The sequence below is a fragment of the Haladaptatus sp. SPP-AMP-3 genome, assembly GCF_049568665.1.
GTDB classification, from domain to species: domain Archaea; phylum Halobacteriota; class Halobacteria; order Halobacteriales; family Haladaptataceae; genus Haladaptatus; species Haladaptatus paucihalophilus.
Genome location: NZ_CP145897.1, coordinates 551,117 through 605,405 on the forward strand (window position 1 = coordinate 551,117; position 54,289 = coordinate 605,405).

Sequence of the window (54,289 nt, forward strand, 5' to 3'; positions counted from 1 at the left end):
GGAGGAAATCCGCTGACGGCTCAGAGTTTCGAGTCGAGTTGACGGCCAACGGCGTCGTCGCCGACCGGTCCACAGTCACGTGCGAGGTGAACGAGCGGCGCGTTTTCCATCCGTAGCCACGCGCCTTCGCGGTCGCTGGTGACGGTGACGGACCGCTGTGTTTGCGGGAGTCCGTTGGCGCGAACGCCGTCGGTTCGCTCGCGGACGCCGACCATCTGGAGGTGTTCGGTCGAGAGTTCGGTGACGACGAAGCGGTACGTCGGCAGGTCCGGGTCGTGGTCGCGGAGGGCGGTTCGATACTCGCGTGCGAGGTCCGCGGCACGCGCGGCGTCGTCGTGCGTTTCGAAGCGCGTACCGGTAATCGGGGTCGGACACTCGCCGGTTTCGGCGGCGGCGACGGAGAACGGACCGGATTCGACGGATAGCTCCTCGATTTCGCGTCGGGTTCGCCGGAGGATGTCGTCCATATTTAGGCTAGCCTAATTTAGGTTTAGGACAGCCTAAAAGCGTTGCGACTCAGACCGTGAGGTCTGCGAGGAGGTGTTCGGCGAGTCGTTTGTCCAGCGGGTCGTTCGCGTTCCCGCACTGGGGCGACTGCACGCAGGACGGACAACCCGACCCGCAGTCGCACGCGCGAAGCATCTCCCGCGTGTTCGTCATGAGCGACTCGACGGTTTCGTATCCTTCTCGGGTGAGTCCGACGCCGCCGGGGTAGCCGTCGTAGATGAAAATCGTGCTCGTGCCGGTGTGCGGGTGAAGCGGCGTGGAGAGGCCGCCGATGTCCCCGCGGTCACAGAGGAGTTCGAGCGGAAAGAGCGAAATCATCCCGTGCTCGGCGGCGTGAATTGCACCGTTGAAGTCGCCGTCCATCGCCCGCAGTTCGCGCTCCACATCGTCGGGAATCGTTAAGTAGAGCGCCTTGGTTCGGAGCGCGAGTTCCGGCAGGGAGAGCGACTCGCGTCCCAGCGTCTCGCCGCGCTTTGCATCCCGGCGCTCGAACCCGGTAATTCGCTTTCGCATCGTCACGTCGGCGAACCGGACGGTGCAGTCCTCGCGGGTCGAGAGCGTCTTTTCCGACAAATCCTCTTCGACTGTTATCTCCTTGTCCGTCAACGTCTTGGTGTGGTAGTCCGCCCACGTCGGCGAGAGTTCGGCGACGTCCCGCGACAGGTCGAGATCGACCACCTCGTAGGACTGGCCCTGCTGGTGGTATATCGCCCCGGGATGGGCGTCGTTAAGCGCGTCGCTGAACGGGAGGGAGGCGATGACGTCGCCCCGCGAACGGTCGAGCAGGTCGATTTCGCGGTCGTCGATGGTGCGAAGGCTCATCTCGTGCTGGGGACTTCCGTCGCCGTCGTACACCCAGCGGATCCCGCCGCTCGTTTGCCGCCGTTCGAGTTCGCCGCGCGCTTCGAGGTCGGCGACGAGTTCGGGAAAGTCCGGGCCGAAATAGGTCTCGTCCTCCCGCGAGAGCCACGTCTCGCGGGCCGCGGAGGTGACGTGCGACGGGAGCAGTTCCGCGTTTTGGGGGTTGACGACCGCCCGCTCGGGGTCGCCGGAGAAGAACTCGTCAGGGTTCGCCATCAGGTACTGGTCCAGTTGGTCCTCGCCCGCGACGAGCGTAACGAGGCTGGGGTCGGTACCGCGCCCCGCGCGTCCGGCCTGCTGGAACGTCGCCATGCGCGTGCCGGGATAGCCGTCGAGCAGCACCGCGTCCAGTCCTCCGATATCGACGCCGAGTTCCAGCGCGTTCGTGCTCCACGCACCCCGGACTCTCCCGGAATGGAGGCCGTCCTCCAGTTCTCGACGGCGGTCGTTCCGCAGGGCCGCCTGATACGCCGCGATGTCGTTGGCGAGGTCGCCGTCCCCTCGCCGTCGGAGTTCGTCGGCGCTCTCCATCGCGTAGCGTTCCGCGGCCTGTCGAGCGCGAGTGAAGACCAGCGTTTGATAGTCCCGCCCCACGAGGTCGGCGAAGATGCGCTTCGTCTCTCCGTGGTTCGATTTCCGCCGCTTCGCGCCGCCGTACCGGTCGTCCTCGTACTCTGGCGGGTTCCAGAGGAGCCAGTGCGTCGGTCCGGTTCGACTCGCGTTCTCGTCCACGAGGTCGAACGAGGGTTCGGGCTGGCCGGTCACGGCGCTCGCGTGTTCAACCGGATTACCGATGGTCGCGGAGCAGCAGACGAACTGCGGGTCGGCGTCGAATCGGTCACAGACGCGGGCGAGTCGGCGGAGGACGAGCGCGACGTGACTGCCGAAGACCCCGCGATACTCGTGAACTTCGTCGATGACGACCGTCTCCAACCCCTTGAAAAACCAGTCCCACAGACGATGCGCGTACGGAAGTAGGGCGTAGTGGAGCATGTCGAGTGTCGTGAGCACGACGGTCGGCATTCGGTCGCGCACGGCCCGCTTTTCGTTCTTGTCGAGCCGGCCGGTGTACTGGGCCACCGAGACGCGACTCCCGAAGCCCAAGTCGCGGGCGAGTTCGGAGAGCGTTTCCTCTTGGTCGTTGATGAGGGCGTTCTGCGGCGCGATGTAGAGGGTTCGACCGCCGTGGTCCATCGCGCGCTCGAACGACGGAATCGTGTAGGCGAGGCTCTTTCCGCTCGCGGTTTGCGTGGCGACGACGGCGTTCTTCCCGTCGCGGACCGACTCCACTGCCTCGGCTTGGTGACGGTAGAGTCGGTCGATGCCGCGCTTTTCGAGCGCCGACTCCAACCGCGATTCGAGCGGGAGGTCCCGAAACTCGCCGTCGTTCCCCGAAACGGTTTCGTGACGGGCGATTTGCCCCTCGTAGTAGGGTCGCCCGCGAAGCCAGTCGATGGTGTCCTGCACTGCGAGGGGGTTGGCAGTGGACGCTCTAACCGGTTTCGTCCATCGTGCATGTCACGACGGGAATCGGCCGAGCGAGCTTGGACGGGCCGAACCACGGGACGCTACTCTCCGTCCGAGTCCAACAGCGACGGAATCGGTTCCACGATGTCCTCCCCGTACGACCACGAGATGATTCCGTAGTCCCCGAGCCGTGGCAGGTGCTCCTGTTCGAGTCGAACGCGAACCCGCTCCTGTTCGGACGGCGTTACGTTCGTCACGGGTGTGTCGTTACACCGACTCGCTACGTCCGCCGCCACTCGGGAAATCGGTGTCGGGGTCTCCTGTTCGCTGAGATAGAGGACGAGGTGTCTTCGTTGTTCGTCTTTGAGCAACTCGAAGACCCAGTCCTCCGTGGAAGTGAGCGACTCGGCACCGACTGCATCCAAAAAGCGTAGTAACTCCATGAGTTCCCCTCCCTCACGGTTCGATGTATCGCCCATACCAGTTCTACTACAGTAATACGCATGAATCACCCGATGGTGGTACCATCCTTCGGCAGTCGCTCTCGTCCCTTATCGGGTCCGCAAGGAATGGAACGTGGGTGACGACTATGGTACGGTCTACGGTCGTATGGGGGGATACGCGTACGGAATTCGATTTCTCATCGGGTTGGAGTTCGATACCGTTAGTTGATATAACGCAAAACCAGCACAAGCGCTTTTAGCCGTTCAGCTACTACCGATACCAGATTATGGGTTCGATGGAGGATGATGCTGCCCTGCCGTTCATGTGCGGCGTCGAGGAACCGGCGAGGTTGCAGTACGATTGGGGGAGCGGGGTACCGCTGGGAACGTATATCGTCCAGCAAATGGCGGACCGTGCTCGGGTTAGTGCGACCGACGTCCCGGAGTCGCTGTACGGACGTATCGACCCGGACGCGCTGGAGGATTTGTTTCGACCCCTCGTCGACGGAACGCCGCGCGCGAACGGCGAAGTGACGTTCACGTTCGCGGGTCACTACGTCACGGTCAGCAGCGACGGGACGATAGAAATCGAGTCGGAACTCGGGCGACTGAAACGGTCCGGGGGGAACGTACTGCTCACGGGCGACGTTCCCGCAGACGTTTTCGACGAGTTGAGCGCGCAGTTCTTGGGTGAGCAGGAGTACGGCAGAACGCATCTGTTCGCGCTCTACGGACGAGATACGGGCACGGCCCGGACGCGTCTCGAACGCGCGACCGCCGACACCGACCACGCGAACATCCTCACCTACGAAGCGGCGGTACGTTCCGCGACGGAAGTACGACCGCAGAACCAACAGAACAGACCGTCCGTGACGCCGGTCGTCGGGTCGCTCGACGAGTTCGAAACCGCGATCGTGGACGACATCTTCGAACACCAATATCGGCAGAAAGGGTTCGAACCGGGTCAGCTTCGATTCTGTTTCGATTCGTTACAGTTCCTCTCGGAGGAAGAATCGGAGTCCTCGGTGGAGGAGTTCGTGCGAAACGTTACGAAGACCGTCGAAGACGTGTCCGGCTTGGGTCAGTATCTCTTCCCGGGCGCATACGACTCCGCACCCGTTCGAGCCGTCGAACCGCTGTTCGACGGAACAATCGAACTGAAGGTCGGTGCACGAGGTCCGATGCAACGGTGGCACCTACACGACACGGACTATACGACCACGTGGTTCCCGCTCTAACGGTTTCCGCCCGCCGGTCCCCGATTAGAGGATGAGACGTTCGCGAAGTACCGCACAGAGAGCCAGCCTACAGAACAGTAATGAAGCCGATATTTCGCCGTCGTTCGGACTTTCCGGGAGTAACGGTCGTCGACCCGATTCACCGGAGACAGTTCCCCGTTCGTACGTCAGCCCCCGTCGACCCGCGACCGACGGATACCGACCAGTTTCACTTCCCGGTGGACAGTGCGGTCGAGGTCACGACGGACGGCCTCATGCTGCCGTACGTCGTCATCACACATGTCCGCGGCGTCGACGGAGCCTTCCTGGCGGAGGCCGAGGACTTTTCGTACGAACAGTTTCCCGACGGGGAGTACCTCATCGAACTGAACGCACCCATCCGAATTTACCTGCGCGTCTCCGGCGAGATGACGCTCGCATCGTCGGCGGAGCACATGACGTTCGACTTCGGCACGGAGACACGGGTTCGAATCGGCGCGCGGTCCTATCACGAACAGCCCGAAGCGACGGTAACGACGACGGCGGACCCCCGGAACGTGATGACCGCTGTTTCGACGTTCGGGTCGGCGTTGAAGACGCTGAGCTGCGAGCGGTCGCTCCCGTCGCTCAGGGGCCATCCCCCTCGAATCGAACTCGGAGACGAACTGCACGTCCCCGACGAACTCTCGCTGCCGGAGACGGGGGTTCGAATCGAGCTTCCGCCAGAACTGTCGATGATATATTCGGCGAGTACCCTCGCGTACTATCTCGGTGCGACCGTTGTTCCGGGCGACGAGCCGAGGCTCGTGACGGACCGCGGCTTCGTTCACCCGCTCGACCATCACGAGCGGGGATACGAGGGGGAAATCGAACGGGTCCTCGCACAGTCGCTCTTTTTCGACTGTGTGACGAGAACCGAGGGATTGTATCGGATACCGCTTCACGAGCGACACGTGATAGAACCGCTTCTCGATCTCTCGTTCGAGAAGTTGTACGAACTGGACCTCGCGGAACAACTCGAAACGTATCTGGATGTTCCGTTCGACGTCGTTCGGGAGCACGTCCCGACGTGGTTGTTGTCGACGACGGTCACGGACGATATCGCCAACGTCCGATCGATTCCGTATCTGGTGAACAACCTTTCGTTCATCTCGTCACCGAGGGAGGACGAACGCCACGAACCGGCGCCGGAGGTTCCCGACCCTATCGACAGCTTTCTGCGCGGTGCGGGGACACGGCGGGGAGACCGTCGCGTCGAATCCGACCGGTACGTCGCGCCGAAAGCGACGAATTCGTTGGAACGCGCGTGGCTCGGCGAGGGAATGCCCATCGGTGCGAACAAGCTGGTCGAACGCGCGTTCGAAAATCGGTTGGAGCGCTCGTCCTCGACCGGCGGCATCGATATCACGGTGGTGTGTAACGAACCGGAGATGAGCCCGGAGTACGACGCGGGGGACGCACTCTACGGGAAACGGGACGAACTCGCGTTCGACATCGACGTTCATCGGAACCTCTCGGTGGACGAACTGGCGTCGGTACTCACTACCCCAACCGACTTCCTTCACTACATCGGTCACATCGAGGACGGCCATTTCATCTGTCGGGACGGAAAACTCGACGTCGAATCGGTCGACGGCGTTGCGGTCGATACCTTCCTGTTGAACGGGTGTCGGTCGTACGAACAGGGGCTCGAACTCATCGATTCCGGGAGCATCGGTGGCGTCGTCACCTATAGTGAAATCACGAACAAGAGCGCGATAGCGGTCGGTCGAACCATCGCACGACTCCTGAATAGGGGTTTCTCCCTTCGGTCCGCGCTCACCATCGTTCGGGACCAGCGAATGGTCGGCAATCAGTACATCGTCGTCGGTGACGGGAGCATCGAAATCGCCCAAAGCGAAAGCGGAACGCCGTTCGTCTGCCACCTCGACGCGGACGGCGGCGGGCGCTACGAGCTGCGGATAACCACCTATCCGACGCTCGAGTCGGGGATGGGTGCCCTCTTCACCCCGTTCATCGACGACATCGACACCTACTTTTTGAGCGGGGGGGAGGTGAGCACGTTCTCGGTGGACGAGGAGACGCTGGTTCAGTTTCTCCGCCTCGAACAGATACCGGTGATCGTCGATGGCGACCTCACGTGGTCCACCGAATTAAATCTGGAACGGCTATAAAACGGTGATTATCGGATCGTTCCGCCCGCCGCCGCCGCCACGTTACCGGTCTGCGTGAGCAGCAGGCAGATGGCGAACAGCACGCCGATCATTCGTGGGTTCTCTGCGAGGTACGTCGTTAACGTGTCATTACTTTCGGACATCGCATCAGTCCGGAGGGACCGACCGAGAATAGCTTTTTCTAAATGATAATTATAGGAAATAAATTGGAATTTCCCGTTTCGCCCCAAGAGAAAGCAGACGGTATGGGGACATTGCTCTCGGAAGTGAGCGGTTATTCACGTCGACCGGACGCCCACCGGGAAGTGTATGGTTCAATGCGAACTATCCTCTTGAGTAATTACCGATTACGGGTGCATTCGTCGCCGTCCGTAATCGAGGTGGAGACCGTTCAGCGCGTACATTTCTTCGTTCCACTTCCCACTACCGGTCGGTAACGTCCCGAGGTGGGAAACTCCGCCGAAACCAATAACATGCAAAATGATTTTTCTTACTTGAAAACTTTGGCCAGTATTCAGGAGAAAATTTTAAGGAAACTGAAATCATGTGCTATGAGGAGGTCAGAAACTATGTCAGACGACAGGAAACACGGTGCCGGAAGCGTATCACCGGGCGACACGAGCGACCGAGTCGGCATGCAGGTCATTCGGGAGCGGGGTGGGGACCCGGAAGCGATTCGTGAGACGCTCGTCGACGCCATCGGGGCGGAGTTCTCCACGTACTACTACTACACCAATCTCCGCACCCACCTCGCGGGTCACGAGGACTACAAGGAAATAACCGAGGACGCGCGTCTCGAAGACCGCGCTCACTTCGAGCTCGTGATGCCGCGGGTGTACGAACTCGGCGGCCACATCCCCGTGGATATCGGCGACTTCATGGACCGCGCGAGCTGTCCGCACGCCGAACTGCCGGACGACCCGACGGCCGAGAATATCCTCGAAGTCCTTCTCGAAGCCGAGCGGTGTGCGATTCGAACGTGGTCAGAAGTCTGTGACATGACCCAGGGCTGTGACCCGCGGACGTACGACATGGCCAGTCGAATTCTGCAGGAAGAAATCGACCACGAGGCGTGGTTCATCGAACTGCTCTCGATGGAACGCGACGACGAAGTTAACCCGGCCGGTCACTTCGTCCGGGACCAACCCGGCGACGCGCCGTACTCCAAGAACCACCGTTTCAACGAGTCGGCGTAGGGATCATCGAAGGCCGACACCCACATTTTTCTTCGCTCGTAAGTGTTCCCGTGAGTTCCTACACCGTCGAAATCGAGGTCCCCGAAGGGTGCGACGTGGAGCAGGCGGGCGAAACGGTCGAAATCGACGTTCCCGAGGACGAATACCTCCTCGCCGCCGCGCGGGAGAGCGGCGTGTGGCTCCCCGCCGACTGCCAGCAGGGTTGGTGTACGACCTGTGCCGCCGAACTGCTCTCCGGCGACGTGGACCAGTCGGACGCCCGGCGCTACTACGAGGAGGACTGTGAGGAAGACATGATTCTGCCGTGCACCGCGAAACCGCGTTCGGACCTCGCGTTCGAAGCCTGCCAGTACGAGGAGATGCTCGACGTTCGGGCCGAACACGACCAACCGCCCGGACGCTCGAAGCGGTGAGGGACGAACGCGCTCGCGGCTCTCCTCGTTCGCTCGGCTTCCCTTCGATTCCATCTTTCCCGGTGCGAGAACGCTTTTCCGCGAAAATCACGTACGCCGAATCGCATGACCGACTATCGCGCTGTGCTCGTCTTCGACGGCGACTGTCCGTTCTGCTCGGCCGCCGCGTCCGCACTCCGACGGGTTCGCGGCGTGGGCGCGGTTCCGTGGGACGACGCCGCCGCCCAGTCGTTCCTCGAAGCTCAGTTCGACGAGACGCCGTTCGCGCTGGTGCTCGCGGAACGCGAGGAGGAACGGGTGTACGTGGGGCGGGACGCGGCCCGCGAACTCTGTGAGCGGGCGGGCGTGCCGACGCTGGTCGGCGATATCGTCGGCGACAACTACGAGTCCATCGCGGACGCCATCCGAACGGTTACCGGGGTGGACGGCGACCCCGACCCCTACCACGGGGTCCATTCGATGGCCGAAGACGCCCGCGACCGGTTCGACTCGCTGTCGGCGAACGCGAGGTCGATGTCGCACGTGATACGAACCGACTGATTCCCTTCCGCGACGCGCTTTGCACCCTTCCCGAACGTTAAGACCCTCGTACTCGTAGCCCCCGCCATGTTCCCGCATATCGACTATCTCGAGTGGATTATCGGTCGTCCCGAGGCCGCGACCCACGACCTCGGGTCGAGCGACCTTCGGCGGGCGGTCCCGGAACCGGACGGCATCGTCCCGCCCGAACTCGAAGCCCTTCCGTCTCCGCCGGACGACCTCGAACTCGAAACCATCATCGCCGACGCCTACGACGTGGGGACGGAGAACGTCCTCGTCACGGCCGGGGCGACCCACGCCAACTTCGTCGCCATGGCGGCGGCGATCGGCGACGCGAACGCGGACGAGGAGACAGACGAGGCGGACGACGAGCGTCGGGACCCCCGAGTGCTGGTGGAAAAACCGGGCTACGAACCGCTGGTGGCGACGCCCGACGGCCTCGGTGCCACGGTGGACCGGTTTCGACGACCGGAAGAGGACGGGTACGAACTCGACCCCGGACGAATCGAGGCGGCGATGGACGAGGCGACGTGCTGTGTCGTCGTCACGAACCGTCACAACCCGAGCGGACGCGGGGCGAGTCGGAGGACGCTCGCCGAGGCGAGCCGCATCGCCGCCGACAACGCCGCGACCCTCCTCGTCGACGAGGTGTACGCACCCTTCTGTGCGGACGGCGAGGCCACCGTGTTCGGCGGCCCGACCGCCGCCGACCTCCCGAACACGGTCGTCACGAACTCGATGACCAAGTTCCTCGGATTCGGGCCGGTTCGGGTGGGATGGCTCGTCGCCGACGCCGAGTTCGTCTCGCGTGCGCGGTCGGTCATGTTTCACGTTCCGGCGATTTCGGCACCCGGGATGGCCCTCACCCGCCGTGCGCTGTACGCCGAATCCAACCTCGCGGACGGTTCGCGGGAGCGAATCGAGGCCAACCGGGAACTCCTCGCGTCGTTCGTCGCCGAGCGCGACGACCTCTCCGGGGACGTTCCATCGGGCTGTACCTACGGTTTCTTCGCCCACGAGTCGGCCGACGGCGACGAGGTTTCGGCGGCCGCGTGGGAGGAGGACATCCTCGTCGTTCCGGGCCGCTTTTTCGACGATAGCGACCGTTTCCGCTTGAGTCTCGGCCTCGATACGGCGACGGTGAAGGAGGGACTGGACGCGTTCGGAGATGTCCTCGATACGGTATCTGCCAAGAGTTAAGGCCCGCGCATACCATCCACGTTCATATGGACGGAACCCCAGAGGAAATCACCACGCTCGTCGGCCGCGAGGTGTACTCCAACAACGGCGTCTTCGTTGGAGAGGTCGACGACGTTCGACTCGACCTGAACGAAATCGCCGTAACCGGCCTCGCACTCGGCGGCATCAACGACGAACTGTTCGGCAAGCGGATTCAGGGCGGACGCGGCGTCATCATCCCGTACCGGTGGGTACGCGCGGTCGGCGACGTCATCCTCGTCAACGACGTCGTGGAACGACTGAAGCAATCCGAAGACGGCGAAGAAGAAGCGGTCGTCTAATTTCCGTTCGTTTCTCCATCCACACCCATCGCGTCGAACAGTTTCTTTTTGACGGCTTCCTCGGTGAGCGAGAGGAGCGTATCGCGGTTGTCCTCGTTCGTCTCGATGCCGGTGAAGATGCCGAGCGGAATCTCCGCGCTGGCCTGCGTGGAGTGACCGGCGGCTTCGCCGATGTTGTCGAAGGCGTCCTGCAGGACGTTACCGATGTTCATCCTGATATCCTTCGACCGAGCGGCGAGGTAGATGGTGTCGTCGGCGATACCGAAGACGGCGGACGTCGTGATGCCTTCGAGGTTGAGGAGGTGCTGTGCAGCCTGCGTCAGCGCGTCGCGGTCGCGGATGAAGCCCGCGTTGCTGACGAGATGGCTGCCCTGTACTTCGCGGTTCGTGATGGCCTCCGCGAGCACGTCGAGCGTCTCGGGCGACATCGACGGCGACTCGACCTGTTCGAGCGTGTCGTGGTTGGCGAAGGGATACAGGTAGGCCGCCGCGGTGAGGTCGGCGGGCGTGGTGTCGCGCTTGAAGTCGAGCGTTTCCGCCCGGATGCCGTACAGGAGCGCCGTGGCGACCTCCTCGCTGAGGTTGATGTCGAACTCCTGTACGTACTTCGTCATGATGGTCGAGGTGGAACTGACGTTCGGGCGAACGTCGGAGAACTCCGCCTCGTACTCCGAATCGGGTTCGTAGTGGTCGATGAGAATATCGACCGGGTGGTCGAGTTCGGGTTGTGTCGCCCGCATGTGGTCCACGAGGGCGAACGTGTCGTAGCTCTCGACGTCGACCTCGTCGCGTTGAAGGAGTTCGATGCCGAGCAGGTTGACGAATGCGCGGTTCTCCTGATGCCCGATTTCGCCGTGGTAGAGGATGTCCGCTTCGACGCCGAGGCTTTCGGCGATGGTCTGGAGCGCGGCGGCGCTGGCGATGGAGTCGGGGTCCGGGTTGTCGTGCGTGAGCACCGCGAGCTTTTTCGACGTGTCCTCGATGACGCCGGACAGTTGTCGCGCCTTGTACTCCAACTCGCCCGCTTCGAGCGACCGAAGCGCGGAGTTGGCGATAACCGACGAGGGGTTGATAACCACGTCGGCCCCCATCTCGGTGAGTTCGTCGGCCGACACCGGGTCGCTCGCTCGGACGACGGTGAACCGCTCGCCGCCGCGCGCCTGCAGGTTCGAGACGGCTTCCTTGTTCGCGGCGACGTCCGAGGAGAGGATGAGCACGACGTCGCGGTCGCCGACCTCTTCGGCGACCGATTCCTCGCGGATGTCTCCCCCCTGCGCGTTCAAATCCTGATCACGGAGCGCCTCAACGCGGTCGGTGTCCCTATCGACGATGAGAACTTCCTTCCCCTGTGCAACGAGTTCCTCGGCGACGGCGTAGCCGACGCTCCCACAACCGAGAATGGCGTACGTAGACATCGAGGAGATAGTTATCCCGGCGCTCATTACTATTGGGCCGTAGCCCCGGCCGGTACTTAATCCTCCCGGAGCGCCGCTGAAACCAGCCCGATGCACTGTTTTAATCACTCGTCGGGAGAATCGTATTCACCATCGAAACTTTCAAAAGTAACGTCACTAAACCTCTTTGGTACTAATGGGCACGCTCGAAATGGACACTGACCACACTCCTTCGCCGTCCGATTCGGCCACGGACGATACCGCCGTGAGTGTGGAAAATCTGACAAAGAAGTATTCGACGCGGGACGGTGACGCCATCACCGCCGTCGATGACGTCTCGTTCGACATCGAGTCCGGCACCATCGTGGGGCTACTCGGACCGAACGGGGCGGGGAAGACGACGACCATCAAGTCCACGCTCGGATTGCTGATTCCGACGGACGGGTCGGTTCGCATCAACGGCGTCGACGTTCACGACGATTACCGGGGCGCGTACGAGAACGTCAGCGCGGTTCTCGAAGGCAATCGAAACGCGTACTGGCGGCTGACGGTGCGGGAAAACCTCGACTACTTCGCCAGTCTACAGGGAATCCACCCGAAGACGGTTCGAGACCAACACGACGAGTTGTTGGAGCAGTTGCGGCTCACCGACAAGGCGAACGAGGTCGTCAAGGACCTCTCGCGCGGGATGAAACAGAAAGTCTCGCTCGCCATCTCCTTGGCGCGCGATACGCCGGTCGTCTTCATGGACGAACCGACGCTCGGGCTCGACGTGGAGGCGGCCCGCGACCTCCAGCGCGACTTGCGCACGCTCGTCGACGAACACGACCGAACCATCGTCGTCAGCAGTCACAACATGGACGTCGTACAGAGCTTGTGCGACCGCGTTATCATCATGAACGAGGGCAACATCGTCGTCGACCGTCCCGTGGACGCGCTCACGGACCTGTTCGATACGCGGACCTATCGGGTCGTTCTCGAAGGTCGCCTGCCGGATTCCCACCGGGAAACCGTCGAGGAGACCCACGAAACCAGCCGGTGGAAGACGTCCGACAACCGCACCGAGTTCACGGTCGCCGTCGAAACGCCACGACGACTGTACGACGTCGTGGATATCCTCCGCGACGGCGGTGTCGCCATCGAATCCGTCTCGTCGAACGAATCCGACCTCGAAGAGGTGTTCCTCACGATAACCGGGGACGACGGAGAGAACATGCTCGAGGGGAGCGAATGAGCAACTACGTCCTCTTTCGCGGCAACTTCATCAAGTCGTACATCCTGCTCAAACGCTATATCGTCAACACGGTCGCACAAATCGGCACCATCTACATCCTCTTCTTGCTCATCTTCTTCGGCGGGCAAGCGGTCGCCGGTCGATCCCTGAACGACTCGCTCGGCGGCATCATCGTCGGCTTTTTCCTGTTCACCATGACGCAAATAGCGTTCTCCAGTCTGGCACAGACGATGACGCAGGAAGCGCAGTGGGGGACGCTCGAACAGCTGTACATGACGCCGTTCGGAATCGGGCGCGTCATCACGATTCAGACCGTGGTCAACCTGCTGTGGAGTTTCGTGTGGGGAAGTCTCATCCTCGTGTTGATGCTGGTGACGACGGGCGAGACGCTCATCATCGACTTCGTGACCGTCATCCCGCTCGGAATTCTGACCATCGCGTCGGCCATCGGACTCGGGTTCGCGTTGGGCGGCCTCGCGCTGCTCTACAAACGAATCAGCGCGGCCTTCCAGTTGATGCAGTTCGTCTTCATCGGCCTGCTCTCGGCACCCGTGACGGACGTACCCCTGGCGAAGTTCCTCCCGCTCTCGCTCGGGAGCTACCTGCTCCGTCAGTCGATGCAGAACGGAACGACCCTCTGGAACATCGACCCGACCGACCTCGGCATTCTGGTCGGCGTCGCCGTGGTGTACACCGCCGTCGGCTACGCGGCGTTCACCCTCTGTCAGCGCCGCGCGCGGAAACTCGGCGTTCTCGGTGATTACTGACACCATCGGGTCACTCGGGGTCGTTCGTTTCTCGGCCAAACCCGAAGACCGCAGTCCGAAAGGAAACGTATTTACGTCCCACCCGACTTTTTCCGAATGCGTTGGGCCGGTAGCTCAGTTAGGCAGAGCGTCTGACTCTTAATCAGACGGTCGCGTGTTCAAATCGCGCCCGGCCCGTTTTTGCCACGAACTACTTCGTGAGTGGCAAAACGGCACTAGCGATTTGAAGTAGACCAGTCGCATGCCCGGGAAGCGAATGGACGTGAGCGACCCGGAACGTCTGGGCGTAGTTCAAATCGCGCCCGGCCCGTGCAACCTTTTGCTGCACTCACGAAGTTGCGAGCCATCGGCTCGCAGTTCGTTCCCTGGCAAAACGTTGATGAAAAGCACGTCGTCATCCCACTTCCGTCGCGCCTTTCAGTCGCTCCGTTGGGGATTCCTCGGTCCGCTCGCTCTTCGAGGCGCGGAGCGCCTCGATTCGCTCACGGTGAATCGCTTCGTTCGAGTTCTCCGAACCGCTCACTTGCGAACGCTGGCCAGTTTGGAATCTATGGAGACGGAAAATAGTGGAAAAATGTCGGCCGATGACCACTCACAGAGACGAAACGCGACTATTCACCGGGGCTGTAGTTCGGCGCTTCGTCGGTGATCATCACGTCGTGGGCGTGGCTCTCCTGCTGTCCGGCAGGCGAGATGCGGACGAACTCGGAGCGTTCCTTGAACGCCGGAATCGTCTCCGCGCCGACGTAGCCCATGCCGGACTGCATGCCGCCGACGAGCTGGTGGAGTTCGCTTTCGAGGGTTCCTTTGTACGGTTTGGCCGCCTCGACGCCCTCGGGGACGTACTCGTCTTCGTCCTGCGGGTCGTCCTTGAGGTAGCGGCTGCCGTCGCCGCTCTTCATCGCGCCGACGCTGCCCATGCCGCGGTACTGCTTGTACTTCTTGCCCTCGATGGTGATGACGCGGCCGGGGGCCTCGTCGGTTCCCGCGAAGTACGATCCGAGCATCACCGCGTCCGCGCCCGCCGCGATGGACTTGATGGCGTCGCCGGAGTATCGGATGCCGCCGTCGGCGATGACGGGAACGTCGTGTTGGGTCGCCACGTCGGCCACTTGCGAGATGGCGGTGATTTGGGGCATGCCGGACCCGCTCACGACGCGGGTCGTGCAGATGCTTCCGGGGCCGATACCGACCTTGAGGCCGTCGGCGAAGTCAACGATGTCCTCCGCCGCTTCGCGCGTGCCGATGTTGCCGACGACGACGTCGGCGTCCACGGATTCCTTGATTTCTCGCGCGCCGTCGATGACGTTCAGGTTGTGCGCGTGGGCGCAGTCGATGAAGAGCACGTCGGCACCCGCCTTGTCAGCGGCGACTGCGCGGTCGGTTTCGAACGGACCGACGGCGACGCCCACGCGGAGGTGACCGTCTTCGTCGCGGACCGCCTCGCCGTACTCGCGGCGCTGGAGGACGCCCTGCATCGTGACGAGTCCGGTGAGGTGGTTTTCCTCGTCCACGATGGGGACGCGCTCGATTTTGTGCTCGTACATCAGTTCGAGGGCTTCCCGGGCGGTCACGGATTCCGTCGCGGTGATTACCTCGTCCGTCATCGCTTCGCGCACTTCGTCCTTGTCACCGACTTCGAGGTAGGGTCGGATGTCGGTGCCCGAAATGATGCCGAGCACTTCGTCGTCGTCGTCGACGACGGGCGCGCCGCTGACTCCTTGCCGCGCCATCATGCCGTCCACTTCTCGGACGGTCTGTTCGGGATTCGCGGTCACGACGTCGCGGATGATGAGTTCGTCGGCGCGTTTGACGCGTTCTATCTCGTCGACCATCGTATCGACCTCCATGTTTCGATGGAGGACCCCGAGACCGCCCTGTCGGGCCATCTCGATGGCCATCTCGCTTTCCGTAACGGTGTCCATCGCGGCGGAGAGGACCGGCATGTTGAGTTCGACGTTCTTCGAAACGCGCGATTTCACGTCGGCGTCGTCCGGTTCGACGCGGCTCTCCTTCGGGCGCAAAAGTACGTCGTCGAAGGTGAGTGCCTCCGGTACGCGGAGTTTCTCGGAAAACGGCCCGTCGTGGTGAGAATCTTTCGCCATGTAATCCGAACGAAGCGGTTACTGAAAAACGTTGCGAGATTGTGCTTGACTGACGTGGTAAGCGTTGGATTTTATACACGCATGTGTCCATTCGCGCGTCATCGGCCGAAAGTGGCATATATTGCCACTTAGGAACAGTTGGCGAATGAGTGCATTTGACAAAAAAGGAAAGGCGTGTCGGCAGTTTTCGTGTCTATTTCGCGTTGCATGGGGGCATCTGTCACACAACACTTAAGCAACAAACGACAATATTCGTAAATATGGACTCTACCAGTCTCATGGCACAGCGTATTGCAGGTCGGACGAGCGGCGACTCTTTCGCTCCGATTGCAATCTTTGCAAAACTGTGCACAACACTGGTAGGAAAACCGCTTGCGGGGAATCTTCGACCGAATTCGCATCACCGGTCGCACCGCAGGTACCATCACCCTTCGCCCACGGGTCAGGGTTATAGTCACTAGTCGATGAGCAGCTCCCAACACCCAGTCGCCTATCGCCTTGAGCGGCAAGTAGGCGGCGCGACGAAGCTGCTGGCGACCGTCATGGGACTTCCCCTCGTGGACGGCATCTTCCCCGCGATGGTTCTTGCCGGAGCGCTGAGTTCGCCGGTCGGCATCATCCAGGTCGGCCTGCTCGTCTTCGGCGGCAGCGCGACCGTCGCGGTCATCCTCGCCGAGATGGACGGCACCCCGCGTGAGCAGGCCACGTCCGTCCTCGCGGTCGGCGTCGTCCTCATCGCCATCGCTGGCATCGAGGCCGCGTTCGCGCCGACCATCGCGAGCGCGTTGAAGATGGAGACCTTCGAGCGCTTCGCCGCGCTGGTCATCGCCGCAATCGCGGCGAAGACCGCGAGTGCGCGCATCGGCGAGGTTCTGCCGAGCCCCGGCGTCATCATCGGTTTCGGCCTGCTCGCCAGCCTGCAACCATCGGGCTTCGAGGTGAAGGCTATCGAAGCGACCCAAATCCTCCCCGCCGTCGCGGCGGCCGGTACGGGCGTCGCGTTCGCGCTCGCCATCGCACTCACTTCGCCATGGCTCCGCGGCATCGTTGACATCGACCGCTTCCGCTTCGGCAGCGCGGTCGCGCTGGGCGTCCTGCCACTGTCGATACTCGGCTTCGCACCGGGTCGCGCCCCGCTGGCCGTCCTCGCGGTCACCAGCATGCTGGCGCTCGACCCCGGCGAACACGTCCCGGACGACCTCGACGACGCGCACGCGAACGCATCGGCAGACGTCCCGGCAGAATCGACACCCGCCGACGGCACCGCGGTGACGGATGGCGGCGAGAACGCCGAACTCACCGAGGGCGAGGACTCCTCGGCGGCGTACGGCTACCCGGGCGAGGAGGACGGCGACGAACGCCGTCCGTGGCTGTAAGCCGCGGTTCGATTTTCCCCTTTTCTCGATTCGCGGCTGTAACGTTTTTCCCGCTCCGTCGCCGTGGTTCTGATATGCCGGACAATCGCGTCGTGCAAGGGCGAATGGTCACGCCGAAGCGGCTGGCCGAACTGGTTGAAGACGACACCGTGATGGAAGCCGACAGCATTCGGGATGCAGAGCGCGAGTGCCCCGAGTGCGGCGGCGACGTGCTCTCGGTCGGGTACATGCCGAGCGTGACGGCGTTCGTTACGGGTTATAAATGCCAGGACTGCGATTGGGGGACGCGGGAGGAGTAGAAATCGAAACCCCTTTAGGTCATTTCGACCAATCACAGTTCGCGGGGTCGTGGCCAAGCCAGGGATGGCGACTGACTCCAGAGGCTACGCGCCCGGGACGAAACTCCAGCTGATATACCGAGCGGGTGACTGATCATCGCCCGCGTTGACGACCCTCTGGAGTTCCGAGGCGCACCGGAGATATCAGTCGATCGGGGGTTCAAATCCCTCCGACCCCATGCTGTAAAAAAGCCTTACTAAGCTTTTTAGGACCACTAACTACAGGTAAACCCGTTAGCTACGGGTCCATATTCTCGGAGGTGACGACCGGATGGTAGTCCGGCTCCCATCCGCAGCACCCTCCGAGCGGACTACCTGCGATTACTGCGACGCTCACGTCACTACCAGCTTCCGCCGAACCTACGGTACCGAAGAGAACCGAGCGAAGCGGTGCCCGGAGTGCGATTCGTGGGCTCGCATCATGCGCGGGTCCGCCCAAGGGCGGGACGTCGAACATCCCGACCCGCAGACCCACACCGAGCGGAGAGGCGGCAAGCAACTTCGTGAGAAAGTCATCGACGGAGGTGTCTCACAGTGAGCACCCTCATCTGTGCTCGCTGCGACGTCGCCGCCAAAGCGACCGGGGAACGCCGTCGATGGTGTTCGACGACGTACTACGCTGTTACGTGTCCAAGGTGTGGCCGGACCGGCGAAGTCGAAGAGGACCCGGTTAGCGGCGTACTTTCCTCCGCTTCGACCGGCTTCATCTGGGCCTACGACTGCGAAGACAGGGCCGAAGGAGGTGCGTCGGCGTGAGCACCGATCTCACCGTCTCCTCGAAGCGTGGCGGTGAAACCGCGGCGTCGGCTGTACTCGATCTCGTTCCGGAACTCGTCCATGTCCCGGACACCGAGGCCGAACACTACGATGCTCGAGCCAGCACTCTCGTCGAACCGAGTTCGAAACTCGCTTTCAGTGGCATCTGTCTGCTGGAGAAGCACGTCGTCGTCGAGATTAAGAGTACGATAGTCGTCTACGGCGCGAACCAATCGCGCGGGCGGTTCTATCTCCGTCGAGGGCAACACGAGAAGCTGCTCGACGACGCGGGCGTCTACCTGTTCGCTGTCTGCGAACCGACGCCTGATCGGACCGTCATCGCGATGAAGGTCATCCCGGCGACGCTGGTCGATGAACTCGTTTCGTCGTGGATCGAACCAGACGGCAGAGCGACCTACGCCCAGCTCGCTTGGAGCCGCATCTTTGCCCGAGAGGAAGTTCAGCGATGAATCCTCGCGGGGAGATTCCCGAGTGGCAACGTCGACTGAAAGAGGACGTCGGCGAGAACCCGGCGCGGTTCCTCGACCACGCCCTCGTCGAATACGGCGCGAGTCACACCGACGAGACGATCCAGTCGCTGGTCGTTGCTCGCATCCGAGGTATCTGCTACCTCGAAGTCGTCAACGCGTGGATCGCCGTCGAGCGAAAGCTCGACCGAGGGCCGCGCGACAACATCATCTCGCTTCTCGAAGAGCGCAAAGCGTATCTGGAAGAGAACGGCGAGCGTGAACTTCCGAGTTTCACTCGCGAGGAGCTTCGCGAACGAGCTCGAAAGCGATACGAGCGTGCTTCGAGAACGGAGGAGACCGCGGGCGACGAAGACCAACTGACGGCAATCGAGAAACTCCACCGATTGCGCGCTGAGGGAGGTGCATCGCAGTGACGCACGTCGCCAGTGCGCCCCACGAGTTCAAAGCGAATTTGAACTTCGTCGAACACGGGCTGTCACCCTACTGGGCGCTCGCCTCGCTCTTGATCAACGAATATGACGGCTACACCGACGAACTCACCTACGAAATCGACGGTGAACGCTGGGACGTCCGATTCTCGTACAATTCCGGCGGAATCGCCGCGCGACCGTCCGACGACATCGGTAGCGAGACGCTCTACGAACCGAAGGTTCACCTGTCGGGCGACGGTGAGCGCAAAGCAGACTACCATATTCGCCCTCGTTACGCGAAGATGCGAACACCGGACGGAACGAGAATCAACACACCGTTCGACCGGGGTCACCTTCCGGACGAAGGCGTCAACGTTCGAATCCAAGGTAGTAACCTCGAACACGACGAGTTCGCACACCTGCTCCCGATAGTCGTCCAGCGACTTGCCGCCGACGTCGGCGAGCGTATCAATCCCGACTACTTCGCTCCGGAGTTCATTCACGAGACATCGAACGTTGACGAGTACGAGCGCTACGTCCGGCTTCGCCGGTCGATGATGCAGAAGGTCATCGGTACTGGTGGCGTGCTTCAGAAGCTCCACCACTTGCTGCTCGACGAGAAGGGCGTCAAGTACAGTCTCGACATCGACAACGAGGACGTCGTTGGGAAGATGCACAAGCTACCGCTCCAGCGGTCCGCAGCGAAGGTGCTCCCGACTGGGAATCGTGGGAAACAGGTGAAGAGCTATCTCCTGAAGAATCCCGAGAGCGTCGAAGAGACGGATCCGACGTATCATCCGAAGTTCGGGGTGCTCTTCCGGAAGAGTCTCCACGGTTCGACGGTTCGCTGGCACGACCTCGACGACTTACAGCGAGAACTCGACGAGACGATAGTCAACCTGCTGTACTGGAGTCGAGTCCCGACGAATCCGGACCACACCACGTTCGTCCCGGACGACCACTTCGACGCGACGGCGTACGAAGGTGCGTCGCTTCGCCTCTACGACGACCCGACGCCACAGCTCGAAGCCAGTCAGGAAGCGCTGCTCGTCCGACAGCTCCGCGAAATGACGGACGCTGACGTTGCTCACCTCGAAGCGATGACTGACGGCGGAGCGATGCATTACGGCAAGGTCGTTGCGGAAGCCGACTCCTCGATATCGACGCTCTACCGGACGCTCAAGCGTTGCGATGCGCTGCTCGAAAGCGATAACGGCGTCGTCCGGTGGCGGTCGAAGAAGGTCCGGCAGGAGCTGACCGCGCTCTTCGAGCGTGTCGAAGACACGGTAGAGGCCGCGGCCGACAGCGCTGCTCGATTACTCGGTATGGACCCAGCCCAGTTGAAGGAGAAGGGTTCGGCGTTTCAGAAGTGGCTCAACACCTACGCTGCCGAAATCGTGAACGATGGGACGATGCCGGGCGAGCGCGTCCACATCAAGATCGAGGCCGTGCTGTCGCGTTACAAGAGTGGATCCGGTGCGTTCCTCGACGACGTGCTGAACTATTTGGAGGTCTGTTGGGCGAAATCCGACTTCGACGAATCACTCAACGGCGCGATTATCGAGTACAACACAGGAAACAGCTATGAGAGACGTATCATCGGAGGGTTGGCAGACATGAACCGCTGACGCCCGACAGCTGAGTGGCAACGCTGTTCGTATCCTCATTTTGCGGTAGTATTTTCCCATAGATCGTCCGTTCGTGTTGACTGTCCTACCAGAATTGTCGGAGATTCCGGTGCGTTGAGTCTGTCGCGAGCCGTCCGCATGGCGGGTCGTTCCCATCCAACGGGAACATCCCCTTACGGGGTGTGCCTAAGGGCACCCACCAAAGAAAATACCCTCCGCCTCCGCAGAAACAGCGGAACAGCGGAACGGGAGGTGGGGCCGCTCAGTCGGAATCGAGCACCTTCCCGACGAAATATTGGTCGTACATGGAATTGGTCAATTGCTCGCACTGCTGAGGAGCGGGTGCAAACGGACACGGTGGTCCGCGTGAGTGACCATCGCTGACTGCGACCGAGGCTATTCTTTCTTTGTTGTGGTACCAAACAACACCCTTTTTCTGTAGTGGTGAGTAACAACAGGAGGTTCAGAATCATGGCGAACACTGGGGATGACCCCACCGATCCGCGAATCATGCACATCCGATTTCAGGAGAGCAATCTCGACCACGTTACCGAAACGTTGGATGCGCTCGATCAAGGCGAGTCCCCTGAGCCGTTCTTTGAGCGCGTGTACAACGATGTGGAAAATTTGCATCGGGTAACGCGGCCGAAAAATCTGGAGTTGCTCCGGACGATTGCCCGCAACAGCCCGGCGAGTATCCGCGAGACAGCGCGGTTGGTTGGTCGAGATGTCCGGCAAGTTCACGATAATCTGGAGGAGTTAGAGCAGTTGGGACTCGTTCGCTTTGAAGCAGACGGCCGGTCGAAGCGCCCGGTTGTGTGGTACGACGAGATCGCAGTTGAACTCGAACTCAACTCCGATGAGGGTGTCTCGTCGAAGCGTGCTGGTGCGTAGTTGTTGAGTGCGCCCTACCCATCCTTCAGAAATTTTCTGACGAAGTAGAGATTATACCACGCCATCGCTAACCCCAGCACGACGAGATACCATCGCGTCGTTCCCGGCAATGTCCCCTTCCCGTGCATCCGCGCCAGCCACGGGAGGAAGATGCCGCACCATGCGAGGGCAATCCACCCGACTCCGAGTCGCTTCGTCGCCCCTTCGACAGGAAGCGGCAGGCGCACGTTGGCGAGGAGCGATACGATGCCGTAGCCCGCGAGGAAGCCGACACTGACATCGACCCCGTATGGCTGGCTGACGTAGTTCGTCATCGCGAGGACGCCCGTAATCACGCCGACAACGGTCGCCGCCACCTGCAACATCGTCCGTTGCTGGTCCGTAGTAATCTCGTAGCCACGTCGATAGAGCAGATAGGCGACGACGGCCGCAACGATCAATCCGAGTACTTTGAGGCTCGGATTCACCCACCAGGGCGGGGTGTAGTAGAAATCGACGAGCCATCGCGGTCCCTGCTCGATGGTCGGATGTCCCGGTCCGATGTTCGGATTTACCGGTCCGAGAGGAGAGTTTCCCGGCATTACCTCGTCACCCGGAGTGCCGCGACTGCCGCAATCGAACCGATGATCATGAGGAGGACGATCTTGAGCCACGGCGGGGCGAGACCGATACTCGTCATCCCGTAGCCGATGGTTGCGGCGACGACGACGCCGCCCGTACTGCCGAGGTTGGTGTACGAGATCGCCCCGAGGAAGACGGCCACCATGAGTATCCCCGTGATGATGGTGCCCGCGTAGGTTGTTCCGCCGGGGATCTGGTCGCCTGTGCCGATGACGAACGACCCGAGCCGGAGACTCATTTGGCCGAGCGTGTCGAGACTCACCGTACTCCCGTTCGGGAACCACGAACTCCGGTTCCGGACGGCGGTTTGGTTTTCGTAGTACGGCGCGGTGTCGTTCAGCGCGGTCGTGTTGACGGTCGTATTGGTCGTTTGCGCACGTGCGACGCCGGAATCTCCGACGGGGACTGCAATCACCGCGAGCACCGCGAGCAGTCCAACCAGTAGATGCACGGTACACGTCCGCGTTGACCGCGTGTCTTTGTCCACGTGCTGTTCGCGTCGAGACGCGCTTTCCGAGTGTGCGTGTCGGGTCATGCTGAACTTTTCACCAACCTGATGACGGCCATGTAGAACGCCACGACGAGCGTCCCGCCGAGTAAGATGGTCACGCGTGGCGGCGCTTCGTTATCCAGCAGCACGAAAACGGGCCAGTGAATCCATGCCAGCAGGCCAACGAACAGGTTCCAGACCAGTATCGCCGGACCGCCGAATGCACCGATGAGATTGGTGATGACGCCCGACACGCCGTCCAGCTTCTGCTCGGGGGCGTTTGCGGGGCTTACGCCGTTCGGACCCTTCTTGATAAAGAACTGCGTCACCCCGGAATTGTCGTAGCTGACGGCACCGCCGCCGAACATCACCGCTCCCATGACGAAGTAAATCATCACGATCTGTGAGGCTCGTACCGCCATTAGAGACCCCTCCGAATCGCGGCAAATGAAAGGAACCCAACCGCGGTCACGAACACCAAGTCGTACGTCACCCCGAAGCCGATGACGCTGAATCCGGTGAGCGTGAGCACTCCCGCGAGCCCGGCGATCTCCCCGCTCGGCTGAATGCTCCCGACCGACGCGACGACGAGGACGGTCACGAGCATGGCGAGGAAACCGGTGAACGCGGTGCGCGCCCCTCCAGCAGGCGACAGCGCCGCGAGCCCCGCGAGGCCCTCCAACAGGCTCTGGTCGTTCCCGATGGCTTCACTGAGTGATATTCTGTAGGTTTTGGTTGCACTCTGTCCACCGCTCGTTGTCCACGTCACGTTCACCACGAGCGTCGATGCGTGGTGACCATTGAGGTCAAGGCTCTTCGAGAGCGTCCCCGGGCTCGTGTCGGATGCAATCCACACCGTGGTCGTGGAGCTGTCGTTCTGGAGGGAGGCGGTCACGTTCCAGTTCGTGACTGTCTGGTCTCCCTCTCGGACGGTGACGGAAATGTCCGTGCCATCGAGGGCGGGGAGGCGATGCACTTGCGGATGGAGCACCACGCTCGGGGGCTCGTCTTCAAGCGTCGTCACCCCCTTTGGCGTGACGATGACAGTTTGCGTGCTTGACGTGAGGGGAGTGTACGTCCCGACGATGCGCTTCTCGCCGGTCTTCACGTTGTACAGAACGAGACGATGACGGGTGTTGTACGCGAGCTCGGCGGGGAACTCTCCCGTGGCTCCGAAGTAGTCCCCGAGGACGGTTTTGTAATTGCCGTTGAGGGGTCGCTGGACGAGCAAGACCGTATCGTCGCTCGGATAATTCCCGGTGTAGTCGTCGATGGAGAAGATGGTGTCCGAAACCGTCTCCGTCTCTGGAAGCAAGTAGATGGATTGCGTCTCGTAGAGGGAGGGGACGAAAATCCGGCGGTTGTAGTAGCCGTCGGCCTCGGCCACGACGATGAAGGGCTTGTCGGCGGGGAGCCCAGTCATGTTGATGACTCCATCCGAGGTATTTCGTTTGAAGACTTCGACCGCGCCGGTCTCGTTCGTAAGCATCCGAACTTCGACTGTGGCGCTATCGACGAGGGTGGATGGCGCGGTCTCGTTGAAGATGCGCAGTTTCGCGGGGGTCACGAACTGGGCGGTCGCCGACGTCGTTCGATGGCCGTACTGATCCGTCACCTCGAGGTGCCAGAAGTGATTTCCCCCCGCGAGACTGTCGCTGACGGTGAACGTGGTGGTTCCGTTACTCGTGGCTGTTGTTGTCCCGCGTTCGGTGCCGTCGATGAACCAGTGGACCGTCGCCGCATCGCCGTTCACGAAGTCTGGGTCGGAGACGGTCGCCGAGAGCGTGACGGGGAGACTATCGACGGGGGAGCTCGTCGTGTTCGGAGAGAGCGAATTGTTGTCGATGCTGGACGGCTGCGTTCCAACGAGGATTCCTTCGTCGTGCAATTCCGCGGTCGGATTACCTCCAGTTTTGACGAACGAGACATTGACACGCCACGTCTCGTAACTCGTCCCGCTTATGTCGAGGGTCCGGTTCCCGCTTGTGCTATAGCTTGTTGACGTGACGGGTTGCCACTGTGCGCCCGTCCATCCCTCGCCCCTGACCGTCGCTGAGGCATTTGACAGCGTGAGATTTGCAAACATCTCCTTTGCGTCCGAGACGCTATGATTCGCCGACACGTACGTTCCGTAGTCTAACGCGATGTCTGTCCCGGGATTCGAATGTAATTGGGCAGCTATAGCACCGGATTTCGCGTCCGAATAAATACGCGAAACATCAATCGATCCGGAGTATCCGTTATCTCCATTGAAATCCTGTCCGAAGGTCAGTCCGTTCGCCGATGAGTCGATCGCCCCGCTTGGCGATGAGTTTGACCCAACCTGTGATCCATCCCTATAGAGTACCATGCGCGAACCGTCGTAGGTACCCATGTAGTGTACCCATGTATCAGCGGGAACCGAGTTGGGTGACAGAATGTCGTACTTGGTTCCGCCCACCCACACGCGCCAGCGGAGTTGACTGTTGCCGTTTTTGGAGTCAATCGCGACTTGGTACGAACCGTATTTGTCCGCGACCACCGGGTCGTATAACTGCGGCGTGGTTCCGTCCCATTTTATCCAGGTGCTGAATGTAATATCGGAAACGTCCAGTGAACCACTATCAGCGACGGTGACTTTATCCGCGCCACTAAGGGAAATCGCCTGTCCATCTACCCCAGTCGAATAACTTCCCCCCGAGACGGACCCGTCGTTATTTGCCCACGCGTCCGTCGCGTCCCCGTCAAAGCTCCATCTGCTAACGCCCCCTCCGATTGAATCAAGAGCAACGGACGCGGCTTCCCCCGTCCCGGATACCGATACATTCTGCAACGTCTCGGCATTCGAAAAGTCACTATCCGTCGTGTGTTCACTCCCGACGGCCAAATCAGCGGTTGTGGCCGCACCGACCGGCACAACACTGGTGACGAGATAGACGCCGAATATTGCGAACAGTACGATAGCTCGACGCCGCATCACTTCGCACCTCCACTGGCTCCCGTGACGTACACGACGACGAGCACCGTCACCACCATCGCTGGGAAGACAAGCTGGAACAGGTACGCCGTCCCCGTCCCGAGTTCACCGCCGTTGTCGTTCATTACGAGATACATCGGTTTCGCCAAGAAACCGAGGAGCAAGACCGCAACGCCGTAGTAGACGACATCGACGGGTGTCAGGCGGCCACGGACATCTGAGTTGTCTCTGGTCATGATTTGACTGAATTATTAGTTAGTTCTCGCCGAGATACCGAGGCTGATGATCATCGCAATGACGAACAACGGCAGGATAAGCTGGAGGAGCGTCGCACTCAACGGATCCACCACGTTCGTTCCCATCTGGATGGCCGTGTACACCCACGGCGCCACCGCGATGAACGCAATGAGCGTGGCGAACGCCATCACGACATCGACGTACTGTACCCGGCCTCGCGTGTCACTGAGTCGGTCGAAGAGGTTGTCCTGCATCGTTCTCACCCGGATTGGAGCCAACTCGCAAGCGTGAGCAGAATCGTCATTGGAAGCATCAGCGACACCATAAAGCGGATGTGAACCGGTAAGCCCTGCAGCGGTTCGCCAGTCCAGTACATCCACGCCGGAGCGACAATCACGAGTCCGAGCACTGCGAACACCGCGAACCAGAACCGGACTGGATTCACAAGAACCCACCATCCTCGTTGCCCTCTCCGTCTCCGATTACGCCGACGTCGAACCCGTCGAACGAGAACATTGCCTCCGCCGCTTCAATTCCTTCTCCGCCCTTTGCTTGCGCTTTCGTCTGGCGCTGCTCGGTCAGTTCGACGGCACCTGCCTCGAAGTCGGTCGCCACTTCGCGCGGTCCGGCACCCGTTCCAAATGCCGTCACGAACTCGTTGAACCATCCTGCGCCCAGCCCACGCTCGCCACCATTCGACCCACCGCCGTCGCCGAACGAGAAGCCCCGCCGACCCCGCTGGTCAGACTTCCACGGCCGCTGCGGTTCGCCCTCGACCTCGAATTCTGTCTCCGTCTCGGTCTCGATTTCGAATTCCTGCTCCGGTTCGATGCCGGGGAAGTCGTTGCGTTGCTCTCGTTCCCAGAATGGCTCGCTCGCACTCTCCGTGTCAACTTCGGTCTTGGTGTCCGTCTCGGTCTCCGACAGGAGATCGACTCCCATGTCCGTCCGCATGTTGCTGGCCGTGTCAGTACCAACAAACTCCCGGACGAGACCGAGGTCAATCTGCCCGCTCCCGAGCATTTGCGAGAACTGCTCGCGTTGTGCCTGCGTCTCCGATGGCGTCTGCGGTTGGGTTAACGACAGTTCCCTCCGGCGACCCGTTAGCTCCGTCTCCGCTTCCGTCGTAACTTCGCTTTCTTGGGCGCGCTCGCGGCGACGTCGTGCCCCGCGATCTGTTTCCGCTTCTGTTTCCGCCTCGAACGGTCGCCGAACGCCCTCGTAGTCGCCACCCCCCAGCAGGTCGTACTCCGCCTTTACCTGCCGATCCACCGCCTGCTGGTAGAGGTTCGGGGTCACACGGTCGTCCTGAATCTCGCCTCCGACCTCTGCCTCGGGCCGGACACCTCGACGTTCGCCGCCGAGAAGACTCGCCTGCCCGCGCTCGCTCGCCGCGAACTCCCGGACGTTCACGCCGAACTCCTGCATCGCTTGTGATAGTTCACTTCGCGCTTGGGTTTCGCCCGCAATGCGCTTCAACGAGTCCGAGACGCCCTCGCTCTTCGTGTCACTCTCGACCGACGTTGCCACCTCTGTCTCGACATCAGCGTTCGCGGTTTCGGTCGCGCTCTCCGTCTCGAATCCTGCCCGTCGCGTCCCTTGACCGACGTCCGTCGTCGCATCGAGGATACCGCTCGTGTCGCTCCCGAGCGGTTCGCTCGTCGCGCCCACAACAGTCGATTCCGACGCGCGGGCTTCTCCGGTCGCGGCGTCGAATTCGAGTTCGCCACGAGCACCGCCCGCGCGAAACGTGTTGTACAGCTCGTTCTGGTACGGCGTTGCCGGGAGTTCGCCCGACCGAGCCAACTCCATCGCACGAGCCGCCTTCGACTTGACCGCGCCCGCAACGCGCTTCCCGCCGCTAATCGCCGCCTCCTCCGACATTAGTAGCGGTTCACCGTTCGGGAAGTAGCGCTCCGCCGCCCTCGTCCCGCGTGCCGCTTTCGTCGCCGCGTAGCCAGCGCGTCCGGCGAGTTCCTCGCCCGGCTGGATGCTCATCCGGGTGAGTAGGCCCGCCCGCGGTCCGATCTCCGCCGCAGTTGACATCGCGCCGTACGACCCCGCGAGACTACCCACGAGAAGGCCCGTGGTCTCGGCGGGGTTCGATGTGGCCTGTTCGACGGCGTTATCGACGATCGCTCCACCGCGTTCAACCGATTTGTCTTTAAATTCTCCACCTCGACCTTCGAACGTCTCATTGGCACCGTAGCCCACGAGTTCCGCTCCTTCCATCCCGCCCTTCGCCAGCGCGGGGACATTTGCGAGTGCCCCTGCGCCTTTCGTGGTGCCTTTCCCGAAGCTTCGGAGCGTTTCCTCGTACTGGCGGCCGAGGTCGTCACGGCCAATTGCTCGGAGAATTTCTTCGCCAGCGGACTGCCCGGCGACTCCCTTTGGATTAAACGCGGCGTTTGCCACGTCGCTGGTCGCTTTCGAGATTGCGTGGCTGGCGTCGTCGAGCGCGCTTTCAACTTCGTCTTCGGGGCCGCCGAGGCCGAACGACCAGTCGATGTCGCCGAATTGCTCTTTTTTGGGTTTCTTCGGTTCCGTTTCCGTTACGGTCAGGGTACCGTTCTCGTTGATAGAGACGTTCGCGCTCTCGCCAACGTATTCCTGGAGGTTTCGTTTTTGTTCTCGAACCTTTTCATCGGTGTATTCGACCTTGTAGCCAAGGTCTTCCTCAGGACGTTTTCGGGTTGCGGATGACTTCGCGCCGGGTGCCGCAAGTCTGTCGGGATTTTCGTCAACGACTTTGACATCACTTTCGCCGAGTCCTCCACGGAGTCGGAGGTTCGAGCCTTCGACGAATTCGCCTTTTGTCGTAACCGACTCTTCGATTTGTTGGCGGCGCTCTTCGCGTGAGACCTCGGGCCGGACTGTTGCGGTCCCATCGTCGTTGATGTCTACGGTGACGTCCTGACCGGGATGGGTGCGCTCGTACTCGCTTTCTATGTAATTTGCTTTGAACGCATCCGAATCGACATCGAGGCTCCCGCTATCTCCACTTGTGAGCGTATAGTCACCGTCGGGCGTCTTGATTTCGTCCGGCTGGTCGCCGAAGACGGGGGTGTACTGCAGCGAGCCATCCGCTGCAGTGGTCACTTCGACAGATTCGGCTCCGGTTTTCTCCTTGATTCGCTGGGTAGCGATCTTGCGTTTCCCCGATTTCGTATAGTGTGCGACGAATTTTCCGTCCTCTTCGCTAATCCATACGTCGTCTTCGTTGAGGCCCGCATCACTCGAGCTGATGATTTCGTCTTCGAGTTCGCGCGCTTGCTGTTGGCGGTAGCCCTGCTGGTCGATGTTCAGTTCGACCGCGTTGTCTGCCTCGTTGTACTCGATCGACCAGAGGTCGTGTGATTCGTACAAATCCGGGTTGCTGTTCCTAAGCCGGTCTTGTAAACCACCAACGGCATCGCTCGCACCGAGGTCGTTCCGCCGATCCGCATCGTCCTCCAATCCGGAGAGTGGGTCCGACGACACGCCGTCTTCAATCCCGGTCGGACTGTCCATTCCGTCGCCAGAATCGTTCCCCGACGTCGGGCCTTGCTCATCTATTTGACGAACACTGTCATCGCCGCTATAGTCGGGACCACCCGGTGCTTCGAGTCGATTCGGTGGGCTACCGGAGGACTCGCCTGATGACGAGTCGTTGTCGTCTGGTGACGACGAGTTACCCGAGTCTGGAACGTCACGCACGCTGTCATCGCCGCCGTAATCGATTCCGCCGGGTGCTTCGAGTCGCCCGTCGAACGCGCTTGTGCGCGCCATCTCCGTCACCGCTCCCGACTGATCCATCGTCTCCAGCGTGTGATCCGTCGGTGGTGCCATCTGTGCGGTTTTCTGGACTTCTTCGACGAACTTCTTGTTGCGTGACTTCGAGCTCTTATCAACGCCGACGTCGGCTTCGATTGACTCCGCGGCCGATTTCGCGGTGTTGCGCGCCTTCGAGGACGCCGTTTCCACCGCTTGCTCTGTGGCCCTCCTGGCTTTCTCGGCACCACTCTTGGCCGCTCGTTCCGCTCGACTTGGTTCGTCATTTTGCTCGCGCGCATCGCGATGCCGCGTGGCTTCCTTTTTGGCCTGCCTTTTCTCGTCACTTGGACTCCCACCGCCGCCACCTCGGACATTCGGCATCGGCATCAGTCGTCACCTCCGTCCGTGTAGACGTCTTCAACACGCCCGCCCGTCCGCTCGGCGAGCATCTTAGCGAGTTCGTCGTAATCACTCGCGGTCATCACCGTGCGCTTGCGATGTCCTTCGCGTTCGATGAGTTCGAGACCGAAGCCCGGCATCACATCCCACCTGCCATCATCCGATAACCAGCGTAGATGACGAACGTCACGGCGAGCAACACGTACATCAGCGTCGTCTGACTCATCCCGCCGAAGAGGTTATCGAAGAATCCCGGCGGCTGGTCCTCGGCTTCGAGGTTGATAGTGCGCTCAACGAGGTCGACCTCGATACCGGGATACGCCGGATCGCGGAGATTTATCGGGTCAGCTTCTCCCTCGCGGTGGAGCGCGACCCACGCGCCGGTTGGGGCGTCGGAGACCATCGCCTTGCGCGGGAAGTAGTATGGTTGGCCGTCGACGGTCACTTTCGGTAGGCCCGATCCGTCCTGTACGGGTTTGACCCACTGCGGACTCGTCATCGTCGAGTCCAGTCGATACCACTTCACGAACCCTTTCTTGGCGAGCCGGTGACCGCGCTGGAGGTGGCGAGCAACCTTCAGATAGTCCAGTGGCGACGTGGACACATCGGGCGGTGAGAAGTCGATGGGGTCGCCCTCCTCGAACTCTTCGGCGAGTTCGTCGAACTCCGCTTCGCGTTCTTCGCGGTGTTCCTCGTAGTACCAGTACGCGACCCCCGCACCAGCGATGCCAAGCATGCTGAGCAGGAGGGTGACGATAAGCGATGCGGACACCATTTAGTTCCCCCTCCCACGCCCGAGGAACGCACTGGTGTCCGTCTCGGTGTCGCCCTCGATCTCGTTGCGCCGAACGCGGCCGAAGTAGTTGTCCTGCGTGCGTCCGCCCTTCGATTTCGTCGTTTCGTGATAGGCCGCGGCCAGATGGTTGAAAATTGGCTTGAACGGGTCGAGGCTCGTTTTGTCGTCGATTGCCGCCGCCTGCTTGATGCTTAACGAGTAGCGCGAGTCCGCGAGTTTGTTCCAAATCTCATTACCACGTTCGAACAGCGCCGTGGTGCGGCCCCGCTCGTCGATGTCTCGGTCCTTGAGCGGTCGCCACACCTCCGCTTTGTCTTCTCGCTCGTTGTAGAAACTGAACCCTTCGTCGGCGAGTTTGACCTTCGTCTCCTGAATCGCTCGCTTCCGGAGCGTCTCGCTGAATGCGATGTCGGTCACGAGACCTTTGCGGACGCTCCGCATCTGCATCGCAATGTCCTCGTCGTCGTAGTAGCCGGTGCCGAGGTTGATCTGTTCAAGGAGATCGCTGTACTCCGAACTCCGGATGATGGAGTACGCGACATCGAGGTCGTCGCGGGGTTCGCTGTCGTTTCCGGTCGGCTTGTGTGGTTGTGCTTGCATGTTTTAGAGGTCTTCTGCGAGGGTTTGGCTCATGAGCACGGCACCCAACAGCATGACGAGGCCACCGAGGCCGAGACTGCCGAGGACACCGATGTTCAGTATCTGTGCGAGCGTTCTGGTGCGGTAGTCGTAGCTGACGGTGGCGTTCTCCCGGACCGCAGTGCCGTTGAAATCTCGGTATGAATAGGACCGCGTTTCGCCTGTCCGGATTTCGACGCCCGTCAGTGCGATGGCGCTTCCCGCGATGATGACGATGGCCGCGCCGATCATGGCGACGCCCTTGTAGCGCATACTCTGGCCGATGAGCCAGACTGCGAGACCAAGCACGACCAGACCGGCAACGACTTTGAATAACATTAATTTGACACCTCTGGCTGTTCCGTGTACGACAACAGAAGGAGAATTGTGTCGATGGCGTCGAGCTCGAGGGCGGTCATCAGACCATCCCTCCCACGGCGCGGGAGATTCCGAAGAATATCAGAATCCCCATCCCGACCGGGATATACCCAACGACGAGCGTTGTCAGGTCGTCGCTGGCTTGGTAGTCGTAGCTGACCTTCACGTCCTCGCCCTCATCGAAGAGCGTGCTCGAACTTTTCAGGTCGAGCGTGCCCGACCCATCAGTAAGCGTGTAGTCGGACGCAGGTGCAACTTCGTAGCTTCCGGACGTGTCGTTGTAGCCGAAGACCGTCTCGCTGGCAGGGTCGATGTTGTAGCCCCGGAGGTCGATACTTTCGTTGAAACCGACCGCATGAGTCTCATTTACGACTGCTTGTGACCCGGTGTTGTTCGTGACGGTCGAGTTGACCGGCGAGAGCAAGATGAGTCCAACTGCCGCGAAGACGGACAGCGTGATGACGACTTTCGCAGATCCCGATGCCATGTATTAAAAGATGGACATTAGGTGCGTGCCATAATCGGCCCGACAGTCGCTACGAAGATGAGGACGCCGAGCATCACCGGGATAAACCCGATAATTGTCGCGGTAAGACCCGTCACGTTCGAGCTGCTGATCACGTCGTTCGTGATCGGAATTGCCACCCCGACACCGACGATGACCGCGACCGCAATCCCGATGATAAGAGAAACCAAGTTCCCTCCTGACTGGGCGCGGTTATCGTCGTGCATTCGCGTGAGTACGCCGTGGTAAAGCGCGAGTAGTTTGTCCATGTAGTGTTCACCTCCTGATTAAGTGCCCATTCAAGTTGGATATGAATAAGAATTGTCTGGAATATTGAGACGTTTATTGAATTATCTACGTAACCAACACAGTAGTTATGTATCTAGAATTCCTGAAATAATATATGTCAAGTCGAACCGTTGGAGAGAAAGTCATGGCACACCGGGAACAGACTACCCCCGAAGACGAACCGCTCCTCGAACTAACTCGTAATCTCACTGTCACAGGCGGTGGGAGTGTGAATGTCAACGTCGCCACAGAAGCCTGTGACATCATCGGCTTCCCTCGAGCCGCCGAGGCCACTGGGACGGAGGTCGTGATCGAGATCTACCGCGACAGATACGTCGTGCGACCCAAGGACGAATGAGTTCGAACAGCCTCGAGGACGCCTCCACACAACGATGGGAAGGGTACTCCGACTACCAGTCAGTTAGCAACCGAGTCGCCGCCGCAATCGACGATGCCATCGACGCGTACGCGTACATTCATAGTCTCCATCTCGAAAACGAGCGTATCCGCCAGCGCGAGGCCGCACAAGCCCGAAGTCGCATCCACGGAGCCACCATCAAACTCCTCCCAGAACTCGAAGCGAATGCTGGAGCTTCCGACACGGACGAAGACGACGTATACCGTGAGATTTTGGACCGGTGGACGAAGAGCTACGACGGCGGCGATGGCATCCTCGACCGATTCCAGAGCATCAAACTGCAAAAGGAGTGTCCCGACTGGCTCTACCAGCTCGTCAAAGACATCCGGAAAGCAGGCTGGGAGATCGGGTACCTGCAAGCAGGGCGCACCGTCACCGAATCGACTCTTGACCCGGACGAAGAGCAAGCGCGCTCGATGTTCGAGGAGTAACAGATGGAACGCTACAAGCGATTTCTTGAGAAACTACACGAACACGTTCAGCGCGACTGGGACCGTCTCATTCCCTTCGTCGGCGAAGAGGGTGCGGGGAAGAGCACCCTCATTCTCCAGTCAATCTGGCTCTACGAACTAATTCGTGGCAACGACCCAACTCCGGAGACTGTCCTCGATTACGTTGTGTTCGACGACCGCGACGCGTTCAAACAGAAGTTGCTGAGCTCTGACCCCGGCGACCCTATCGGCGTCATGGACGCGGCCCACATCCTCTACAATAAGGACGTGATGATGCCCGATCAGAAGGACGTCGAGAAGAGTCTCCTCGACATTCGGACGGAGAACTACGTCATCTTTCTCGGGTATCAGGACTGGGACGACATCCCCCGACAACTGCGAAAGCGCCGTGCGAAGAACGCGATTCGCGTGCCAAGTCGAGGAACGCTGAAAGGATACAACCGTCGTCAACTCGACGAGAAGTATCGAAACCTCGACGGAATGCAGTGGCCCGACCACGCGCTCATCGACACGTTCCCTTCGCTCGAAGGAACACGTCTTTGGGAGCGCTTCGACGAAATCGACAAAGAGCGGAAACGCAGGCGTCTCCAGCAAGAAGACGACGACAGCGACGGCGAACTGACTCCCCAAGATGTCGTCAGCAAAATCGTTGTCGAGGATATACTCGACGAATACGTCGAAGTGAATGAGTTCCAGAATCGGGCGTACTACTCGAAATCGTTGCTCAAATACGACTTCCCCGACCTCAGCGATCAGCAGGCAGACCAAGTTCGGTCGGCATTGGGTCGCGAAGCTGACCCAGCAACACTCGCAGACCTTGAGGGGACAGACACCCCACCCTCCACGGGTGAGGGAAAGTCATGATATACGCGCGCTCGCGCTCTGCACGCGGGCGAGCGCGCGCAAGCCCGGTCTGGTTGTGAGACCAATTTTCATCTCGTCGACCCGATTTCATTCGATTTTTCGGAGATTGCCGGACTCTCAACGCTGAGCTCCCAATGGCTTGTTCAGTAGACGGTACGTGTGATGCCGTCGGTCAGAGGGCAACAGCTACGATCAAGGCGTGCGCTCGGTATCACGCGAACGGCCAGCCGGGGACGTTCAAGGTCTACAAAAAATATCATCGAAAACTACGGCGCCACGACGGCTACTATGTGTTTGCGGTCTACAAGAAACACGGGGTGGGACTTCGAGTCCTGGACTCGAAGATGCTCCACTCTTCGAAGCTCCCGCTTCTGACGTGGCACGGCGGCGGAAAGCATCGTGGAACGGAGCAAGCGAAAATAGCGATTTCGGCGATATTCGGCTAATTGAGTCCGGTGCAGGCTGTTTTCTTTGGCGTTAACCCTGATTTGAGACGGGAAGATGGGGACGCACGCGGTGATTGACAGGCTAATCGCTCGAATCGGTCCCAGTCGTCGATCTGCGTCGTCCCCAAATCACTCGATTATCTTCGGACACGTCGCCGTATGGAGAGGCTTTTTGCTCGTCCACGATTTCGTAACCCAATGCCGAGAGGAGTGATTTGGTGTCGTCCGTTGGTGCATCATAGATACCGTGCGTCTCAACAACCACTTCGCGCGGCCGGTAACTCTCCTCAAGTGAGCGCAAGATATCGTACTCCGCGCCCTCACAATCCATGACCAGCACGTCACACGCGGGGAGGTCCATCGACGGGGTGACAAACGTTTCGTGCGATTCAACGCGGTCTGCGACGCCGTTGAGCCGCACCGTCTCGCGCAGTATCTCGTGTTTTCGTGGGTCCGCTTCGTAAGTGTGGACGGTGCCCGTGACGGACTGACGCGCCGCCCACGTCGTACAGACGCCCCAGCCGCCGCCGACATCAACGACGGTATCGGTTGGGTTGACCGCGCGCCGCGTGAGCGATACCGTACCGTCCTTCCAGTCCGCGATATGGTCGGTTTCGAGGTCGGTGACGCGCAGGCGCGGAACCGCGACTCCGTTCATGGATTGGATTTTTCGAGGGGCGAGTTTCCGAACGCGGTTGTACGCTGGTCGGATGGCCGAGAGCAGTGCGTTTCCCATGATTTGAGTATTCACTGGTATGAGAAATGATAGTGCTTCCTATCCATATATATTATACCAGACAGTCAGCTAGTCTTTCCAGTCGATTTTGTGGGCGGGAAAGGGACCACTCGAAATTTTAGATTTTCAACTCGGTTCGTCGAGAATCGCCGACGTCCATCTGCGGGCTCGCGCAGATCGGGACGATATCGAGCCAGGTTTGCGGAATAGTTTGCAGGTTCTCGCGGCGCTTCGAGAAACTATGGAAATTGGCGGTTCCGAATGTCCAATTTTCGAGCAAAAAAGTGACCGCCACTTAGTCGTGTATTAGGCAGGAGCGTTCCCGCGCTTTCCCGTTCCGGGCATGTCGATGTCTATTTCAATCCCGTCGTAGCGCATGACCGGCTTCTTTCCCTGCCCCTCCTGCTCGAATTCGATGACGTTCAGCGTTTCCAGTTCCGAGAGGTTCCGGTGAACGTCCCGGTAGTCTCGGTTCACCAGCTTTGCCGCCTGCCGGATGCTCTTCGGTTCGTGTTCCGAAATCGCACGGAGTAGTTCGAGGTTCGTTTCCGACACCAGCCGCGCTAAGTCCGCCTCGTTTTCGAACGTCAGCGTGTGGCGACTCTCGACCTCTTCGCCGCGTTCGAGCGCCTCAACCGCCGACTGAACTTCGTCAAGTGCCTGTTCTGTATCTGCAACGCGAATCCGGAGCGTTCGTTCTTCTGTAGTCATGATTTTGTGGGTTGGTGGGTAGTCAGTCTTTCAGTTCTCGCCGTTCCTTCCGGAATCGTCGGAGTAGTACCGACATGCCGGGAAACTTGATTTCTTCCACGTCGTCCCTTGTATGTCGGTCATGTCCGTGCGTTCGTTCGTGCGCGTTGTCGTAGCGCAGGACCGTTTCCCCTTCGAGCGTTCCGAAGTGAAGCGTGTAGTCCCATCCGCACGGGTATTTGTCTTTGGTTGTTTTTCGCACCCGATATGGGTGACGTAGCCATCTTCTTTGACTGTATCATCAATAACCGTCTCAACGTCTGCCATCCCTATTCTATGGGACGTGTCCCACCACCAAAAGACTATGGGGAGATGCCCATAAGTCATAGTTTCATCATTTCGGTTGTACTCTGACTTGTGAACGCCGGTTCGGCGTAGCTTCTGGGGGATGTAGAACGCGACAAACGGATTCGCGAAATTGCACACGTTTACTCGGACTGCCGTGTGCAAAACCGGCTGGTCGCGACCGGAGCGAACTCGATTCGATGAGACGGATCGGGCGGTTTTCGAGGTTCTTTATAAACGGTCACCGTTCCAGTTACCCGATAAAACTAGGTTTCAGGGGGACGTGTGCAAAAATATGCGTCTCCGAATGACCGACACGCGGGAACGACGGATGAAGTATCTCCTCGAGGCGACCGGTGAGAAGACGAAGAGCAAGGCGCTCGACCGTGCAGCGGAGTTCTATCTCCAGATGCGAGGTGACACGGCGGCGGTTCCCAACGGTGCGTTCGTCGAGTTGATGGAGAAAGCCGAGAAGCAAGGGAGTGTAACAGCGGAAGAGATTGCGGAGGTGCTTCACACGGAAGAATTGCCTGTTGAAGTTCAAACGAGCTGGTCTATTGGAATTTCTGACTAATCTGCTTGAAGTTCAAAATTATATTCACGATGGCCCGCTACGCTTAAGAATCATTTTCACTTTCACCGTACTATCGAGAATAGTTCATTACCAGATGTGTGGTATGACCACCTGCATGCCAGTTGCAAAAGTGAAGATCGCAAAGCAGTCCCAGAAGTGGCGCTATCGCTGTCCGAACGGACACACCACCTGGGAACCGACGAACAATCACCTCTGGTGCCGAGCCTGTGCACAGCAGCTTGACGTCGACCCGGAGTTCTGGGAAGTCTACGATTCGAAGACGCACGAGGAGATTCCACGGGAACGACTTGTACTCGACGTGTAACGAATCGAAGACAGACAAACTACTTTCACTTTCAGCGCGCTATCGAAAACCCTTGAAGTAGACTACGGCTCGCTCGAGGAGTGGGATGAAACGACAGCACCCGGAAGAAGGGAGTAGCGAAGTTCGAACGATGTGCGGCTCGGCGGTGGTTCTCCGTGGTTGAGGCAGTGTTTCCGTACCCCGGTGGGAAGTCGCGGCTCGCCACGTGGATCCTCGACTACGTTCCAGAACACACGTGCTTCGTCGAGGTCTTCGGCGGTGCAGCTGGCGTCTTGGTGAACAAGGACCCGAACGTGAGTACCGTCGAAGTGTACAACGATCGCGACGGCGATCTCGTGCACTTCTTCGAAGTGCTGCGCGACCGCGCGGACGAGCTGGTCGAGTGGCTGGAGACGGTTCCGTACTCGCGGGCAGTTCACTCGAAGTGGGCCGACGCCTTCTACGGTGGCTATCGACCCGGCGACGAAATCGTTCGTGCTGGGCAGTTCTTCTACCTGCGCTACTCGCGGTGGGGTGGAGCGTACGATAGTTCGAGTGGCTTCGGGACGAGCAAGGTGTCGAGTCGGGCGAAGAGCTACGCGAACAAGATCGAGCGGTTGGAGAAGTTCGGAGCTCGGTTCGACGACGTCGTGCTGGAGAACCTCGACTGGCAGGAGGTGTTCGAGAAGTACGGCGGCTCGTACTCCTCACTGATCGTTTTCTATCGTTTCGATAGCACTGAGCTCCACTGCTTGCCCGCACCAAACACAGAACTCTTCTTCACGTGGTGTCTCTCGGTTACAACGAGGGCATTCTAAGGGGCGATTGGTCCGGTTCATCTTCGCCGAGTACCCCAGAACCAAGTAATATATAGACCGATAGATATGATTACTAGGCTAATCACCTCTACCCAAGGAAAATTATTTGGCTGATGGGGTATCAGATCATCAAAAAACAATCCGATGATTGCCCCGACAAGTATGATTCCTTCACCTATGATCTGATATGAATCCCAATTTTCTTCCCGTGTGTAGTATGATGCAATGAGGAGACCAACAACTAGTAATCCGAAAACGGCAATCAAGATCCAATTCATGCATAGCTAACCGTGATACGGCATCAAAATACTTCTTATATCCACCTAACTTTTTATTACTACGAATAAGATATGAATGGCAAAAAACACACTTTGAACTTCGGGTATTGTTCTTGGTGGATCTAGTCTGGCATCTATATACAGGAGGTTTATAATTATTATAATATCTAATTATAATATATGGGGGAGTTTATAGCAGGAATTGATTAGAGGCCTCAACCATCCATATATATGATGGTGTGAAAAATCCTATTCAATCAAAGGAACTATATCCAGTCTCCTCCGAAATTACACCAACAACAAAGGTTACCTATTGTTTCCTTTGCTATATTCTGGAAAATACCCATTATACAACTTGCACATGCTGTAACACTCAACGGGACAACCGGGATCCCACCAGCAAGACAACCTCCACAAACGGCGATTGATGGCCCGAAGGTTGCAATAATTTGTGTGACACAGGCATTGTCTATAGTTCCGCAAGGGGCACAAGCAGTAACTGGATTAGTTCCGAGACCAGCAGTACAGACGCAGTCAATTAATGCATTAGTGGTAACATCTCCGTCAGCTTGTACTGCAGCTTGAGCTGCAGAGGATTTTGGCTGTTTTGCTACTGGAACTACGCGAGAGTGAGTTTTCGTTGAAACACTTCCACTCGAATCAGGGTCTGGACTAATGATGGTATTAGTAAGCTGGACAGGAACTGTTTCTCTATTAGAAAGGTCCATATCTGACTTTTCGATCAATTTACTGACGTCATCCGAAATTTCAGACTCTTTCGCTATTTCACGGGTTTCGATATTCCCCTGAGTAATGCCTGTATCTCGGCTATCCCAAATAATACTACTAGATCGTCTAACGTTAGAGTTGTCACTTGTTTCCGACGGATTTGCAGGTTCAAAGGGAATTTTCACCACTAAGTGACTCTTACGTTCATAGGTAGACTTGGTTACAGTAGCCGATTGAACATCCGTTTTCTGGAAACCGTACTTATTGAGCTCTCTTCTGAGTATCTCTGTATCTGAAAGCGCTGACTGAACTGCAGCATGCTTTTTTTCTCCTTTCAATTTTTGGACTTTGGTGTTCCGAACCTGCTCTTCGATGTCCTCGGAATTTTTTCGCTTAGCTGACGCAGCGTCTACTGCGTTTGCTCCAAATAGGAGAGCACCTGCCATTCCAACCATATATCTTCGACGACCAACACTTCCAGTATTTCGGGTTTTTTCGGCAGCTTCCCATGCTTCGGCACATCCGCCACCATCACCAATCTGATCGCTTAGACGCTTCTGGTAATCGCTGTACGACTCCGATTCCGATTTTTTCTTAGCCACATTCGCATATTATCTTTATCCTATTTATTATTTTCTTATTGAATATATTAGTAACATTTATACTCCGGAATTGATGTCCCAATTATCATTAGAACTAATCATATTATGATGACGTTCTCGGCTCAGGAATATGTATCCGGGAGCAGTATCAGGCAAAAGAGGAAACCAAGCTGAACGCAACTGCGATGAAAGTAACGAATACACTTCTGAGGGATCTTCTGAGAAGATCTACAACCAGACAGAGTCATTGGCACTGTCTAGATAAGGACGAGCAGGTCGAAGAGCTAGTGATTGATGCTACTCTCAAACCTGCTCAAAAAGAGTTTAGAGACGGCTACGCTCGAATGTTGGGAGCGTGAGCGGACGGCAACGTTCGCAAGACCACTGTCTTGCGTGCCAACCAGAAATCAGAGATTTCTATGAACACCCGTCGAGGAAGAGCTAAATTAGACAGTGCCCCCGCCTCTATGGTGTGTTTTCCATTGAGGTCGTCGAAGTGGATTTCGCCAGACCCGGACTTGTGGGTGATACTGCTCTGCGTGACAACACGGGTCTCTCCGTCGGTCTCAACGATATAATCGAGGAGGAGTCCAGTGAGTGCAAAGTGTCCGAGGTGGTTGACGCCGAGCTGTCGTTCGAATCCGTCTTCAGTCGTCGAATACGGCGTCATCATAATCCCAGCGTTGTTGAGGAGTACGTCGAGGCGGTCGAATTTGGACTCGAAATCGGTAACGAACTGTCGGATGAATGCTTGGCTTCCGAGGTCGAGTTCGAGCACCGTCAGCGATGCGTCAGTGACCATCGACTCGATTTCTCGCCGTGCACGGGTTGCACGGTCGAGGCTTCGGCACGCCATGACGACGTTCGCACCCTCCCGCGCGAATGCTTTGGTCGCTTCAAACCCATGCCCGCTGTTAGCCCCCGTAACGATGACCGTACGGCCGGATTGGTCGGGCATGTTCCTTGTAGTCCAGTTCGATTGTGTTGACGCTTCCATACTATGAACGAAGTTCGTCTGTTGGCCTGAGTCCTATGCTAATATACAAGTTGGTTTAAGTGGGATGTTGTAGATCATCGGTGTGCGGATTCGGATGGACTTCGGCGTCTCTGATTGGCGAGCCGACGCGTGCGTTGCCGCTGCTGGTCGGTGTGACGTGTGGGATGGGTGTGGTGTATCATCTGTATAAGCGGCTACAGAAGGCGTAGTTGGGGTCTACATGATGCATTTTGGGTAGTGTGATCGCCGAGGTTTTCGAAGCGATAGTAAACACGAATTAGGACTGGTTGTGTTCATATTGAGGTGAGCGGGAGTCGCTACGCGAAACCACTTCAGGAGATCCTGTCGATATTTCTTCCTCTATCCCACAGTATCAGACACCAGCAGGCCGTCGCCCAAACTCCGAAACCGGCGCATCGGCGATGTCGAGGAACCGCAGTGTACGGGTCTCACCGTCGCCGCACTGCTTCAGCGAAACCGAGGAAACGCCCAAGAAGCGGGCGAACAGTCCGGATCGGTCCGTTGCGTCTATCCGTCCACGTTCGACACGCCACTGTGGCTTGTCTAGCAGGCAGTCATAACCGATGACGCTGTCCTCGTACACTCGGTACTCCAGATGCCCCCACCGAAGGTCTCTCTCCACGAGTCTGTATGCAACGAAGGCCACCACGACTGCGCTCGCACCGAGGACTGCCCACGCCATCCCGGAGATAACGTACCCGAGAAAGGCGATGACTCCCGCTGCGGCGAAGCGCCGAGGATTCAGCATCCCGAGGAACCCGTCAGCGACCGCGCTGATCCACAGCACACGGCGGTTCGTATAGAACACGTCCGTCGGGTTCCCTTCGGGAACGGCGACCGGTGCCCACTTCTCGTCGTCTGCGGCCTCGAAGTCGGCCTCGATTGGGTCGAGTGGGTCGAACCGCTCACTTCGTCCGACTATGCCGTACACGTCGAACCCGACGCGGGCGAGGTAGACGAGCACGAAGAGGAATCCTGTGCTCTCGGTTGGCGACGGACCGAGCGCGGCACCCCAGATGACGATTACTGCGAACACGACGACCCCGAGGATTGATCGCGGGGTGAGAATCGAATGGGGGACGAGTTCTTGGTAATCACGCGAGCGGACATGGTCCGCGAGCGTCGTGCCCTCGCGGGCGAGTGTCGTCGCGCCTGCAACGAGGAGACTCTCAACGAACATGCCGCTCCCGACGACCACGAACCAGAGCACGCCACCGCTGAAGAGCGATAGCCCGAGAACTACTCGTCCGAGGTGGAACACGCGGGGGAACGACCGTGGATAAGTCGGCGGCAGTGCCGAGTGGAGCCGAAAACTACCGCGCTTCTCCCGGAGCGAGCGGAACGGCGACCGCCATCCCCATCGCGAGTCAGCGGCCGCCCAATCTGCCGCCGCACCGCGCTGGCCTGCGAACGTCGCCTCCAGTGTCCGGCGGAGCGCTCCGACCGTAATCTCGACCCAGTAGACGATCAGGAGCTGTGCGAGGCTCCAATCGAACAGGACGATTCCGACGAGCGGGAGGGCATTGGCTAGAACTACTCCAGACACCGTGCGCCGCCACGTTTGTAGTTTGTCCTCCATCCATTATGAATTATTTTCGATAGTTAATTAACACTGCTATGGAGTACAGATTGGGTCGTACGATAGTTCGAGTGGCTTCGGGACAAGCAAGGTGTCGAGTCGGGCGAAGAGCTACGAGAACAAGATCGAGCGGTTGGAGGAATTCGGAGCTCGATTCGACGACGTCGTACTGGAGAATCTCGATTGGCAGGCAGTACTCGAGAAGTACGATGGCGAGGAGACGGTGTTCTACTGCGATCCGCCCTATATCGGGAAAGAGTCGTACTATCCGGTGAGCGAAATCGACCATTCGGCGTTCATCGAGGCGCTGCGGGAGTTGGAGGGGAAGTGGATCGTGTCGTACTCGGAGTTGCCCGCCGGGTTGGAAGAGTTTCGAGTGATTGGGCGAGGTGAGTCTAACTTTATGGGGAACGGGAAATCAGGGAGTGCGAAGAAGACGAGGGAGCGGCTGGTGATGGACGTGGAGTAAAATAATCCGGAAATACAATTCTCCAGTGTAGCTCGAAATTACCACGCGGAGAATCCTCACGCATATACGTTACAAGAGAAACAGATGAGTTGATACGATTCAGATGAACCATACGATTATGCGGCTTGTCGGGCACGTTTTTGTGTTTGTCGGTGTTCTCGGAACCGGTTTCGCAATATTGGTCATTGCGACTAATCCAGACAAGTTACTATCCTGGATTGCTGGCCTCGTGTGCTTTGTAATCTTCATCGTCGGATATCAACTTATCAAGGACCTCAATGCGGTACAGAAGCAAATGAAAGAACCCCAATGAGGAACTCTGGCAGTAGCTCAGGTGACGATAATGATCGCAGCGAGGTTCCAGAGGACGATACCGAGGAGGTAGAACGTGAAAGTCGTTCAAGAGTTCATGGGAAGTTAGGATCCAATGTAGTCCTTAGACGCGCACCGGAGTTGGACGTGAAGAAACCGAACGCGACCTTGAACACGGAGCGCTACGACATCGACGCCACCGATCCGCAACAGATCGTCGGTCAACTCTTCTACACAGTCGGAAAGCAGTTCGGCAGGTTCGTGAACATCAGATGATAAACCAGTTGAATACAAATACAATGATAAGTAGTGACGCAACGACGCCGTTTTTTATTAGTCGTCTTGTGAGATAGTGACGAAATTCTGTTGCCCCTCGATCCGTGATCGCTAGAGGTACCGCATCGGTTCCGTGTATTATCGGTGCTCCGTCCTCGATGCGGACGTTCCCATAGACCGTGAGTGTTGTCCCGTTCTCGATCGGCTTCGATTCAACGTAGTGCTGATCAGCCTCTCCGGCGTCTTTTGAACCGATCAGATCTATAACTTCTTCAAGCGGATGTATGGTCTCAGTGCTTGTTAGATGGATATATGGCGACGACCACATACTGGGCGAGAAACTGATGGTTCTCGGTATTGTTGAGATGGTGGTCTCGGACAATAGAATCGTATTATGCGTACTAATGAGCCACGCTGGATCGATCTTTACGATCCCTTCCCTATTGGTAACCGAGAAATCTCCAAATTCAATTCCGGACTCATAACCTGCTTTAGCCGGTGTTATTGTCCTATTTTTTGTATCTATCGTATACATGGCTTCGTCATATGAGATTCGCCAGAGGTATGCACCAACTTCTGAGTTATAGTTCGGGAATAGTCTTTTAGATTCTTCTGGGGGCGAGTTGACAGTCACATCTCCTTGAACCACGACCGGGTCCACTGTATCAGCAATCCGCTTTTTTGTATATGTCCCCGAGCGAATCGGCCAAAATATCTTGAACGTAGCAGCTATGTTGCTAAAATACGGCACCGACAATATTCCCGAGACTGCTGATATAAAAACATTAACCTCCATATTTATCTCCACTTTGGAGGGATCACGCTTATATGCCTGGTTGTATGCTCTCTAAAATCTGGGCGTGCAGTCCTAACACCACAGTTCGATCTGCACGTTCAGTCGAGCAGGGGCTTCTCCGCCCTCGACGGCGCGTTCGTTGGACTGCTCATGGTCGCGGTCGCGGACTCCCTCAGAACCGTGAGTGGACGCGAAAACTCACTCTGGCCGTCAATTGGAGTGTTGTTCTGCGTCGGGCTGGTTGGTTCGTTCTGGAGCGTGTTCCAGTACACGACGACGCCGCTGGCGTTCGTGTTGGTTCTGGTTCCCGTCTGCTACGCGTCGTGGTTGCTGCAGGACGTCGTGGCGACCGACGAGCCTGCTTGGCGGTCAAGTCATCCCGAGTGAGGAGGTCTTCGACGTCCTCGACGAGTCCGACGGTGATTCGAACCGTACGCTGATCGTCGTGCAAATTTAGTAGGTAGATTCCCTCTATCCCGAAAACTTATAGCGAGAAACGAAATAGACGGGAACGAAATGGATCGGCAATGGTCCCGGCGTGCACTCCTCCACCTTTGCGGGGCCGCTGCCGCCTCACTCGGTGGTTGTACAGCACTAGGGCGTAGCAAAAACGCCCAACCCCTTACCGAGCAGTATGAGGAGACGCTCGAATTCGAGGAGCCAATCACGTACGAGCACGATCAATTACAGCTTTCAGGGCCGGAAAAGCCAGTTACACTCGGTGAGACAATCGAGTTCACCGTTACAAATACTGGTACGAGCGAGGTTTCGCTTGGTTGCCAGAATCCGTGGACGCTTCAACAGCGAAACGATGGTCGCTGGCGCGAAGTAATTTGGACTACAAGTGATGCCTTCCTTTTGTGCTTGACCGTCCTCAAACCCGGTGACTCCCTCACCGAAGACGTCACGCTGAGGCGCTCGGCACTCGAAACGCAAAGTGAGATCGTCAAATACGACCTCACCCCCGGATTGTATCGACTCGTATTGCTTGAGACAGATCCGTATTTCGCAGTCAACTTCCGTATCAAATCGTCCAAGTGAGAACTCCGACTTCGATGTGCAAAATTAGACTGTCTACTGATCAGCAGCTGGGCTGCTTCAGCAGGTTGTCGTTGGGAGTATCATTAGGTTCTGTACGGACGTACTTTGTCAACCCGTGTTTGGCAGCGATGAGGTCCGTCCGGGTCCCATTATTGGTCACGTAGTATGATTTCCCGTTGTTGATATCATCGTGGATTTTTGAAGGCGTACCTGAGTAGCTGGAACTTCCAATCTTGTATCCAATTCGCTTGATGCAGCGGCAGTCATCATAGGATGAACCCGTGTCTTTCGTTACGCATGTGACTTCTCGAGCCATATCTCTATCTGGTTCTCAAACACCTTAACTATTTGCTATTTCAAGATTAAAATCAAATCTCTCTAAAATCTGGGCGTGCAGTCCTAACACCACAGTTCGATCTGCACGTTCAGTCGAGCAGGGTTTCTCTGCACTCGACGGCGCGTTCGTTGGACTGCTCATGGTCGCGGTCGCGGACTATCTCAGAACTGCGAGCGGGCGTGAGAGTTCGCTCCTGCCGACCGTCGGGGTGTTGTTCTGTATCGGGTTGGCGGGAGCGTTCTGCAGCGTGTTCCAGTACACGACGACGCCGCTGGCGTTCGTGTTGGTTCTGGTTCCCGTCTGCTACGCGTCGTGGTTGCTTCGGGATGTCGTGGCGACCTACGAGTATGACTGATAGATAAGTTCTCCAGTCACCTTGATCTGCCCTCTCTATAGTGGATTCATTCCTTCAGTAAAAGATAGAATCTTGGATGACGTTCTTTGCGGTCGCGTCTTTGACCATCTGTAGAACATCTTGCTTCGTAAAGCCAATTGTCCGTGGAGTACCTGTATTGAGTTCATTCTGGGCATCTTCCGTATAGCCCTTCATACTCACGAAGAAACCGACTTTGGTCCCTTGTCGCTCATGGAGGTCCTGAATTTTACTGCCAAATTTGCCTATGTCTCCCAAGGAGGCAGAGTCTTTTTCCCACTTGTTTTCGACTCCTGTAGCACAACCGAGGCTCTTAAATGCCCACTCTGGTCCCTGTGAAAAATTTGCGATGACATCTAACTCACCGGGATTATTTTCGTTATATCTACACTTGACGACAGCCCCATCCAGCTGCTGGAAAAGCAACCCTAAAAAGTAATCAAATATCTGCCCTCGGTGTTGCGGATTATCGTAGTTCTCTAATTCCCCAAACTGCTCTTCAAAGAAGGAACGAGGGAGATCATCAGCAGATTCGTTGAATACCTTCAACCTCTCCCCGATACTTAGAAAAAAATCGAGATCATCCTCGGGGATCTCATAGACAACACGCCAATTAGATCTATTTCCCATCCGAAACTCCGATCCACACATGCAAACTTTCTTTTGATTAGGTACCTCGCTTTGTCGGTCATAAACTCCTCCGTGCTGTGTACCACAATCAGGGCAATTAACTTTGACCTTCGCTGCGAGGATTCCCTCTTCACAGAGCTCGCTAAGCATAGCGAGAGTATCGTTCCCATCAACGCCGATCTCACGGGCAACGATCGGCTTTCGAACGTATCGAACGCCCTTTGATCGCTCCCTATTCAGGTACGTTTCCAATTCCTTCCAACTTTTGCTGGGGATATTCTCCAGTTTGTCTGAGAACGTCATCAAACACCTCCGTTATCTCATTTATTTGTTCTTCCTGCTCACACTTAACGAATGATATTTTGCTCTTGTCGCGGTTCATGTAGAACTTAGAACCGTTCTTGAGTTCTACGTAGCCCATGCGAATATCACCGCCGTGTTCGTCGAGTTGTCGGCTAACGTCTTTATCTTCACGGGCGTCTTCGCGTTCGCCTTCCTCGTCCGTTTTTGCTTTATACTCGATAGTATCAACTGTACGGCCAGCTTGATCATTGATTCGGATTTTGAGACTGTAATATTTTTCAATCAGCTCGTTCCGGAACTTCTCCTCAAATTTGTGTCCAAACTCGGGCTGGTAGGCTGCACTTTCGCGTTCGATCTTCAAACCGGAGGTGATCTGTCTAGCTACTTTCTTTGCAATGTTCTCATCCGTACACCGGATTGAAACCAGATCTGTTTCATCGCGAAGAACTGCGACACATCGACCACGAATTTCTTTGTTCTGCTGAATACCCGTCACTGGATCTGTATCTCCTGTTGATTCAATGTAGCCAAATGAGAGGTACAGATTCCCTTTGAGCTGGTCAGCACTTGCAAGATAAGGCTCTCTGACGCCAACTTCTTGTTTTGAAGATGGTGCTTGAACCTCTATTTCGCTAACCAAATCATCGTAATTCTTCCTTTCTACTCCAGTAATTAGATAGTAGTTTATGCTCTGCTGTCCAGCGAATTTGTATTCGCTGATTAGGGCTTCTATCTGTTCATCATCGAGTTTCTGAGCAACTCTTTGCTTAGTATCGGTTGTAACACCTGGTACTTCGATACTCCTCTGATCAAGATATCGCCGTATTGCAGCATCTGGGAGGTCGTAGTCAAGAAGACGCTGATAACGCTGTTCCTCCCCAGTCTCGAGATCTTCTCCAAGTGAGGTTGACTGGGCCATTATGTCCACTATGATATCATAACAAAATAAACCTTACTCACTAGAGGTCATATAGTGGATGAACATCTGATTGGTTCATGTGTTTCTACTTCGGGAAACATATACCTCATAGGAGGGTATTTCGTGCTCTGACGGAATAGTCTTAACCTCATCAAATATATTGTGTACATCGTCTATACCGAATTTAATCACACCACTTGCATTTGCGATGGTTTCAGGATCGTCATGGAGACTAGAATCTTTGAGCCTATCAACGATGGATCGCATGAAAAACCCCTGCTTATTGGATACATTTCCCCTGTCTTGATTGAAGCCATGATAAATTTCAATGAGTGCATCAAGAGTGAAATATACTGTTTTTCCCGTCCATTCCCGACGATGTTTGAACTGTTCTAATTTTCGCTGAACTTTAGGTAGCTGGCTTTCTGAAAATCTCGGAGAGAACAAAACTACGGCATCTAAATCAATGCCTTGATCAGCCATATAGCTATGAGCATGGTCCGAAATCTTTCGATATTGATCTGATAGTGAGTGGCTTTCTTTAGAGGTCATGGGAACATGAGGATTGGTAGAAAGCAGGTGTTGCTCAACTGTGTCAAATTCGACAAATTTTGCATCCCAAAAATATCTATAGCTTTGTTCATCAATCGTGAAACCCATAATTCCATCTGGGACCTCCTCACCAGCTGCTGTACCACCAAGGAGACGTGATTGAATAAATAACTTATCTAAGAACGCCTGCACAGTGTGTTCGAATTCGTACCAATCCATCAACTCAAGATGAGCACGTGTTGTACACCACTCATCCGCAATTCGGACCCGGTCATCGATATGGGCTAACTGCGTGCCTTGCGTAGCGTTTTCGAGTGCATCTTGAATTGTATCATCGTCTGCATTGACAACTTCACCAAGTGTCCGATATGGGAGATCGTACTCCTTGAACCGCTGCTGTTTATTAACGGCACTGTCAGCTAATATCGTGAGAATTGGATAGCCATAGAGCCTCATACAGTCGATTAGTGTATCAGGAACCGGTTCAAACAACACCTGTGATTGGTATTCCACTTGTCCTTGTTTATTTTTGAGTAGGAAGCGATATTCAACTTCGTGTTCCCGATAGTTCAGCGAGTCTTTTCTCCCATGGGGCAGTCCTGTCGCTTGCTTGAACCGCTTTCGGAGTGAATTGTACACATCTGTCTCATCAAGATGGACGATCTGAATCGATTCAGTGGAATCCTTTTCTCGGAAAACAGTTCTTTCACAATTATGGCATTCTCCATCCGCTGGCTCTAGCTCTTCAACTGGTATTTGAATATTACAGTACGGGCAACTCTGAAAATCCTGCTCTCTAATTTCGCAGAACCCCTCCTCAGCAAGCGGCTCTACCACTTGTTGATGACGAGATGACTGAATTTCGAATCCGTTCCGTAGTATAGTATCTTCAAAATTCATTTCTTTTCAAAAATAACTGATACACCCAGTGTTTGTTCAATCTCGCTTTCGAAATCACGGAGTAACTGTTCGTCGTTAACACTGGGTCGATAGCGAAGACGTACTCCTGAATCATCTGTTGAAGGATAAAGTGTGAAAACCCGATTTTGATATGATATCCCGATCTGTTCGACGCTATCAGGATCTGCAAGTAGCTCGATATCCTTTGAACGGAAGTCATCCAATGTATTTGACAATCCTCCGATTGCATCCATCAAACGAAGTTTTGGTGAGCCAGCGAGCGGAGCATTTTCTACGTATAGCTTGTGCAAGACAAGATCCGATCCGAGATCTCCTGACTCAATTTTCTCGACTGCATCATCATATTCCTGATGAGAAATGATTTCATCAGAGGGGGTCACATCGCATTGATCAATGTCGTTATCTGCTGTCTCAATTCCCTTCTGGATTCCTCGTCGAGTTGCCCCTAGAAAGCCACTATCACTTGAGTAGACCTGAATACCTTCACTCGTCGATTTCAGAATCAGAATTTCTGCCTCTTCAACTTCGGTATTTGTATCTGGTTGCACCCGTACGTCATCCTCTTCATGCACCTTGATAACAAGGAGAGAATCGCCGTCAGCGTCAAATCGATGCCAAATATGAGACTCTCTACTTTTGTCGTTAATTTCCCCCAATATTTCTGACTCAGCAATATCTTCGAATGGATCATCTGTATTTGTAACTTCGAAGGTCTTGATAGGGCTACGTCGGCGTAGGTAACTTAAGATGTAGATATCTTTCAACCGCTCTGGCTCCAAAAGATCCAGGAGGATAATTGCAAATTTCTTATCTGATCGATCAATCGCTGTATCCACATGGGACGAAAGTGGATTATCATCCTCCAGTGAAATATCGTTTAGTTGTGCGAGGACAAGATCTTCATTAGTATTCAGCGAAAATTCATAAGCACTTAAAATAGACCTTGCCCATTCTGGATAGTCCGAGATAAGAGTCTGGATGGCAACTGTTTTGCTAGGAATGCTTTTGGTCTCAACAATCTCCCAGTGGGGTGTGAAATGTCGTTTTAAAATGCTACTCCCTTCTACTAGCCGTTCGAGTCGGTCGCTATGATCGTCCCATTTTGATTTATATAGTCCATGCGGTATTTCCAGTTCAACCCAAAAGTCACGTTCTTGTGTCGGTGAATACTGAAAAGAAGTGGTAAGCGACATATGTATTCTGTTTTGACTTTACTATGATAAAGATTTCCCTATTATAAGAGGAGTAGTAAAGAACCCACTATTTGATGCCTGACGTGCGGATATTAATGGATAGGTAGAAATGAAGGGATGAATTATCTTTGGTTCCTATATCACCCGCGCCCAAATCACGAACGAGATACTTCCGAGCTCTCCCCGAGATTTGGTAGTAAGTCACGCTCTCGTCCGTGTTTTCGATTAGGTTCCACTTCAGAAGTTGCTTAATCTCTACGTGATTAGACATCCGGAAACGCCGAAAAACAACCACAAGGGTTGCTTCGACGTGAATCTCATGAATCGGTCGTTTCCGACCATTGAATTCTGACAACTCCAGAAATATAAATGTTGGCCAACAAATAGAGCGGCAAGATTGAGAGTACTACTCTTCGAGTTCGTCGGCATCAAGATCGCCAGCGAGATCCAGCAGCTGCTCATCGATGTGACGGGTGAGACAGGTGTGGTGTAGTATTTTCTATAAGCGATTTCATGGACAGAGTCCGGTTAAATCGAGATTAATATCCATACGTAAGATCGTAATCTTAGTTAGTGCGAGAAATGCCAATGCGCTTAATTTTATATACATGCGTACTGACTTTCAGTCAGCAACGGATGCAGTGTGAGAAACTAGCATGAAATAGAGCTACACCTTAGTGGTGAACAAATCATGAGTAAAAAAGACGTAGTTGAATACATGGAAGCGTACAGTAGCGATGAAAACCAACAGGTCGTAACTGCTGAAGATCTCGATACTACACCGGAATGTGCACACTGTAAAGCCAAGATGCCGTACGCTGATTTCAACGAACACTCTCCGACTTCGGATTACATCATCCATGTTCTTCCAGGAGAAGACGAGCATACTGAACCCGCTAAAATCCTCTACTGTAGTACTCGATGTCTGATACAGCAACGCGAAAAAATGTTGTAGTACTGTTCTGCGATTATCTACCCTACTTCTGATACAGCTTCATCCCCTCCGGCGTTAGTTTGTACTTGTTCGATGCCCTTCGCCATCCCATTCGTCCGTAGGTGGGGTTGCCTTTCGAGACGTTCGACCGTTCGATAGCAGCGATTGCGTTGTCCAACTTCTCCATCTGGTCGAAGTCGCCCCCTCTTTGGAGATATCGAATGACCTCACTCTGCTTGACGTTCAGGTCGTCGGACACCACCTTCAGAGCCTTCGGGTTATTCCTCAAATCCATAAGGAGCCGTCTTTGTTCCTCTTGAACGGCTGGCCCGATGTCTGTGTAGAGGTATTGGTCGAGCCGTTCGTGGTAGACGAAGTTGCTTGACCCGGTAGGTGTAATCTCCGTAGCGAGCCCCCCTTTCACGAGATTTTTGACGTGAGTTCGAGTTGTGGACGGAACGTTGTCCAGAATCTCTCGGGTTCTCACTGGGTCGGTTGTACTCGGCGAAGCCCCCTGTTTGTAGAGGTACTCGACGACTTCGGCTTGCTTAGTCGAACTGCGGTTCCGTGGGTTGGCGTTATCGATTCGTTTCTTGATGTGCTTCTTACTCATTGTCAGGTCCGTTTGAATTTCGCTTTCGTTTCGATTCTTCTGTGTCGATGAGTGAGTTGCTCATAATGAACAATCCATATTTCAGATATTTCGACCCTGAATCGAAGAAGTTAAGTCAACCCCGTGTGGAATAGCAGATGAGACCAAGACGAGTCGTTAACTGCTCGATTGCAGGGGATGATGCAGAAATCGTGTCAGCGTTTTCTGCATCGCAATACCCCGAGATCGAGTTAGTGTTTCTCATAGAGAGCGTCGTTACATGTCTAACTTTTAGTACGCACTCCACCGGCTTATAAATTTTGTGGCGAATGTTCGTAGTTGTACGTGTTGGTGTTGTTACTCAAAGAACTTGTTTTGATCCTCGCTATTCGTAGTTGTTCACTTAGTTTGGAGAAAGGTTGAACAACACACTACTGGAATATGTTATCCAGATACGATAACTTTACTTCCGAGAACATGGTATTTAAGCTATGGAAATGGAGGTGCCACATCGGGTCCATATCATGCCGCAAGGCTATGAGACTGATCGAATCTACAAGGCAGCAAAGAAACTCAAGGCCGACAAGGTGGTTCTACTCACCCATCCTGAATCGACTGAACAAGGGAACAGATGCCAAGAGGTAGTACAAGAGAAATTAGAAGCAGAAAACATCGAATACGATGTCACTGATTGCGATTTCTTCAATCTCTATGCCTGTCTCGGAAAGATGCTCGAAGTGATCCGCGACTACGATGGAGACATCGTGTCCGTAAATCTCTCTACAGGTAGCAAGGTAACGGCGGTCGCTGGAATGATGGCGTGTATGACGACTGATGCAACACCATACTACGTTCGAGCAGACGATTATGGTGAAGCGACGGTCAGTTCGGGTGTGAAAAGCATCGACGAGCTCCGTGCGTATCCGATGGACCGACCAGAGAGAGATCACATCCGTATTTTAGAGTATATCGACGAGGAAGGGGAGGTTCAATTGAGCGATCTTATCGATTTCGCAGAAAAGAACGATCTTGATTTCATGATGAAGCGCGATGTTTCCGATCAAAAAGCAAAATACGGCGTGTTAAACGAGGAAATTATCGAGCCACTTGAAGAGAAAGGTGACATCACCATCAACAGGCAAGGTCAAAGCAAACTTGTACAACTAACAGAAGTCGGTGAGAATACGTTGCAGGCGTTCAAGCATCTTGCCTGACTTGATTTTGATTATCTAAAACCTATCTGACATTGCGTCAAGAAGGTCATTAGTATCCCAATTTGCGTAACTTATGTTGTCGTTGTATTCTAGTTCATTTACTATTGGATCCATGTATTCTACATACTCAAGAGAAACTGACCAATGATTTCCATCTGGATCTGTGTCTTCAACTCTAGCCCGATAACGATCTTCAGACCCCATATTCCGTTCGTCTGATCCGACTAGCTCGAATAGAGCTGGATAAAGGTCTGCTTGATCAGACCATGGACGATAGACAGGAAAAACAACCTCTTCAGCTGTCCTACCATCTATCTCTCCAGCATTAGAGTGTACACCGTACGAACCGTCCGAGTAAATCACACCGACGAGACAATGATCTGAACATGACATATATTGTGATTGTTTTTAAACATTAAATGTTTTCTGGAGAAGTGATTTTAGATTAGTCACTATTCATTGATAGCACAGACGTCAGAGGAAGTCCCACTTCGTCTAGTGACCTTCAAAGACTCCGATTTTACAGAATCACAGAAATTGTGTTCGGTCAAATAGCTACTCTTCCAGATCATCCGCATCGAGCTCGCCAGCAAGATACTGCCAATCACTCTCGTGATACGGTAGCATCCTTTTGAATTAGAGCGAGATTAGTACCAATTCCTACGGTCATCGTAGTCTGCGTCCTCAAATACTGGTGGAATATCATGCTTGTTATTGACTAGTGAGTCTGCAAGCCAATAGCCGATATGCCAACCGATTGCGTCCTCATCAATACCAGAAACAGAAATATGTTGGGAAGTGA

General features: G+C 56.6%; 64 protein-coding genes, 2 tRNA genes and 3 pseudogenes (2 of these 69 cut by a window edge). 34 read left to right on the forward strand and 35 right to left on the reverse strand.

The window, feature by feature from the left end:
- Positions 1–16: the 3' portion of a DUF7544 domain-containing protein gene (locus tag V5735_RS03305; protein WP_423745070.1), read on the forward strand. The gene continues 1,010 nt to the left of window position 1, outside the view; only the last 16 of its 1,026 coding nucleotides appear in the window; its start codon lies off the left edge, out of view; its stop codon occupies positions 14–16.
- A 4-nt stretch (positions 17–20) separates the two neighbouring features.
- Here V5735_RS03305 and V5735_RS03310 read toward each other — a convergent pair whose 3' ends face one another.
- The 3 genes from V5735_RS03310 to V5735_RS03320 all read right to left on the reverse strand — a co-directional run bounded on the left by V5735_RS03310 (position 21) and on the right by V5735_RS03320 (position 3,278).
- A complete protein-coding gene (locus tag V5735_RS03310) occupies positions 21–467 on the reverse strand; it encodes a DUF7552 domain-containing protein (RefSeq protein WP_423745071.1) in 447 nt (148 codons plus the stop codon).
- A 49-nt stretch (positions 468–516) separates the two neighbouring features.
- Positions 517–2,835: a DEAD/DEAH box helicase gene (locus V5735_RS03315; protein WP_423745072.1), complete on the reverse strand. Its 2,319-nt coding sequence runs from the start codon at positions 2,833–2,835 to the stop codon at positions 517–519.
- 101 nt (positions 2,836–2,936) lie between these two features.
- Positions 2,937–3,278 (reverse strand): DUF7344 domain-containing protein, encoded by a 342-nt coding sequence (locus V5735_RS03320; protein WP_423745073.1) that lies wholly within the window; start codon positions 3,276–3,278, stop codon positions 2,937–2,939.
- Between the two features lie 287 nt (positions 3,279–3,565).
- On the opposite strand from V5735_RS03320, the gene V5735_RS03325 reads away from it, so the two are divergent.
- Together V5735_RS03325 and V5735_RS03330 are read left to right on the forward strand one after the other, a co-directional pair.
- Positions 3,566–4,516, forward strand: a complete 951-nt coding sequence (locus V5735_RS03325) for a DUF7504 family protein (protein ID WP_423745074.1) — start codon at positions 3,566–3,568, stop codon at positions 4,514–4,516.
- A gap of 218 nt (positions 4,517–4,734) precedes the next feature.
- Entirely contained in the window at positions 4,735–6,669 is a 1,935-nt protein-coding gene (locus V5735_RS03330; protein WP_423745075.1) for a hypothetical protein, read from the forward strand.
- 8 nt (positions 6,670–6,677) lie between these two features.
- On the opposite strand, the gene V5735_RS03335 is transcribed toward V5735_RS03330, so the two are convergent.
- Positions 6,678–6,812, reverse strand: coding sequence for a DUF7503 family protein (locus tag V5735_RS03335; protein WP_256388563.1), 135 nt, complete (start codon positions 6,810–6,812; stop codon positions 6,678–6,680).
- A 426-nt stretch (positions 6,813–7,238) separates the two neighbouring features.
- Between V5735_RS03335 and dps the strand changes: the two genes are divergently transcribed.
- The 5 genes from dps (at position 7,239) to V5735_RS03360 (ending at position 10,338) form a co-directional block, all read left to right on the forward strand.
- Positions 7,239–7,865 carry a DNA protection during starvation protein gene (gene dps / locus V5735_RS03340; protein WP_423745076.1) on the forward strand — a complete coding sequence of 209 codons (627 nt, stop codon included), beginning with the start codon at positions 7,239–7,241 and terminating at the stop codon, positions 7,863–7,865.
- Positions 7,866–7,915: 50 nt separating this feature from the next.
- Positions 7,916–8,278 (forward strand): 2Fe-2S iron-sulfur cluster-binding protein, encoded by a 363-nt coding sequence (locus V5735_RS03345; RefSeq protein WP_423745077.1) that lies wholly within the window; start codon positions 7,916–7,918, stop codon positions 8,276–8,278.
- Between the two features lie 105 nt (positions 8,279–8,383).
- Positions 8,384–8,818 carry a DCC1-like thiol-disulfide oxidoreductase family protein gene (locus V5735_RS03350; RefSeq protein WP_423745078.1) on the forward strand — a complete coding sequence of 145 codons (435 nt, stop codon included), beginning with the start codon at positions 8,384–8,386 and terminating at the stop codon, positions 8,816–8,818.
- A 66-nt stretch (positions 8,819–8,884) separates the two neighbouring features.
- The gene (locus tag V5735_RS03355; RefSeq protein ID WP_423745079.1) at positions 8,885–10,018 is read left to right on the forward strand and encodes a pyridoxal phosphate-dependent aminotransferase; all 1,134 of its coding nucleotides are present in this window, start codon (positions 8,885–8,887) and stop codon (positions 10,016–10,018) included.
- A 26-nt stretch (positions 10,019–10,044) separates the two neighbouring features.
- Positions 10,045–10,338, forward strand: coding sequence for a PRC-barrel domain-containing protein (locus tag V5735_RS03360; protein ID WP_007979088.1), 294 nt, complete (start codon positions 10,045–10,047; stop codon positions 10,336–10,338).
- Here the strand turns inward: V5735_RS03360 and V5735_RS03365 are convergent.
- Positions 10,335–11,780, reverse strand: coding sequence for a DHH family phosphoesterase (locus V5735_RS03365; RefSeq protein ID WP_007979089.1), 1,446 nt, complete (start codon positions 11,778–11,780; stop codon positions 10,335–10,337). The genes V5735_RS03360 and V5735_RS03365 overlap by 4 nt on opposite strands.
- A 148-nt stretch (positions 11,781–11,928) precedes the next feature.
- Here V5735_RS03365 and V5735_RS03370 point away from each other — a divergent pair, with 148 nt between their 5' ends.
- The 3 genes from V5735_RS03370 (at position 11,929) to V5735_RS03380 (ending at position 13,910) form a co-directional block, all read left to right on the forward strand.
- Positions 11,929–12,966, forward strand: coding sequence for an ABC transporter ATP-binding protein (locus V5735_RS03370; RefSeq protein WP_423745080.1), 1,038 nt, complete (start codon positions 11,929–11,931; stop codon positions 12,964–12,966).
- Complete coding sequence (locus tag V5735_RS03375; protein ID WP_423745081.1) at positions 12,963–13,733, forward strand: ABC transporter permease; 771 nt, start codon at positions 12,963–12,965, stop codon at positions 13,731–13,733. The genes V5735_RS03370 and V5735_RS03375 overlap by 4 nt, the downstream gene beginning before the upstream one ends.
- Before the next feature lie 103 nt (positions 13,734–13,836).
- Positions 13,837–13,910: transfer RNA gene (locus V5735_RS03380), tRNA-Lys, on the forward strand.
- Between the two features lie 217 nt (positions 13,911–14,127).
- Here the strand turns inward: V5735_RS03380 and V5735_RS03385 are convergent.
- Positions 14,128–14,256, reverse strand: coding sequence for a hypothetical protein (locus V5735_RS03385; RefSeq protein ID WP_423745082.1), 129 nt, complete (start codon positions 14,254–14,256; stop codon positions 14,128–14,130).
- A gap of 88 nt (positions 14,257–14,344) precedes the next feature.
- Positions 14,345–15,838, reverse strand: a complete 1,494-nt coding sequence (gene guaB, locus V5735_RS03390; protein ID WP_423745083.1) for an IMP dehydrogenase — start codon at positions 15,836–15,838, stop codon at positions 14,345–14,347.
- 464 nt (positions 15,839–16,302) lie between these two features.
- Here guaB and V5735_RS03395 point away from each other — a divergent pair, with 464 nt between their 5' ends.
- From V5735_RS03395 to V5735_RS03430, 8 genes are all read left to right on the forward strand, one after another.
- A complete protein-coding gene (locus V5735_RS03395; RefSeq protein WP_423745084.1) occupies positions 16,303–17,214 on the forward strand; it encodes a DUF5794 domain-containing protein in 912 nt (303 codons plus the stop codon).
- A 74-nt stretch (positions 17,215–17,288) separates the two neighbouring features.
- Positions 17,289–17,513 carry a DUF5795 family protein gene (locus V5735_RS03400; RefSeq protein WP_423745085.1) on the forward strand — a complete coding sequence of 75 codons (225 nt, stop codon included), beginning with the start codon at positions 17,289–17,291 and terminating at the stop codon, positions 17,511–17,513.
- A gap of 43 nt (positions 17,514–17,556) precedes the next feature.
- Positions 17,557–17,731: transfer RNA gene (locus tag V5735_RS03405), tRNA-Trp, on the forward strand.
- A gap of 92 nt (positions 17,732–17,823) precedes the next feature.
- On the forward strand, positions 17,824–18,090 hold the full coding sequence (locus tag V5735_RS03410) for a DUF7563 family protein (protein ID WP_423745086.1): 267 nt from the start codon (positions 17,824–17,826) through the stop codon (positions 18,088–18,090).
- Positions 18,091–18,304: 214 nt separating this feature from the next.
- Positions 18,305–18,778, forward strand: a complete 474-nt coding sequence (locus tag V5735_RS03415) for a hypothetical protein (protein WP_423745087.1) — start codon at positions 18,305–18,307, stop codon at positions 18,776–18,778.
- The gene (locus tag V5735_RS03420; protein ID WP_423745088.1) at positions 18,775–19,212 is read left to right on the forward strand and encodes a hypothetical protein; all 438 of its coding nucleotides are present in this window, start codon (positions 18,775–18,777) and stop codon (positions 19,210–19,212) included. The genes V5735_RS03415 and V5735_RS03420 overlap by 4 nt, the downstream gene beginning before the upstream one ends.
- Positions 19,209–20,837: a hypothetical protein gene (locus V5735_RS03425; protein ID WP_423745089.1), complete on the forward strand. Its 1,629-nt coding sequence runs from the start codon at positions 19,209–19,211 to the stop codon at positions 20,835–20,837. Before V5735_RS03420 ends, V5735_RS03425 begins: the two co-directional genes overlap by 4 nt.
- Positions 20,838–21,308: 471 nt before the next feature.
- Positions 21,309–21,731, forward strand: coding sequence for a winged helix-turn-helix transcriptional regulator (locus V5735_RS03430; RefSeq protein WP_423745090.1), 423 nt, complete (start codon positions 21,309–21,311; stop codon positions 21,729–21,731).
- A gap of 14 nt (positions 21,732–21,745) precedes the next feature.
- Here the strand turns inward: V5735_RS03430 and V5735_RS03435 are convergent, their stop codons facing one another.
- From V5735_RS03435 to V5735_RS03500, 14 genes are all read right to left on the reverse strand, one after another.
- A complete protein-coding gene (locus tag V5735_RS03435; protein ID WP_423745091.1) occupies positions 21,746–22,312 on the reverse strand; it encodes a hypothetical protein in 567 nt (188 codons plus the stop codon).
- Positions 22,312–22,887, reverse strand: coding sequence for a hypothetical protein (locus V5735_RS03440; protein ID WP_423745092.1), 576 nt, complete (start codon positions 22,885–22,887; stop codon positions 22,312–22,314). Before V5735_RS03440 ends, V5735_RS03435 begins: the two co-directional genes overlap by 1 nt.
- The gene (locus tag V5735_RS03445) at positions 22,884–23,264 is read right to left on the reverse strand and encodes a hypothetical protein (RefSeq protein WP_423745093.1); all 381 of its coding nucleotides are present in this window, start codon (positions 23,262–23,264) and stop codon (positions 22,884–22,886) included. The genes V5735_RS03440 and V5735_RS03445 overlap by 4 nt, the downstream gene beginning before the upstream one ends.
- The gene (locus tag V5735_RS03450; RefSeq protein WP_423745094.1) at positions 23,264–25,798 is read right to left on the reverse strand and encodes a LamG domain-containing protein; all 2,535 of its coding nucleotides are present in this window, start codon (positions 25,796–25,798) and stop codon (positions 23,264–23,266) included. The genes V5735_RS03445 and V5735_RS03450 overlap by 1 nt, the downstream gene beginning before the upstream one ends.
- Positions 25,798–26,034: a hypothetical protein gene (locus tag V5735_RS03455; RefSeq protein WP_423745095.1), complete on the reverse strand. Its 237-nt coding sequence runs from the start codon at positions 26,032–26,034 to the stop codon at positions 25,798–25,800. The genes V5735_RS03450 and V5735_RS03455 overlap by 1 nt, the downstream gene beginning before the upstream one ends.
- 15 nt (positions 26,035–26,049) lie before the next feature.
- Positions 26,050–26,289 carry a hypothetical protein gene (locus V5735_RS03460; protein ID WP_423745096.1) on the reverse strand — a complete coding sequence of 80 codons (240 nt, stop codon included), beginning with the start codon at positions 26,287–26,289 and terminating at the stop codon, positions 26,050–26,052.
- 5 nt (positions 26,290–26,294) lie between these two features.
- Positions 26,295–26,480, reverse strand: coding sequence for a hypothetical protein (locus tag V5735_RS03465; protein ID WP_423745097.1), 186 nt, complete (start codon positions 26,478–26,480; stop codon positions 26,295–26,297).
- A complete protein-coding gene (locus V5735_RS03470; protein WP_423745098.1) occupies positions 26,477–30,175 on the reverse strand; it encodes a hypothetical protein in 3,699 nt (1,232 codons plus the stop codon). Before V5735_RS03470 ends, V5735_RS03465 begins: the two co-directional genes overlap by 4 nt.
- Positions 30,175–30,327: a hypothetical protein gene (locus tag V5735_RS03475; protein ID WP_423745099.1), complete on the reverse strand. Its 153-nt coding sequence runs from the start codon at positions 30,325–30,327 to the stop codon at positions 30,175–30,177. Before V5735_RS03475 ends, V5735_RS03470 begins: the two co-directional genes overlap by 1 nt.
- A complete protein-coding gene (locus V5735_RS03480; protein WP_423745100.1) occupies positions 30,327–30,962 on the reverse strand; it encodes a hypothetical protein in 636 nt (211 codons plus the stop codon). The genes V5735_RS03475 and V5735_RS03480 overlap by 1 nt, the downstream gene beginning before the upstream one ends.
- On the reverse strand, positions 30,963–31,583 hold the full coding sequence (locus V5735_RS03485) for a hypothetical protein (protein ID WP_423745101.1): 621 nt from the start codon (positions 31,581–31,583) through the stop codon (positions 30,963–30,965). It lies immediately after the preceding gene.
- 3 nt (positions 31,584–31,586) lie between these two features.
- Complete coding sequence (locus V5735_RS03490; protein WP_423745102.1) at positions 31,587–31,940, reverse strand: hypothetical protein; 354 nt, start codon at positions 31,938–31,940, stop codon at positions 31,587–31,589.
- A gap of 79 nt (positions 31,941–32,019) precedes the next feature.
- Positions 32,020–32,466 carry a hypothetical protein gene (locus V5735_RS03495; protein ID WP_423745103.1) on the reverse strand — a complete coding sequence of 149 codons (447 nt, stop codon included), beginning with the start codon at positions 32,464–32,466 and terminating at the stop codon, positions 32,020–32,022.
- A 17-nt stretch (positions 32,467–32,483) separates the two neighbouring features.
- Positions 32,484–32,753 carry a hypothetical protein gene (locus tag V5735_RS03500; RefSeq protein WP_423745104.1) on the reverse strand — a complete coding sequence of 90 codons (270 nt, stop codon included), beginning with the start codon at positions 32,751–32,753 and terminating at the stop codon, positions 32,484–32,486.
- A gap of 164 nt (positions 32,754–32,917) precedes the next feature.
- On the opposite strand from V5735_RS03500, the gene V5735_RS03505 reads away from it, so the two are divergent.
- The 4 genes and pseudogenes from V5735_RS03505 to V5735_RS03520 all read left to right on the forward strand — a co-directional run.
- Positions 32,918–33,130, forward strand: coding sequence for a hypothetical protein (locus V5735_RS03505; protein ID WP_423745105.1), 213 nt, complete (start codon positions 32,918–32,920; stop codon positions 33,128–33,130).
- A complete protein-coding gene (locus V5735_RS03510; protein ID WP_423745106.1) occupies positions 33,127–33,621 on the forward strand; it encodes a hypothetical protein in 495 nt (164 codons plus the stop codon). The genes V5735_RS03505 and V5735_RS03510 overlap by 4 nt, the downstream gene beginning before the upstream one ends.
- A gap of 3 nt (positions 33,622–33,624) precedes the next feature.
- Positions 33,625–34,506 (forward strand): hypothetical protein, encoded by an 882-nt coding sequence (locus V5735_RS03515; protein ID WP_423745107.1) that lies wholly within the window; start codon positions 33,625–33,627, stop codon positions 34,504–34,506.
- Positions 34,507–34,718: 212 nt separating this feature from the next.
- Positions 34,719–34,952: pseudogene (locus tag V5735_RS03520) on the forward strand (hypothetical protein); the annotation flags it as partial.
- An 82-nt stretch (positions 34,953–35,034) separates the two neighbouring features.
- Here the strand turns inward: V5735_RS03520 and V5735_RS03525 are convergent.
- From V5735_RS03525 to V5735_RS03535, 3 genes are all read right to left on the reverse strand, one after another.
- Positions 35,035–35,688, reverse strand: coding sequence for an FkbM family methyltransferase (locus V5735_RS03525; RefSeq protein ID WP_423745108.1), 654 nt, complete (start codon positions 35,686–35,688; stop codon positions 35,035–35,037).
- 306 nt (positions 35,689–35,994) lie between these two features.
- Complete coding sequence (locus tag V5735_RS03530) at positions 35,995–36,399, reverse strand: hypothetical protein (protein WP_423745109.1); 405 nt, start codon at positions 36,397–36,399, stop codon at positions 35,995–35,997.
- A gap of 22 nt (positions 36,400–36,421) precedes the next feature.
- Positions 36,422–36,640, reverse strand: a complete 219-nt coding sequence (locus tag V5735_RS03535) for a toxin-antitoxin system TumE family protein (RefSeq protein ID WP_423745110.1) — start codon at positions 36,638–36,640, stop codon at positions 36,422–36,424.
- Between the two features lie 414 nt (positions 36,641–37,054).
- Between V5735_RS03535 and V5735_RS03540 the strand changes: the two genes are divergently transcribed.
- The 3 genes from V5735_RS03540 to V5735_RS03550 all read left to right on the forward strand — a co-directional run bounded on the left by V5735_RS03540 (position 37,055) and on the right by V5735_RS03550 (position 38,419).
- The gene (locus V5735_RS03540; RefSeq protein ID WP_423745111.1) at positions 37,055–37,297 is read left to right on the forward strand and encodes a hypothetical protein; all 243 of its coding nucleotides are present in this window, start codon (positions 37,055–37,057) and stop codon (positions 37,295–37,297) included.
- A 115-nt stretch (positions 37,298–37,412) separates the two neighbouring features.
- The gene (locus V5735_RS03545) at positions 37,413–37,622 is read left to right on the forward strand and encodes a hypothetical protein (protein WP_423745112.1); all 210 of its coding nucleotides are present in this window, start codon (positions 37,413–37,415) and stop codon (positions 37,620–37,622) included.
- Positions 37,623–37,777: 155 nt separating this feature from the next.
- Complete coding sequence (locus V5735_RS03550; RefSeq protein ID WP_423745113.1) at positions 37,778–38,419, forward strand: DNA adenine methylase; 642 nt, start codon at positions 37,778–37,780, stop codon at positions 38,417–38,419.
- A 544-nt stretch (positions 38,420–38,963) separates the two neighbouring features.
- Here the strand turns inward: V5735_RS03550 and V5735_RS03555 are convergent.
- Positions 38,964–40,028, reverse strand: coding sequence for a hypothetical protein (locus V5735_RS03555; protein ID WP_423745114.1), 1,065 nt, complete (start codon positions 40,026–40,028; stop codon positions 38,964–38,966).
- 294 nt (positions 40,029–40,322) lie between these two features.
- Here V5735_RS03555 and V5735_RS03560 point away from each other — a divergent pair.
- Positions 40,323–40,409: pseudogene (locus tag V5735_RS03560) on the forward strand (IS6 family transposase); the annotation flags it as partial.
- A 193-nt stretch (positions 40,410–40,602) separates the two neighbouring features.
- Here the strand turns inward: V5735_RS03560 and V5735_RS03565 are convergent.
- Positions 40,603–41,025: pseudogene (locus tag V5735_RS03565) on the reverse strand (SDR family NAD(P)-dependent oxidoreductase); the annotation flags it as partial.
- 373 nt (positions 41,026–41,398) lie between these two features.
- Entirely contained in the window at positions 41,399–42,592 is a 1,194-nt protein-coding gene (locus V5735_RS03570; protein ID WP_423745115.1) for a DUF6498-containing protein, read from the reverse strand.
- A 124-nt stretch (positions 42,593–42,716) separates the two neighbouring features.
- Here V5735_RS03570 and V5735_RS03575 point away from each other — a divergent pair, with 124 nt between their 5' ends.
- Together V5735_RS03575 and V5735_RS03580 are read left to right on the forward strand one after the other, a co-directional pair.
- Entirely contained in the window at positions 42,717–43,094 is a 378-nt protein-coding gene (locus V5735_RS03575; RefSeq protein ID WP_423745116.1) for a DNA adenine methylase, read from the forward strand.
- A 309-nt stretch (positions 43,095–43,403) separates the two neighbouring features.
- Complete coding sequence (locus V5735_RS03580; RefSeq protein WP_423745117.1) at positions 43,404–43,682, forward strand: hypothetical protein; 279 nt, start codon at positions 43,404–43,406, stop codon at positions 43,680–43,682.
- On the opposite strand, the gene V5735_RS03585 is transcribed toward V5735_RS03580, so the two are convergent.
- Positions 43,675–44,478, reverse strand: coding sequence for a hypothetical protein (locus V5735_RS03585; RefSeq protein WP_423745118.1), 804 nt, complete (start codon positions 44,476–44,478; stop codon positions 43,675–43,677). The two genes, V5735_RS03580 and V5735_RS03585, sit on opposite strands and share 8 nt — an antisense overlap.
- A gap of 180 nt (positions 44,479–44,658) precedes the next feature.
- Between V5735_RS03585 and V5735_RS03590 the strand changes: the two genes are divergently transcribed.
- Together V5735_RS03590 and V5735_RS03595 are read left to right on the forward strand one after the other, a co-directional pair.
- Positions 44,659–44,865 (forward strand): hypothetical protein, encoded by a 207-nt coding sequence (locus tag V5735_RS03590; protein WP_423745119.1) that lies wholly within the window; start codon positions 44,659–44,661, stop codon positions 44,863–44,865.
- A gap of 129 nt (positions 44,866–44,994) precedes the next feature.
- Positions 44,995–45,519 carry an immunoglobulin-like domain-containing protein gene (locus V5735_RS03595; RefSeq protein ID WP_423745120.1) on the forward strand — a complete coding sequence of 175 codons (525 nt, stop codon included), beginning with the start codon at positions 44,995–44,997 and terminating at the stop codon, positions 45,517–45,519.
- Positions 45,520–45,559: 40 nt separating this feature from the next.
- On the opposite strand, the gene V5735_RS03600 is transcribed toward V5735_RS03595, so the two are convergent.
- Entirely contained in the window at positions 45,560–45,835 is a 276-nt protein-coding gene (locus V5735_RS03600) for a DUF3892 domain-containing protein (RefSeq protein ID WP_423745121.1), read from the reverse strand.
- A 160-nt stretch (positions 45,836–45,995) separates the two neighbouring features.
- Between V5735_RS03600 and V5735_RS03605 the strand changes: the two genes are divergently transcribed.
- Positions 45,996–46,211: a hypothetical protein gene (locus V5735_RS03605; RefSeq protein WP_423745122.1), complete on the forward strand. Its 216-nt coding sequence runs from the start codon at positions 45,996–45,998 to the stop codon at positions 46,209–46,211.
- 54 nt (positions 46,212–46,265) lie between these two features.
- Here the strand turns inward: V5735_RS03605 and V5735_RS03610 are convergent, their stop codons facing one another.
- The 4 genes from V5735_RS03610 to V5735_RS03625 all read right to left on the reverse strand — a co-directional run bounded on the left by V5735_RS03610 (position 46,266) and on the right by V5735_RS03625 (position 50,747).
- Positions 46,266–47,162: a hypothetical protein gene (locus tag V5735_RS03610; RefSeq protein ID WP_423745123.1), complete on the reverse strand. Its 897-nt coding sequence runs from the start codon at positions 47,160–47,162 to the stop codon at positions 46,266–46,268.
- Positions 47,092–48,081 carry a hypothetical protein gene (locus V5735_RS03615; protein ID WP_423745124.1) on the reverse strand — a complete coding sequence of 330 codons (990 nt, stop codon included), beginning with the start codon at positions 48,079–48,081 and terminating at the stop codon, positions 47,092–47,094. Before V5735_RS03615 ends, V5735_RS03610 begins: the two co-directional genes overlap by 71 nt.
- A gap of 75 nt (positions 48,082–48,156) precedes the next feature.
- Complete coding sequence (locus V5735_RS03620; RefSeq protein ID WP_423745125.1) at positions 48,157–49,470, reverse strand: hypothetical protein; 1,314 nt, start codon at positions 49,468–49,470, stop codon at positions 48,157–48,159.
- Positions 49,471–49,529: 59 nt separating this feature from the next.
- Positions 49,530–50,747 carry a hypothetical protein gene (locus V5735_RS03625; RefSeq protein WP_423745126.1) on the reverse strand — a complete coding sequence of 406 codons (1,218 nt, stop codon included), beginning with the start codon at positions 50,745–50,747 and terminating at the stop codon, positions 49,530–49,532.
- Between the two features lie 691 nt (positions 50,748–51,438).
- On the opposite strand from V5735_RS03625, the gene V5735_RS03630 reads away from it, so the two are divergent.
- Positions 51,439–51,702, forward strand: coding sequence for a hypothetical protein (locus V5735_RS03630; protein WP_423745127.1), 264 nt, complete (start codon positions 51,439–51,441; stop codon positions 51,700–51,702).
- A 22-nt stretch (positions 51,703–51,724) separates the two neighbouring features.
- Here V5735_RS03630 and V5735_RS03635 read toward each other — a convergent pair whose 3' ends face one another.
- Positions 51,725–52,294: a hypothetical protein gene (locus V5735_RS03635; protein WP_423745128.1), complete on the reverse strand. Its 570-nt coding sequence runs from the start codon at positions 52,292–52,294 to the stop codon at positions 51,725–51,727.
- A gap of 470 nt (positions 52,295–52,764) precedes the next feature.
- On the opposite strand from V5735_RS03635, the gene V5735_RS03640 reads away from it, so the two are divergent.
- The gene (locus tag V5735_RS03640) at positions 52,765–53,487 is read left to right on the forward strand and encodes a DUF6293 family protein (RefSeq protein ID WP_423745129.1); all 723 of its coding nucleotides are present in this window, start codon (positions 52,765–52,767) and stop codon (positions 53,485–53,487) included.
- Positions 53,488–54,134: 647 nt separating this feature from the next.
- Here V5735_RS03640 and V5735_RS03645 read toward each other — a convergent pair.
- On the reverse strand, positions 54,135–54,289 hold the 3' portion of the coding sequence (locus tag V5735_RS03645) for a matrixin family metalloprotease (RefSeq protein WP_423745130.1). 967 nt of this gene lie beyond the right edge of the window; the window shows 155 of its 1,122 coding nt (coding positions 968–1,122); its start codon lies off the right edge, out of view — the gene reads right to left on this strand; the stop codon is at positions 54,135–54,137.

What these genes read in the sequence shown, in the direction of transcription:
- V5735_RS03430 (WP_423745090.1), top strand. Translation starts at nt 21,309, where the DNA reads ATGGCGAACACTGGGGATGACCCCACCGATCCGCGAATCATGCACATC.
- V5735_RS03400 (WP_423745085.1), top strand. Translation starts at nt 17,289, where the DNA reads ATGCCGGACAATCGCGTCGTGCAAGGGCGAATGGTCACGCCGAAGCGG.
- V5735_RS03540 (WP_423745111.1), top strand. Translation starts at nt 37,055, where the DNA reads ATGAAGTATCTCCTCGAGGCGACCGGTGAGAAGACGAAGAGCAAGGCG.
- dps (WP_423745076.1), top strand. Translation starts at nt 7,239, where the DNA reads ATGTCAGACGACAGGAAACACGGTGCCGGAAGCGTATCACCGGGCGAC.
- V5735_RS03480 (WP_423745100.1), bottom strand. Translation starts at nt 30,962, where the DNA reads ATGGTGTCCGCATCGCTTATCGTCACCCTCCTGCTCAGCATGCTTGGC.
- V5735_RS03625 (WP_423745126.1), bottom strand. Translation starts at nt 50,747, where the DNA reads ATGTCGCTTACCACTTCTTTTCAGTATTCACCGACACAAGAACGTGAC.
- V5735_RS03605 (WP_423745122.1), top strand. Translation starts at nt 45,996, where the DNA reads ATGGTCGCGGTCGCGGACTATCTCAGAACTGCGAGCGGGCGTGAGAGT.
- V5735_RS03335 (WP_256388563.1), bottom strand. Translation starts at nt 6,812, where the DNA reads ATGTCCGAAAGTAATGACACGTTAACGACGTACCTCGCAGAGAACCCA.
- V5735_RS03595 (WP_423745120.1), top strand. Translation starts at nt 44,995, where the DNA reads ATGGATCGGCAATGGTCCCGGCGTGCACTCCTCCACCTTTGCGGGGCC.
- V5735_RS03490 (WP_423745102.1), bottom strand. Translation starts at nt 31,940, where the DNA reads ATGTTATTCAAAGTCGTTGCCGGTCTGGTCGTGCTTGGTCTCGCAGTC.
- V5735_RS03470 (WP_423745098.1), bottom strand. Translation starts at nt 30,175, where the DNA reads ATGCCGATGCCGAATGTCCGAGGTGGCGGCGGTGGGAGTCCAAGTGAC.
- V5735_RS03320 (WP_423745073.1), bottom strand. Translation starts at nt 3,278, where the DNA reads ATGGAGTTACTACGCTTTTTGGATGCAGTCGGTGCCGAGTCGCTCACT.
- V5735_RS03365 (WP_007979089.1), bottom strand. Translation starts at nt 11,780, where the DNA reads ATGAGCGCCGGGATAACTATCTCCTCGATGTCTACGTACGCCATTCTC.
- V5735_RS03355 (WP_423745079.1), top strand. Translation starts at nt 8,885, where the DNA reads ATGTTCCCGCATATCGACTATCTCGAGTGGATTATCGGTCGTCCCGAG.
- V5735_RS03375 (WP_423745081.1), top strand. Translation starts at nt 12,963, where the DNA reads ATGAGCAACTACGTCCTCTTTCGCGGCAACTTCATCAAGTCGTACATC.
- V5735_RS03445 (WP_423745093.1), bottom strand. Translation starts at nt 23,264, where the DNA reads ATGGCGGTACGAGCCTCACAGATCGTGATGATTTACTTCGTCATGGGA.
- V5735_RS03450 (WP_423745094.1), bottom strand. Translation starts at nt 25,798, where the DNA reads ATGCGGCGTCGAGCTATCGTACTGTTCGCAATATTCGGCGTCTATCTC.
- V5735_RS03500 (WP_423745104.1), bottom strand. Translation starts at nt 32,753, where the DNA reads ATGGACAAACTACTCGCGCTTTACCACGGCGTACTCACGCGAATGCAC.
- V5735_RS03600 (WP_423745121.1), bottom strand. Translation starts at nt 45,835, where the DNA reads ATGGCTCGAGAAGTCACATGCGTAACGAAAGACACGGGTTCATCCTAT.
- V5735_RS03630 (WP_423745127.1), top strand. Translation starts at nt 51,439, where the DNA reads ATGAGTAAAAAAGACGTAGTTGAATACATGGAAGCGTACAGTAGCGAT.
- V5735_RS03510 (WP_423745106.1), top strand. Translation starts at nt 33,127, where the DNA reads ATGAGTTCGAACAGCCTCGAGGACGCCTCCACACAACGATGGGAAGGG.
- V5735_RS03455 (WP_423745095.1), bottom strand. Translation starts at nt 26,034, where the DNA reads ATGACCAGAGACAACTCAGATGTCCGTGGCCGCCTGACACCCGTCGAT.
- V5735_RS03495 (WP_423745103.1), bottom strand. Translation starts at nt 32,466, where the DNA reads ATGGCATCGGGATCTGCGAAAGTCGTCATCACGCTGTCCGTCTTCGCG.
- guaB (WP_423745083.1), bottom strand. Translation starts at nt 15,838, where the DNA reads ATGGCGAAAGATTCTCACCACGACGGGCCGTTTTCCGAGAAACTCCGC.
- V5735_RS03475 (WP_423745099.1), bottom strand. Translation starts at nt 30,327, where the DNA reads ATGCCGGGCTTCGGTCTCGAACTCATCGAACGCGAAGGACATCGCAAG.
- V5735_RS03610 (WP_423745123.1), bottom strand. Translation starts at nt 47,162, where the DNA reads ATGACGTTCTCAGACAAACTGGAGAATATCCCCAGCAAAAGTTGGAAG.
- V5735_RS03440 (WP_423745092.1), bottom strand. Translation starts at nt 22,887, where the DNA reads ATGACCCGACACGCACACTCGGAAAGCGCGTCTCGACGCGAACAGCAC.
- V5735_RS03580 (WP_423745117.1), top strand. Translation starts at nt 43,404, where the DNA reads ATGAGGAACTCTGGCAGTAGCTCAGGTGACGATAATGATCGCAGCGAG.
- V5735_RS03505 (WP_423745105.1), top strand. Translation starts at nt 32,918, where the DNA reads ATGGCACACCGGGAACAGACTACCCCCGAAGACGAACCGCTCCTCGAA.
- V5735_RS03370 (WP_423745080.1), top strand. Translation starts at nt 11,929, where the DNA reads ATGGGCACGCTCGAAATGGACACTGACCACACTCCTTCGCCGTCCGAT.
- V5735_RS03360 (WP_007979088.1), top strand. Translation starts at nt 10,045, where the DNA reads ATGGACGGAACCCCAGAGGAAATCACCACGCTCGTCGGCCGCGAGGTG.
- V5735_RS03635 (WP_423745128.1), bottom strand. Translation starts at nt 52,294, where the DNA reads ATGAGTAAGAAGCACATCAAGAAACGAATCGATAACGCCAACCCACGG.
- V5735_RS03585 (WP_423745118.1), bottom strand. Translation starts at nt 44,478, where the DNA reads ATGGAGGTTAATGTTTTTATATCAGCAGTCTCGGGAATATTGTCGGTG.
- V5735_RS03310 (WP_423745071.1), bottom strand. Translation starts at nt 467, where the DNA reads ATGGACGACATCCTCCGGCGAACCCGACGCGAAATCGAGGAGCTATCC.
- V5735_RS03515 (WP_423745107.1), top strand. Translation starts at nt 33,625, where the DNA reads ATGGAACGCTACAAGCGATTTCTTGAGAAACTACACGAACACGTTCAG.
- V5735_RS03395 (WP_423745084.1), top strand. Translation starts at nt 16,303, where the DNA reads ATGAGCAGCTCCCAACACCCAGTCGCCTATCGCCTTGAGCGGCAAGTA.
- V5735_RS03530 (WP_423745109.1), bottom strand. Translation starts at nt 36,399, where the DNA reads ATGACTACAGAAGAACGAACGCTCCGGATTCGCGTTGCAGATACAGAA.
- V5735_RS03420 (WP_423745088.1), top strand. Translation starts at nt 18,775, where the DNA reads ATGAATCCTCGCGGGGAGATTCCCGAGTGGCAACGTCGACTGAAAGAG.
- V5735_RS03545 (WP_423745112.1), top strand. Translation starts at nt 37,413, where the DNA reads ATGCCAGTTGCAAAAGTGAAGATCGCAAAGCAGTCCCAGAAGTGGCGC.
- V5735_RS03525 (WP_423745108.1), bottom strand. Translation starts at nt 35,688, where the DNA reads ATGGGAAACGCACTGCTCTCGGCCATCCGACCAGCGTACAACCGCGTT.
- V5735_RS03615 (WP_423745124.1), bottom strand. Translation starts at nt 48,081, where the DNA reads ATGGCCCAGTCAACCTCACTTGGAGAAGATCTCGAGACTGGGGAGGAA.
- V5735_RS03410 (WP_423745086.1), top strand. Translation starts at nt 17,824, where the DNA reads ATGGTAGTCCGGCTCCCATCCGCAGCACCCTCCGAGCGGACTACCTGC.
- V5735_RS03435 (WP_423745091.1), bottom strand. Translation starts at nt 22,312, where the DNA reads ATGCCGGGAAACTCTCCTCTCGGACCGGTAAATCCGAACATCGGACCG.
- V5735_RS03485 (WP_423745101.1), bottom strand. Translation starts at nt 31,583, where the DNA reads ATGCAAGCACAACCACACAAGCCGACCGGAAACGACAGCGAACCCCGC.
- V5735_RS03640 (WP_423745129.1), top strand. Translation starts at nt 52,765, where the DNA reads ATGGAAATGGAGGTGCCACATCGGGTCCATATCATGCCGCAAGGCTAT.
- V5735_RS03325 (WP_423745074.1), top strand. Translation starts at nt 3,566, where the DNA reads ATGGGTTCGATGGAGGATGATGCTGCCCTGCCGTTCATGTGCGGCGTC.
- V5735_RS03460 (WP_423745096.1), bottom strand. Translation starts at nt 26,289, where the DNA reads ATGCAGGACAACCTCTTCGACCGACTCAGTGACACGCGAGGCCGGGTA.
- V5735_RS03350 (WP_423745078.1), top strand. Translation starts at nt 8,384, where the DNA reads ATGACCGACTATCGCGCTGTGCTCGTCTTCGACGGCGACTGTCCGTTC.